The sequence below is a fragment of the Mesomycoplasma conjunctivae genome, from assembly GCF_000026765.1.
Lineage (GTDB): Bacteria > Bacillota_I > Bacilli_A > Mycoplasmatales > Metamycoplasmataceae > Mesomycoplasma > Mesomycoplasma conjunctivae.
Genome location: NC_012806.1, coordinates 1 through 57671, shown reverse-complemented (window position 1 = coordinate 57671; position 57671 = coordinate 1). Strand labels below are relative to the sequence as shown.

50 protein-coding genes, 1 tRNA gene and 1 riboswitch (1 of these 52 running past the window's edge) are annotated in these 57671 nt (G+C 27.7%); of the genes, 11 read left to right on the top strand and 40 right to left on the bottom strand.

The genetic code is table 4. The features are described 5' to 3' along the window. Together gyrB and gyrA are read right to left on the bottom strand one after the other, a co-directional pair. On the bottom strand, window positions 1-101 hold the 5' end (the start) of the coding sequence (gyrB, locus tag MCJ_RS00255; RefSeq protein ID WP_012751268.1) for a DNA topoisomerase (ATP-hydrolyzing) subunit B. 1822 nt of this gene lie to the left of the window's left edge; the window shows 101 of its 1923 coding nt (coding positions 1-101); it begins with the start codon at window positions 99-101; the stop codon falls past the left edge of the window. Window positions 102-144: 43 nt separating this feature from the next. Then, window positions 145-2748 carry a DNA gyrase subunit A gene (gene gyrA, locus MCJ_RS00250; RefSeq protein ID WP_012751267.1) on the bottom strand — a complete coding sequence of 868 codons (2604 nt, stop codon included), beginning with the start codon at window positions 2746-2748 and terminating at the stop codon, window positions 145-147. Between the two features lie 276 nt (window positions 2749-3024). Here gyrA and MCJ_RS00245 point away from each other — a divergent pair, with 276 nt between their 5' ends. Continuing rightward, window positions 3025-3414, top strand: a complete 390-nt coding sequence (locus tag MCJ_RS00245) for a hypothetical protein (RefSeq protein WP_041594464.1) — start codon at window positions 3025-3027, stop codon at window positions 3412-3414. A gap of 55 nt (window positions 3415-3469) precedes the next feature. On the opposite strand, the gene MCJ_RS00240 is transcribed toward MCJ_RS00245, so the two are convergent. The 3 genes from MCJ_RS00240 to MCJ_RS03550 all read right to left on the bottom strand — a co-directional run bounded on the left by MCJ_RS00240 (window position 3470) and on the right by MCJ_RS03550 (window position 6452). Further along, window positions 3470-3829: a hypothetical protein gene (locus tag MCJ_RS00240; RefSeq protein WP_012751265.1), complete on the bottom strand. Its 360-nt coding sequence runs from the start codon at window positions 3827-3829 to the stop codon at window positions 3470-3472. Window positions 3830-3845: 16 nt separating this feature from the next. Continuing rightward, window positions 3846-5150: a trigger factor gene (gene tig / locus MCJ_RS00235; RefSeq protein WP_012751264.1), complete on the bottom strand. Its 1305-nt coding sequence runs from the start codon at window positions 5148-5150 to the stop codon at window positions 3846-3848. Window positions 5151-5228: 78 nt separating this feature from the next. Further along, window positions 5229-6452 carry an Hsp33 family molecular chaperone HslO gene (locus MCJ_RS03550; protein ID WP_012751263.1) on the bottom strand — a complete coding sequence of 408 codons (1224 nt, stop codon included), beginning with the start codon at window positions 6450-6452 and terminating at the stop codon, window positions 5229-5231. A 128-nt stretch (window positions 6453-6580) separates the two neighbouring features. On the opposite strand from MCJ_RS03550, the gene MCJ_RS00225 reads away from it, so the two are divergent. The 3 genes from MCJ_RS00225 to holA are packed head-to-tail and all read left to right on the top strand — an operon-like array spanning window position 6581 to window position 9142. After that, the gene (locus tag MCJ_RS00225; RefSeq protein WP_012751262.1) at window positions 6581-6874 is read left to right on the top strand and encodes a hypothetical protein; all 294 of its coding nucleotides are present in this window, start codon (window positions 6581-6583) and stop codon (window positions 6872-6874) included. A gap of 25 nt (window positions 6875-6899) precedes the next feature. After that, window positions 6900-8273: an MAG0480 family ComEC-like protein gene (locus MCJ_RS00220; protein WP_012751261.1), complete on the top strand. Its 1374-nt coding sequence runs from the start codon at window positions 6900-6902 to the stop codon at window positions 8271-8273. Continuing rightward, the gene (gene holA / locus MCJ_RS00215) at window positions 8207-9142 is read left to right on the top strand and encodes a DNA polymerase III subunit delta (RefSeq protein ID WP_041594463.1); all 936 of its coding nucleotides are present in this window, start codon (window positions 8207-8209) and stop codon (window positions 9140-9142) included. Before MCJ_RS00220 ends, holA begins: the two co-directional genes overlap by 67 nt. On the opposite strand, the gene MCJ_RS00210 is transcribed toward holA, so the two are convergent. From MCJ_RS00210 to MCJ_RS00155, 11 genes are all read right to left on the bottom strand, one after another. Continuing rightward, on the bottom strand, window positions 9120-10538 hold the full coding sequence (locus MCJ_RS00210) for an ABC transporter permease subunit (protein ID WP_129621914.1): 1419 nt from the start codon (window positions 10536-10538) through the stop codon (window positions 9120-9122). The genes holA and MCJ_RS00210 overlap by 23 nt on opposite strands. 280 nt (window positions 10539-10818) lie before the next feature. Continuing rightward, the gene (locus tag MCJ_RS00205; protein WP_012751258.1) at window positions 10819-11565 is read right to left on the bottom strand and encodes an ATP-binding cassette domain-containing protein; all 747 of its coding nucleotides are present in this window, start codon (window positions 11563-11565) and stop codon (window positions 10819-10821) included. Then, complete coding sequence (gene cypl, locus MCJ_RS00200; protein ID WP_012751257.1) at window positions 11558-12769, bottom strand: ABC transporter thiamine pyrophosphate-binding lipoprotein p37/Cypl; 1212 nt, start codon at window positions 12767-12769, stop codon at window positions 11558-11560. Before cypl ends, MCJ_RS00205 begins: the two co-directional genes overlap by 8 nt. A 29-nt stretch (window positions 12770-12798) precedes the next feature. Then, window positions 12799-12889, bottom strand: a riboswitch (TPP riboswitch). 62 nt (window positions 12890-12951) lie between these two features. After that, window positions 12952-14331: a M17 family metallopeptidase gene (locus MCJ_RS00195; RefSeq protein ID WP_012751256.1), complete on the bottom strand. Its 1380-nt coding sequence runs from the start codon at window positions 14329-14331 to the stop codon at window positions 12952-12954. A gap of 170 nt (window positions 14332-14501) precedes the next feature. Next, window positions 14502-15119, bottom strand: coding sequence for a tRNA (guanosine(46)-N7)-methyltransferase TrmB (gene trmB / locus MCJ_RS00190; RefSeq protein ID WP_012751255.1), 618 nt, complete (start codon window positions 15117-15119; stop codon window positions 14502-14504). Between the two features lie 34 nt (window positions 15120-15153). Then, window positions 15154-15654: a hypothetical protein gene (locus MCJ_RS00185; protein ID WP_012751254.1), complete on the bottom strand. Its 501-nt coding sequence runs from the start codon at window positions 15652-15654 to the stop codon at window positions 15154-15156. A 47-nt stretch (window positions 15655-15701) separates the two neighbouring features. Then, window positions 15702-16607, bottom strand: a complete 906-nt coding sequence (locus MCJ_RS00180; protein ID WP_012751253.1) for an aromatic motif membrane protein — start codon at window positions 16605-16607, stop codon at window positions 15702-15704. Further along, window positions 16591-19017: an aromatic motif membrane protein gene (locus MCJ_RS03725; protein WP_012751252.1), complete on the bottom strand. Its 2427-nt coding sequence runs from the start codon at window positions 19015-19017 to the stop codon at window positions 16591-16593. Before MCJ_RS03725 ends, MCJ_RS00180 begins: the two co-directional genes overlap by 17 nt. After that, window positions 19010-19741: an ABC transporter ATP-binding protein gene (locus tag MCJ_RS00165; RefSeq protein WP_012751251.1), complete on the bottom strand. Its 732-nt coding sequence runs from the start codon at window positions 19739-19741 to the stop codon at window positions 19010-19012. Before MCJ_RS00165 ends, MCJ_RS03725 begins: the two co-directional genes overlap by 8 nt. Continuing rightward, the gene (locus tag MCJ_RS00160) at window positions 19741-21519 is read right to left on the bottom strand and encodes an ABC transporter permease (protein ID WP_012751250.1); all 1779 of its coding nucleotides are present in this window, start codon (window positions 21517-21519) and stop codon (window positions 19741-19743) included. The genes MCJ_RS00165 and MCJ_RS00160 overlap by 1 nt, the downstream gene beginning before the upstream one ends. A gap of 183 nt (window positions 21520-21702) precedes the next feature. Then, window positions 21703-22524 (bottom strand): leucine-rich repeat domain-containing protein, encoded by an 822-nt coding sequence (locus tag MCJ_RS00155; RefSeq protein WP_012751249.1) that lies wholly within the window; start codon window positions 22522-22524, stop codon window positions 21703-21705. Between the two features lie 65 nt (window positions 22525-22589). Between MCJ_RS00155 and uvrB the strand changes: the two genes are divergently transcribed. Together uvrB and MCJ_RS03655 are read left to right on the top strand one after the other, a co-directional pair. Next, window positions 22590-24554, top strand: a complete 1965-nt coding sequence (gene uvrB / locus MCJ_RS00150) for an excinuclease ABC subunit UvrB (protein ID WP_012751248.1) — start codon at window positions 22590-22592, stop codon at window positions 24552-24554. A 2-nt stretch (window positions 24555-24556) separates the two neighbouring features. Beyond that, window positions 24557-25321 (top strand): Sua5/YciO/YrdC/YwlC family protein, encoded by a 765-nt coding sequence (locus tag MCJ_RS03655; protein WP_012751247.1) that lies wholly within the window; start codon window positions 24557-24559, stop codon window positions 25319-25321. A 46-nt stretch (window positions 25322-25367) separates the two neighbouring features. On the opposite strand, the gene MCJ_RS00140 is transcribed toward MCJ_RS03655, so the two are convergent. The 5 genes from MCJ_RS00140 to MCJ_RS00120 all read right to left on the bottom strand — a co-directional run bounded on the left by MCJ_RS00140 (window position 25368) and on the right by MCJ_RS00120 (window position 28529). Next, a tRNA-Ile gene (locus tag MCJ_RS00140) sits at window positions 25368-25444 on the bottom strand. Window positions 25445-25508: 64 nt separating this feature from the next. Beyond that, the gene (rpsI, locus tag MCJ_RS00135; protein ID WP_012751246.1) at window positions 25509-25904 is read right to left on the bottom strand and encodes a 30S ribosomal protein S9; all 396 of its coding nucleotides are present in this window, start codon (window positions 25902-25904) and stop codon (window positions 25509-25511) included. Next, window positions 25904-26341, bottom strand: coding sequence for a 50S ribosomal protein L13 (rplM, locus tag MCJ_RS00130; protein ID WP_041594460.1), 438 nt, complete (start codon window positions 26339-26341; stop codon window positions 25904-25906). Before rplM ends, rpsI begins: the two co-directional genes overlap by 1 nt. Before the next feature lie 161 nt (window positions 26342-26502). Then, complete coding sequence (gene rsmA, locus MCJ_RS00125; protein WP_012751244.1) at window positions 26503-27285, bottom strand: 16S rRNA (adenine(1518)-N(6)/adenine(1519)-N(6))-dimethyltransferase RsmA; 783 nt, start codon at window positions 27283-27285, stop codon at window positions 26503-26505. Window positions 27286-27287: 2 nt separating this feature from the next. Further along, a complete protein-coding gene (locus tag MCJ_RS00120; protein ID WP_012751243.1) occupies window positions 27288-28529 on the bottom strand; it encodes a TatD family hydrolase in 1242 nt (413 codons plus the stop codon). Between the two features lie 67 nt (window positions 28530-28596). Here MCJ_RS00120 and MCJ_RS00115 point away from each other — a divergent pair, with 67 nt between their 5' ends. Both MCJ_RS00115 and rsmG read left to right on the top strand, forming a co-directional pair. Then, a complete protein-coding gene (locus tag MCJ_RS00115) occupies window positions 28597-29589 on the top strand; it encodes a ribose-phosphate pyrophosphokinase (RefSeq protein WP_041594459.1) in 993 nt (330 codons plus the stop codon). Continuing rightward, window positions 29573-30187 (top strand): 16S rRNA (guanine(527)-N(7))-methyltransferase RsmG, encoded by a 615-nt coding sequence (rsmG, locus tag MCJ_RS00110; RefSeq protein WP_012751241.1) that lies wholly within the window; start codon window positions 29573-29575, stop codon window positions 30185-30187. The genes MCJ_RS00115 and rsmG overlap by 17 nt, the downstream gene beginning before the upstream one ends. A gap of 3 nt (window positions 30188-30190) precedes the next feature. On the opposite strand, the gene MCJ_RS00105 is transcribed toward rsmG, so the two are convergent. The 12 genes from MCJ_RS00105 to MCJ_RS00055 form a co-directional block, all read right to left on the bottom strand. Next, window positions 30191-30667 carry a hypothetical protein gene (locus MCJ_RS00105; protein WP_012751240.1) on the bottom strand — a complete coding sequence of 159 codons (477 nt, stop codon included), beginning with the start codon at window positions 30665-30667 and terminating at the stop codon, window positions 30191-30193. Window positions 30668-30820: 153 nt separating this feature from the next. Beyond that, window positions 30821-31564, bottom strand: a complete 744-nt coding sequence (locus MCJ_RS00100; RefSeq protein ID WP_012751239.1) for an MIP/aquaporin family protein — start codon at window positions 31562-31564, stop codon at window positions 30821-30823. A gap of 1 nt (window position 31565) precedes the next feature. Beyond that, window positions 31566-33083 carry a glycerol kinase GlpK gene (gene glpK / locus MCJ_RS00095; RefSeq protein WP_012751238.1) on the bottom strand — a complete coding sequence of 506 codons (1518 nt, stop codon included), beginning with the start codon at window positions 33081-33083 and terminating at the stop codon, window positions 31566-31568. Window positions 33084-33101: 18 nt separating this feature from the next. Next, window positions 33102-34259 (bottom strand): type 2 glycerol-3-phosphate oxidase, encoded by a 1158-nt coding sequence (glpO, locus tag MCJ_RS00090; protein WP_012751237.1) that lies wholly within the window; start codon window positions 34257-34259, stop codon window positions 33102-33104. A gap of 376 nt (window positions 34260-34635) precedes the next feature. Next, on the bottom strand, window positions 34636-34785 hold the full coding sequence (locus MCJ_RS03650; protein ID WP_012751236.1) for a hypothetical protein: 150 nt from the start codon (window positions 34783-34785) through the stop codon (window positions 34636-34638). 1 nt (window position 34786) lies between these two features. Then, entirely contained in the window at window positions 34787-35743 is a 957-nt protein-coding gene (locus MCJ_RS00085) for a carbohydrate ABC transporter permease (RefSeq protein ID WP_041594458.1), read from the bottom strand. Continuing rightward, on the bottom strand, window positions 35706-36710 hold the full coding sequence (locus MCJ_RS00080; protein WP_012751234.1) for a carbohydrate ABC transporter permease: 1005 nt from the start codon (window positions 36708-36710) through the stop codon (window positions 35706-35708). The genes MCJ_RS00085 and MCJ_RS00080 overlap by 38 nt, the downstream gene beginning before the upstream one ends. Next, window positions 36710-38521, bottom strand: a complete 1812-nt coding sequence (locus tag MCJ_RS00075) for an ATP-binding cassette domain-containing protein (protein ID WP_012751233.1) — start codon at window positions 38519-38521, stop codon at window positions 36710-36712. Before MCJ_RS00075 ends, MCJ_RS00080 begins: the two co-directional genes overlap by 1 nt. Before the next feature lie 2 nt (window positions 38522-38523). Continuing rightward, window positions 38524-39441, bottom strand: a complete 918-nt coding sequence (locus MCJ_RS00070; RefSeq protein ID WP_012751232.1) for a thermonuclease family protein — start codon at window positions 39439-39441, stop codon at window positions 38524-38526. A gap of 21 nt (window positions 39442-39462) precedes the next feature. Beyond that, window positions 39463-41589, bottom strand: a complete 2127-nt coding sequence (locus MCJ_RS00065; protein ID WP_012751231.1) for a P68 family surface lipoprotein — start codon at window positions 41587-41589, stop codon at window positions 39463-39465. A 67-nt stretch (window positions 41590-41656) separates the two neighbouring features. Then, a complete protein-coding gene (locus tag MCJ_RS00060) occupies window positions 41657-43864 on the bottom strand; it encodes a P68 family surface lipoprotein (protein WP_012751230.1) in 2208 nt (735 codons plus the stop codon). 16 nt (window positions 43865-43880) lie between these two features. After that, window positions 43881-46019, bottom strand: a complete 2139-nt coding sequence (locus tag MCJ_RS00055; RefSeq protein WP_012751229.1) for a P68 family surface lipoprotein — start codon at window positions 46017-46019, stop codon at window positions 43881-43883. A gap of 739 nt (window positions 46020-46758) precedes the next feature. On the opposite strand from MCJ_RS00055, the gene nrdF reads away from it, so the two are divergent. The 3 genes from nrdF to nrdE are packed head-to-tail and all read left to right on the top strand — an operon-like array spanning window position 46759 to window position 50417. Further along, window positions 46759-47793: a class 1b ribonucleoside-diphosphate reductase subunit beta gene (gene nrdF, locus MCJ_RS00050; RefSeq protein ID WP_012751227.1), complete on the top strand. Its 1035-nt coding sequence runs from the start codon at window positions 46759-46761 to the stop codon at window positions 47791-47793. 1 nt (window position 47794) lies between these two features. Next, window positions 47795-48268, top strand: coding sequence for a class Ib ribonucleoside-diphosphate reductase assembly flavoprotein NrdI (nrdI, locus tag MCJ_RS00045; RefSeq protein ID WP_012751226.1), 474 nt, complete (start codon window positions 47795-47797; stop codon window positions 48266-48268). Continuing rightward, window positions 48252-50417 carry a class 1b ribonucleoside-diphosphate reductase subunit alpha gene (nrdE, locus tag MCJ_RS00040; protein ID WP_408631362.1) on the top strand — a complete coding sequence of 722 codons (2166 nt, stop codon included), beginning with the start codon at window positions 48252-48254 and terminating at the stop codon, window positions 50415-50417. The genes nrdI and nrdE overlap by 17 nt, the downstream gene beginning before the upstream one ends. A gap of 60 nt (window positions 50418-50477) precedes the next feature. Here nrdE and MCJ_RS00035 read toward each other — a convergent pair whose 3' ends face one another. The 7 genes from MCJ_RS00035 to dnaA form a co-directional block, all read right to left on the bottom strand. After that, window positions 50478-51458 (bottom strand): DHH family phosphoesterase, encoded by a 981-nt coding sequence (locus tag MCJ_RS00035; RefSeq protein WP_012751224.1) that lies wholly within the window; start codon window positions 51456-51458, stop codon window positions 50478-50480. Further along, a complete protein-coding gene (locus MCJ_RS00030; RefSeq protein ID WP_012751223.1) occupies window positions 51439-52425 on the bottom strand; it encodes a DHH family phosphoesterase in 987 nt (328 codons plus the stop codon). Before MCJ_RS00030 ends, MCJ_RS00035 begins: the two co-directional genes overlap by 20 nt. 2 nt (window positions 52426-52427) lie before the next feature. Further along, entirely contained in the window at window positions 52428-52886 is a 459-nt protein-coding gene (locus MCJ_RS00025; protein WP_012751222.1) for a 23S rRNA (pseudouridine(1915)-N(3))-methyltransferase RlmH, read from the bottom strand. Between the two features lie 2 nt (window positions 52887-52888). Continuing rightward, complete coding sequence (gene mnmG / locus MCJ_RS00020) at window positions 52889-54730, bottom strand: tRNA uridine-5-carboxymethylaminomethyl(34) synthesis enzyme MnmG (protein ID WP_012751221.1); 1842 nt, start codon at window positions 54728-54730, stop codon at window positions 52889-52891. After that, the gene (locus MCJ_RS00015) at window positions 54720-54938 is read right to left on the bottom strand and encodes an RNA-binding S4 domain-containing protein (protein ID WP_012751220.1); all 219 of its coding nucleotides are present in this window, start codon (window positions 54936-54938) and stop codon (window positions 54720-54722) included. Before MCJ_RS00015 ends, mnmG begins: the two co-directional genes overlap by 11 nt. After that, window positions 54932-56032 carry a DNA polymerase III subunit beta gene (locus tag MCJ_RS00010; protein WP_012751219.1) on the bottom strand — a complete coding sequence of 367 codons (1101 nt, stop codon included), beginning with the start codon at window positions 56030-56032 and terminating at the stop codon, window positions 54932-54934. The genes MCJ_RS00015 and MCJ_RS00010 overlap by 7 nt, the downstream gene beginning before the upstream one ends. A gap of 126 nt (window positions 56033-56158) precedes the next feature. After that, on the bottom strand, window positions 56159-57571 hold the full coding sequence (gene dnaA / locus MCJ_RS00005) for a chromosomal replication initiator protein DnaA (protein ID WP_012751218.1): 1413 nt from the start codon (window positions 57569-57571) through the stop codon (window positions 56159-56161). Between the last annotated feature and the right edge of the window lie 100 nt (window positions 57572-57671).

Sequence of the window (57671 nt, the reverse complement as noted above, 5' to 3'; positions counted from 1 at the left end):
TGAATTCCTGTACCACCAATGTACATTCCTGGTCTTTTACGAACAGGTTCTAAACCTTCTAAAGTTTGAATACTACTAGCTGAATAATTTTTTTGACTCATGTTACTCCTTTTGTCTATAAATTTATAGACTTTTTAGCTAATTTTACTCCTCAAATTTATCTACAATTGTCACAGATTGAATCTCATCATTATCTTTAATATTAATAATTTTGACACCTTTAGTATTTCTGCTAGTTATATTAATATCTTGTAAACTTGTTCTAATTAAGATACCTTTTTTAGTTACAATTAGTGCTTCTTCATTTCCTTTAATTATGGAAATAAAACATAATGAACCAGCTTTTTCTGTGTTTAAGGTTTTAACACCTTTGCTATTTCTTGAAGTTTGGCGGTATTCATCAATACTAGTTTTTTTACCATAACCAAAGCGACCCAAAGCAAAAACATACTCACCAGAAAGTGAATGTGAAGCACCGATGACAAACTCGTCATTTGTCAATTTAATACCTTTGACACCCATAGCTACCCGACCTGTTGATCTGATGCTATCAAAATCAAATTTATTAACTTTACCACTGGAGCTTCCAATAAGAACTTCACAAGGTTCATTTTCCTTGACTATAAAGGCGCTAACTAATGTATCATTTTCATTTAATTTAAGTGCATATTTTCCATTTTTATTGATATTTTTATAGAATTCAAGTGGGGTCTTTTTAATTAAACCTAGACGCGAAACTGTAACTAAAAAATGGTGAGCATAGTCTTGATTTCAAACTAAAAGTGTATAAATTTGTTCATCTTTTTCAATTGGTAATAGATTTACAAAGGGTATCCCTTTACCTTGTTTGGTTGAATCGGGAATCTGATGTGTTCTTAATTTAAATATTTTTGCTTTTGAAGTTATAATAAGCAAATCAGTGTGAGTATTTGCAAATCAAATACCTTTTAGATAGTCATCTTTGTAAAGTGAAGATGTTGAACTACCTACTCCACCACGATTTTGAACACGATATTCTTCCAAATTAATTCTTTTAACATAATTATTATCGGTAAGACTAATAATAACATCACTGCGAGGAATTAAATCTTCATCTATAATATTGCCAATTTCACCATTAATTTCACTACGACGTGGATCAGCAAAATTATTAATAATTTCTAAGTGTTGATCAATAACTAGTTGTACTAATTTTTCATCAGAAGCTATTATTTCTTCAATTCTGTTGATTTCTGCTTTGATTTGTTCAATTTCAGTCATTAATTTTTCAATTGCTAGTGATGTCAATCTACCTAATCTCATGTCAACAATTGCCTTTGTTTGGATAGGATTTAAATCAAAACGTTTTCCAAGTTTTTCTTGAGCTTGAGCATCTGAGGAAGAACTTTTAATGATTTTAACAACTTCATCTATATTTTCAACAGCAACTTTGACCCCTAAGAGTACATTAAGTTTTTCTTTATATTTTTCAAGATCAAAATTAAGTCCGCGAAGGTTAATTTCTTTTTGATGTAAGAGGTATTGATAAAGGATTTCTTTTAAATTAAGCAATTTTGGCTCACCTTTTACAATAGCTAGCATATTCATGCTATAACTAATTTGAAAATCGGTTTCCTTATAAAGTTGATTTAAAATTATTTCCGGATTAAAACCTTTTTTAATTTCAAAAACAACGCGAATTCCTTGCCTATTGGTTTCATCACGAACATCTTTAATTCCTTGAAGTCGTTTCTCTTTGACTAATTGGACTACCTTTTCAATGATAGCTGGTTTTTTAACTTCATAAGGAATTTCGTAAAAAATAATTTTAGATTTGCCAGAATTAAAAGTTTCAATTTTAGCTTTTGCCCTTAAAATAAAGGAGCCTCTTCCTGTTTTATAAGCTTGTTGAATTCCACTGACTCCAAAAATAGTTGCTCCAGTTGGAAAATCAGGACCTGGAAGACTTTGTGCTAATTCTTCAACACTAATATCATTATTTTTAGCTAACAAAATAAATGAATTTATTACTTCGGTTAAATTATGTGGGGGAATTTTAGTAGCCATACCAACAGCAATACCAGAAACTCCAGAAACTAATAAGTTAGGAAAGCGCACCGGCAAAACATTTGGTTCTTGTTCACTTCCATCATAGTTTGGTATAAAATCAACAGTATTTTTTTTGATACCTTCAACCATTAAAGAAGCTATTTTAGACATTCTAGCTTCAGTATAACGCATAGCCGCTGCTTCATCACCATCAATAGAACCAAAATTACCATGACCATCAACTAAAGGGTAGCGCAAGGAAAAAGGCTGAGCCATTCTTACCATTGAATCATAAACTGAGGTATCACCATGAGGGTGGTATTTTCCTAGAACATCACCTACAATACGAGCCGATTTTTTATAAGCACTGTTGTGAACAATACCAAGCTCACTCATAGTGTATAAAATTCTTCTGTGTACTGGTTTTAGACCATCTCGAACATCTGGAAGGGCACGAGAAATAATAACAGACATTGAATAATCCAAAAAAGAATTTCTCATTTCTTCTTCAATTTGTTTTGGAATAATATTATTTTTTTCTGAATCTATAACTTGTGACTCAAGTTGAAAATCATCTTGATTTTGCGGCAAAATTTCTTCATCATCTTCAGAATTATCGCTTGCTGCTTCATTAAAAACGACTTTAATTTCGTCGTCTTCAGGATTATTGGTAAAGTCTTTTTTTTCTACATCTTTTTCATCTTTTTCATCAATAATCATAGTCAAATCCTTTACAATAAATATTATAAATTATACCAAAAAATAGCTATTTTGCTTGGAAAAAGTAGGTAATAACTCTTTAAATACTTTTGAAAATAATAACAAAAAATCTCTTTTTTCTAGTGTTAATTAATGCTATAAATTTGAATGATTTATTTATTGTCAAAACCAACAATAATTGCAAAAATTTGTTTATTTTTTAAACAATAACAAATTAAAAAATCAAATATATTAATAATTTAGTGTAAAATTATCAAGACGAGGTATTTTAGTTATATGGAAGCAGATTTTTTTTACAAACATCACCTAAAAATGATATTGATCTCAATGGTTTTTTGAATACTTAAAATTATTTCTATTATCATTGTTATTATAGCTGCGCAGCAACACACTAAATTTCCAACAGATTCAATGTTTGCAATAGCAGTTTTGTTTATTATTATATTTTTAGTTTCTTTATTTTTACACTTAGCTCTTAAATCTTTTATAGTAGTAACATATCGCGAAATAAAAAAATCAACCAAACTAGAATATCAAGAATGAACTAAACAAATGAAATTACCAAGTATAATTTCAAAAATAGGTTTTATTTTACCAGTGTTATTTCAAGTTTCTAATATTATTGCAATAGTCCAATATAAAAAATTAAAAGATCTTCAAAAATAAAAAAAAGAGATTTTTTTGAATCTCTTTTTTTTATTTTTGAAATATAGTATATATCCTATACTTTTATAGATGCAATTGTACTTTTTTGTTCTTCAACAATTTTAAGAATTTTGCTTAAAATGTCTTGAATTTCTTGAATTTTAGCAGGTGTTAAATTATCAAGACTACTCTGCAATTTATTTATATCAATTTGACTAATTTTTTCAAAAGCACCTTTAATTTTTGTTATGTCAAAATCTTTTAAACTTTCAGTAACAATTTGAATATTTTTCTTAATATCCTCAAAACTACCTATTCTTTTAAATACTAAAAAATAAATAATTGTTGCTATGATTGCTATAAAAATAGTAGACGCAATAACGGAAGATAAAATAGTTATAATAAAAAGTGATAATTTAGTAACTGGTTTTTTCATATGAAATTAAGGAAAATTATTTACTTTTAGTTTCTTTAGTAGCTTTACTATTGTACTCAATTAATTTGTCTAAGACTTTTCTATTAGTAATTTCTATATGTAAGTCTTTCAATGAGACATGAGTTTTTAAATCTTCGATACTACGCCCTGATAATTTAGAAAGATTTTCAAGGTATTGATTTATTTCTTCATCTGTTGGCACAAGTGCTTCTTGTTTAGCAATTTCGGCATAAATAAATGCATTTTTTAATAATTTGGTAGCTTCTGTTTTAACTTGATCATCAATATCTTGAGTAGTAAATTTAGTAACTCTTAAGTATTCTTCAAGGGTAAATCCTTGTGTTTTTAAAGTTTGTTTGAAGGTGTCACTAAGCCTTTGCATTTCATTACCTAATAGTTTAGTAGAAATTGGTAGGCTAACTTGTGAACCAAGCTCTTCAATAGCAGCTCTTGAAAATTCAACACGAGATTTTTCAACATTTTCACGCTTGGTGAGATCTTCTAAATAGTCTTCAAGTTGACTAATGGTGGTTACATTAGGAATTTTGAGATCTTCTACAAATTTGTTGGATAACTCAGCTGGTGTATTACGTTTAATTTTGTTGATTTTAACTTTAAAAGTAGCTTCTTTATTAGCAAAAGCAGGAACATGATATTCTTTAGGAAAGGTAACGATAATATCTTTTTCTTCTTCTTTTTTAAGACCAATTAATTGTTCTTCAAAACCTGGAATAAATTGTCCAGATCCTATTTTAAGATCAAAATCTGATGCCTCTCCACCTTCAAAAGCTTCATTTTCTATAAAACCTTTAAAATCAAAGTTGATGACATCATTTTTTTCAATTGGTCCATCAACATCTGAATATGTTCCTCTGGTTTGTAAAAGTTTATCAATTTGCGCTTGAACATCTTCTTTGCTAACTGGATCAACTTGATATTTAGTTTTTAATTTCTTATAATCAGGAAGTTTAATTTCTGGATAAACTGGGTATAAAAACTCAATTTCTAATTCATCTTTGCTAACTTTTGCAATATTGTAAACAGGCCCATCAATAACTTGGTCATCATCCATTATGTTAGTTCTAGATTCTGTTTCTAATTCAGGAATAATGTACTGAATTGCTAGTTCTAATAGTTTTGCTGGATCAATAAAAGCTCTGGCTTTGTCAACAGGCACTTTACCTTTACGAAAACCTTTAATTTGTACTTTAGAAATCAGTTTTTTTTCTGCTTTATTAAGCACTGATTCTCATCTATCACTAGGAGCTGAAATACTAATTTTTAGTTCAGCAGTATCTTTTAATAATTCACGTTTAATCATATTTTTATTCTTTCAATATTAAAGTATTATTTAATTATAAAGTTTTTTTAATTTTTTAAGCATAAAAATGCCAAAAATTTATTGTTGAATTTTTTGCAATTGCTTTAATGCAAAATTAGTTGTTTTTTGTATTATTTGTTTTCTGCTACCTTTTAATTTTAATTCTCAAACTTTATCATTTAAGGCAACAAAAACTTGTCCAATTTCGCCATCTAATTTTTTGGGTCCTGCATTTCCACTAAATGCAAAACAATATTTTGTTTTAAAAAATTTATTACCAGCTTTTGCCATTGCTAAAACTACTTGAGCATTTACCACACCTTTGGAAGTATCGATGCCCAATTTTTCTTTTATTTCATTACTATAGGCAATAATGGAACCTTTATAAAAAGAAGAAGCACCTGCTTGACTAACTATTTTTGAAGCAAAATACCCACCAGTCAAAGATTCAACACTAGATAAACTAAAAGGTGCTTTTGCAAGTCTTCAGTCTTCTTTTTTATAGGTTTTTTGTTGATTACAGTATTGACAAGTTATCTCAATTTGCTTATTTTTTTTTATTATTTTATCAACCTCTGATTCATCAAGAAGTTTTAACAAATTATCAAATCCTTTTTCAACACATTGACATTTTCACCTTCATTTTTTAATTGATATAGGTGTATATTGATTAAAATAAGAGTGAATATCAGGGTGTGTTTTTAAATCTTTTAATATATTTTCAATAAATATTATATCTTCTTCTTGATAGTTAGGAAGTAGTTGAAAAATAACAGATTGAACAACACTTTGTTTGGAAGTTTTGCCTAAAAAAACCTTGTTTTTTATTGCACTTTTGATCTGTTGTGATGAATTAAAATAATGAGCTAAATCAGTTATAAAATCACCTGATACCAACTCGACTTGACCTCCATAATTTGACTTATTATTTGTGTTTACTATTGATAAGATACCTTTTTTACCAACATATGAAGATACTAATTGTTCAGTAGAAAAATCACTAAAATATGATTGATCTATTGTGGTAGGCACAAAATCAAAAAAAGCTCTAATATCTCCGTTATTTTTACTTTCAATAGTTAAATTTTTCACCATTTCAGATTTAATCACTATACTTGTTGAACTATTATTGGATTTTTGTAATCTCGATAATGGTGCAAATGTGGCAATTGCAGATGCAAAAGTAAGTGCTTGAATATTATCAAGTTTATGAGTTTTAATTGCTTGTAAAACAACATTTTTTAAATCACTTACTAAGATAAAAACATTACCTTTTAAATATATTTTAGAATAAGAATGCATATTTTAATTATATAAAATATTATGATTTTAAAAAGTTTGATAATGCAGAAAAAATAAGAAAAAATTTACTTTTTGTTTATTTTTGTTTCTGTTTTAGACCTTTTTCTGAATTTGTTTCTATTTTATATATGAAAAGATTTTATAAAGTTTTTATTTTAGCGCTCTTAGGGGTTGCAATTATTTGGTTTGTTACCAACCAAATAATTGCACAACAAACTTATACAAATAAAAATATTAAAATCACAATTAATTCTGGTGTCAAAAAACCAGGAACAAAAATTTTTAAATCAGGAACTACATTGAGAGAAATTCTTTTTGTTTTTGAAATTAATCCTGATGTTGATCTATCAAGTTTGAATTTAAACCAAAATATCAAAATTGACATGATTATTAATCTAAAAAAGAACACAAAAACTAATTAAATTATTTTAAAAGGGAGGATAAAATATGGTAAAAATTTCAACAAATATTGCAAATTGATTCTCAATTACTAAAAATTCTGCAAAAGAATTTTATTCTTGAATATTGGTTTTGTTTGCAATTATTTCTATTATTCTTTTATTAGATTATAAAAATATCTGATGATTATTAGGGATTTTTTTACCATTAATTGTTTTGTTCTCTTTATCAGAGGTCAAAAAAATCATAATTTGATGTTTTATAGCTATTATAGTTATATTAGCTTACTGAGTATCCATACCTGATTGAAATAATAAGATTTTAAGTTTTGACACAATTGTTAAAGAAGAAACCGGTTTTGGCAGCATAGTAAAATTTGACAACGGAAATTTGTTGCTTGAAAAAATGAAAATACCAGCAAATACAAAACTAAGAGTATCAGGTCAAATCATCCCTATTAACCAAATTGATAATTTTGAATTTGATGTTGTAAGTTTTTTCAAATCTAAACTAACCTTTTTTAAAATAGTTAAAGCCAAAACTGAAATTGTAGGTCAGAAAAATACTATTATTGATTCTATTCAAAAATATTTGCTTGAAGGTGGGGAATACTATAAACAATTAGTTCCCATAATTTTTCTTGGACAGGTTAGCACACATGGACAAATATTAAGAGATAATTTAATTTTATTAGGTGTATATCATATTTTTGTAATATCTGGTTTTCATATCAATATTTTGAAACAAACTATTTTTTGAATAGGAAAGAAAATATGTTTAAATAAAAGTATATACTCGTCACTTTTTTTTATTTTTTTAATTTTTCAATTATTTATTTTAAATTTTCCTATTTCTTTTTTAAGAGGTGTCATTTTCTGAATTTTAGTTGAAATTAATAAAATTTTTTTAAATAAAAAATTTAAAAAACATGAATTATTAGTCTTTACTGCTATTGCAATGATTTTGTCTAACATTTTCATAATTTATTCACCAGCTTTTATTTTAAGCTTTACAATAACTTTTATTATTTTATTAATAAACAATATCAAATTTAAAGATAAAAAAATAAAAACACTAATAAGTTTTTTTATTATAAATTTTGTAAGCGCATTATTTACTAGCTATTATAATGGAAGTTATAACTTTTTAGGTCCTATTAATTTTTTAATATTTTCTTCTTTTTTTACTTTTTTTTACTTCTTTTTATCCTTATTTATATGAAGTAAACCTATTCTTGATTTTGCCAGTTACTTATTTATAATAGTTGTTGAAAATATTGTTGAAATTCAATTTTTAATTTTAAGTTATAAAATTAATTATCTAACTTTAATCTTTTGTAATATAATAACAATAATATGTTTTTTATTTATGGAAATGACTACTACCTCATTCAAGAGGAGGTTAGAAAAATCACTAGCTTAAATTTTCAAAACAATGAAATATACCATTTTTTTGAAGGTGATGATATTGATTGAATAGTTGATCAAATTTCAAATAAAAGTATTTTTGATGAACAAAAAGTTTTTATTTTGCACAATTTTTTTGGTTTTGGCAGTGATGCAAAAAAAGAAAAAATAATTTTTGAAAAATTATCAAATTCGCCACATAAAATTATTTTTTCTTTTGTTTTATTAGAAAATAATACTAAATCAAAATTATTAAAATCTAACCTATTTAAATTTTTTGGCGAAAAAATTAATGTAAAAGAAGTTTTAGGTATTGACAATAAAAATAAAAAGTTGTTTATACAAAACTATGCTCAAAAAATAGATTTAAAATTATCTGACTATGACATTTTACAGTTAGAAATTAGACTTCCAGCACAAGCAGGTATTATAGTTCATGAATTAAAAAAAATAAAAAATTTAGGTTACAATGTTGATCAAAATCTTTTAGATAACTTTGTTAGCGACTACTCTTCTCATAGCGAATGAGGTTTTATCAACTCTTTTATGAATGTGGAAATGAGAAGTATTTTTAAGTATTACAATACAAAAATTCTCGAAGGTACGCCTATAACATTGCTTATCGGTCAGATCAGTAATAAACTTCAACAAGTTTTTACTGTATATTTACATAGAAAAAATAAATTATCTGATGTGGTTATAGCTCAAAAAATGGGAATCAATGTTTTTCAAGTCAAAAACGCTATAACTTTTTATAAAAAAATAGGGATGAAAAAACTGCGATTCATGATTAAAAAACTTGCTGATTTAGATATAAAAATTAAAAAATTTGTTATTGATGAAAAAATAGGTTTTGAAAATTTTATTTTAGAGCTTTTCAAATAAATGCTTTAAATTTATACACTTTTCATCAATTTTGGAGTTTTTCAAAATAATTAAATTGAAACAAAATCACTATTATTTCTATAGTAATTATTAATAACCAAGCAGATCATGCATATGTAACAAAAGCAGAGGTGTCACCAGATTGTGTAGTCGAATTTAAGGTTATTATTTTTTGTCCTAAAAGTGAGCCTCCGACAAGACCAAACACTAGTAAATCATGCATGATATTAGTTACATATGAAGATAAATATTTAAAATACTCTTTTTTAATACTAGGAAAAACATAGTGCAAGAGCAGCTTCGTTCTGCTTCAACCTTTTATTTTTAATAATTTATACTTATTCCAATCTATACTATTGATACTCTCATTAAGTTTTTTGCCAAGGTTAATTGAACTTTTAAATCCTACCAAGACAGCTACAAAAAGTAAAGGCGGAATAAAAGATAAAGAAATAAATAAGTAGAAAAAGATAGTAATTGGTATGATTCTAAAGATGTTTAGCATCGTTTTTATTAATGCTCATTGAAACATTTTATTCATTTTTTCATTACTTAAAAAAGCAAAAAAAATAGAAAAAACAGTTAAAATAGCAAAGGTGATAACGAGCTGTGCAATTAAATTTCACATCATATAAAATGGATTATCTAAACTTCCTTGTGCAAAAAGTTCTCATTTTAAATCAAATATTTCTTGAAAAAAATTTTTAATTTCAAAACTATTGACACTTCAATCTTTAATTTGAATTATACTTATTAAATTGATAATTAGAAGACAAAAAACAAGTAAAATTTTAAAAAGTTTATCATAATTTTTTTTAATTCATATTAGTGTAAAATGACTGCTATTTGCCACTTTGAGACTTTTCTTATTAATAATAAATTTATTAAAAATAATACCTAAAGTGTCTAAAAATATAGTAAATACAAGCAAAACAACTAATGGAATTCCCACAATTGACCAACCAATTGTGGGATCTTGAGCATCTTGAAGCAAACTACCTATTCCAATCACTCCCGCTGATGAAATAATTGTAGTCCATCTAATATTAGATTCAAATGAATATATAAATAGTACTAAATATTTATTGCTAATATGAGGTCAAATGTTGTTTTTAAATGATCTAAACTTAGAATTCCCTTTTATAATACTAATGCGATAGCTTTGCCAATCTAAATTGTTTAAAAAGCTATAAAAAAACTTATGAAGTCACATTCAAGTAAATCAAAATATAATAAGAAAAGCTGATAATTCTTTTTGAAAACCTTTAGCAAAAGGTACCATAACAAAAGGGATGGGCAAAGCTCTAAAAACGGTTATTAAAATAGAAATAAATTTAGTTACAAATTTATTTTGACTGATTTCTTGTGAAGCGAACAACGAAGTTATTAAAGCCATTATGGAACCAAAAAAAGTTCCTAAAATTGAATATTTGATTGTAATTCAAAGCAAATTCAAACTTAATTGAATAATAGATTGTGAAGGATAGTCTAAATGAAAGTTAGAAAATACAAATAATTCAGTTAATTTTTTTGCAACAAATTTTCAACCGTTATTATTTATAGGTAAAAATACAGAATATAAAGAAAAAGAAATTAAAATAAATATGATTACAAAATAAACAATTATTCTTTTGAAACTAAAATATGATTTTTCTTTTTTTTTTTTTTTTTTGCATTTAGTCTTCCTCAAAAATTTCATTTAATAGTTGATAATTTATTGATTCAAATGATTTAAATAATTTTGCTTTTTTATTTTTTATTAGCAAGATTTTAGCATCGTATTTTTTAATAATTTCAATATCATGAGTAATAATAAATAAGATGGATTGATTAATTTGTGCAAGTCGAAAAATTAAATCTAAAATTTGGTTTGAAGTTTTAGGGTCTAGTGCGGTTGTAGGTTCATCAGCTAAAATAATTTTTGGATTTTGTAACATTAATTTAGCTACTTCTACTCGTTGTTGTTGACCTCCGGATAGATCGCTGAAAATGGAAAATATTTTTTCTTGGAGCCCTAATTTTGTTAAAACATCTTTAATTTCTTGAGTTTGCTTTTTGTTTGGAATCGAAAAAAAACTAAAAAATTTATTTTGATATTTTGGCAATTCCTTGGCAATATTAACAAAAACTGTTTGGAAATTAATTGAAGTCGGTTGTTGTGTCAAATAACCTACTTTTTTCACAAATTCCTTTGTTTGAGCTTTATTTTTTTTACTAATTATTTGACCATTATAAATAATATCACCCTCAAGAATATCCATGTATTGCATAATGCTTAAAAAAAACGAACTTTTTCCAGCACCGCTTGGACCAATTACAAAAATGGGTTTATCTTTAGTAACTTCAAAATTTATGTTTTTTAAAATAGGTTTATCATCCTGTTTATATTTAAAAGTGACATTTTCAAACTTTAATTTATTCATTTTTATTTAGACTTTTATTATAAATTTTTAAAATCTCATTTTTACTATGAATTTTTCTATAACCATTGTAACCTACATTTGGTCCATAAGTATCAGTTTTATTTTCTGCTAAATTAATAAAGGTTTGCACAATTAATTCTGCTTGTTTTTTGTTAAAATCGGAACGAAATGATCCAATATCATATAAAAGTGGATTAGTAAGAGCAAAAACTTCGACTTTACCGTTTGGTTCGATAGATGTATATCTTTTGCCATCACCTTTATTTTGGTTTCAAGCAAAGGAAGCCTCATCATCAAAAGCAATAGCAAAATTAGGATCTTGACCGATATCTCTACCTTCTTTTAATATGTATTTATCAGGATTATTTATTTTATCTTCTTTTAATGTGGTAAACTTGTCACCAAAATGTTGCTTAAGAATATTTTCTTGTAATTTTCATCGACCTGCTGAACTTTCATTACCATGGATGATACCAAAGTTTCTAAAAGTGATAAAGTCCTTATCATCTCAAGCCTTCTTAATTTTACTTCTTTTAGCATCATCACCCGCTATCATTATCATGCCACGATAAAAATTTACTTGTTTATCGTTAAGATCATAAAGAAATTTATAGACAATACCATTTCATTTTTGTAATCCATTTTCATCATTAGATCAATTATTAAAAGGAGTTTGAAGAAAACTTTTGTTTAAATTATTGGTAGCTTCTGCAAGTAAATTGTTGTTATCTTGAAAAAATGTAAGCTCACTATCATCTTTAAAAGCATTAGTTGTTGTCTGTAACAAATTTTGTAATTGGTTATTTCTATCTAATTCAATTGTTGAAATTGAGTTAGTAATACCAAAATCAATAGCATTTTCTGAATTATCTGAACTTAATAATTGGCTAATAATAGTTTGGCCATCATCAATTCCTATAAAATCAAAACTTACTTTTGCTTGATTTGCAGTCTCTGGATCTGCTAATTGCAATCTATTAAATTCATTAGTGAAGTTATTTAAAAAAGTTTTTACACGATTTGGATCTTCACTTTTTAGTTTAAATCAGGACTGCCCAAGTCCTAAATTAACTTTTGTGTCTCATTGTTGTTGCACCACTGCTTGTCTTGAACAAGAGCTTAAAATTAAAAATAATGGTGAGAAAAAAATAACAAAAAATTTTTTTGTTATTTTTTTCTTGTTTCTTAAAAAATTAAATTTCATACACACCTCTTAAATTTTGTGTGTAAACAAAGAATCTTGACTAAACTCGTTACGCTAGAATTACCTAGATCAACTTTTAAGAGTATATCTCAGCCTGTTAAAGCACCTCTGTTTACTAATTAAAATTATATCAAATTTTTTCTAAATAACAAAAAACACGATTTTTGTATCGTGTTTTTTTATTATTTTCTTAAAATAAATTCAATTAAACTTTTTACCATTACACCAGTTGGGGTTCCGTTAACATCTGCAGTACCAGCAATATCTAAATGTAAAAAGGGTTTATTTTCAACAAATTCACTAATAAACATTGCAGCAGAAGAAGAACCACCTTTTCCTGAATAATCTGTATTTTTTAAATCCGCAACTTTAGAAGCACTAATTTGGACAGAAAAATCTTTGTGTAATGGCATTCTTCAAATAAGTTCACCAGCTTCTTTTGATGCTTCATTAAATGTTTTAAATAAAACATCATTATTAGAAAAAGCACCTGTGAATGTCTCACCCAAAGCGACTCTAATAGCACCTGTTAATGTAGCAATAGTTATAATTTCGGTTGCTTTTGCTTCACGAATTGCATAGGTAATAGCATCAGCTAAAATTAGTCTACCCTCAGCATCTGTATTGTTGACTTCAACTGTTTTTCCATTCATAGATTTTCAAACTGAATCTGGAGTGCTAGCATCTCCATTAACTCTATTATCAGTTATCGGTAAAACAGCAACAACATTTGCTATTGGATTAAATCTACTTATAGCATCAATAGCAGCGGCCGAAATAATAGCACCTGACATGTCATATTTCATACCCATCATGAAGGTTCCTGTTTTGATATTATAACCACCTGAATCAAAGGTGATACCTTTACCAACAAAAGCAGTTTTCTGTTCTGAACCTGGAGAACCTTCATACTCAATAACCACTAATCTTGGTTCATATGTTGAACCACGGTTTACTGAAAGTAATAAATTCATACCAAGAGCTTTAATTTCTTGCATACCTAAAACTTTAACAGTTAAATTTTTATTATCAGACAGTTTACTTTGGATTTCTTTTGCTAAAAATTCAGAGTTAGCTATGTTAGGAGGCATATTTTGATAAAATCTTGCATAATTAACAGCATTATTTAAAATTTGATGTTTGTCAATAATACCTTGTAATTTATGTAATTTACTAGTTACTACAGTAATAGATTTAAATTTTGATCTAGCCTTTTTAACATCAGATTTTAATGAAAAAATATCTGATCTAACAAAAGCTACTACTTCAATAAGATATCTTAAAAAGTTTGGATTAAATTTATCAAAATCAATTTGTATGTCTCTAGGTAATGTTGCAATTTTGTTTGCAATTTTTCTAAATAAATCTTTTGATGTATCTTTGTATTTTTCTTTATCACCTAAATAAATGTATGCTTTATTTTCACTTAAGTATTCAGTAATATGAAAGTCTTCTTTTATTAAAAGAGGTTTTTCAAAATCACTAAATGCTGGCTCTAAAATTAAAGTTTTGTCATCAAATTTAGTGCTATATTTTATAAAAACTTCTGAAAACTGTTCCATTTTTCTCTTTCCATAATATTAAAATACAAATTACTTTTGAAAAATTTTTATGTTACTATATTTTAATATTTTTAGCTTCTTTTTTGCTAGAATATTTTTTTTAATAAATAATTACAATATGTGCTTTATTATATCATATTAAAACGAAAAACATGCAAATTTGAACAAAATTAAGAATTCACACTTTTGAAAGTTGCTTCTAAATAATTTATATTTTTATTTTTTTGACTTCATTTTTTTTCATAGCCAGTTTGGATATTGGTTTGAGCAAAATAAGATTGTTGAATATCTATTGTTTCGTACAAAATTTTTCAACCATTTTCTGAAAGTGACTCTTTCGAAAATTCAAAAAATTGGTCATTGTCTGTTTTTAATCTTAACTTGCCATCTTTAGTTAATAATTGCTTATAAATCTCTAGATAATTTTTGTGTGTTAATCTTCTTTTTGCATGCTTTTTCTTGGGTCATGGATCGCTAAAAGTTAGTCAAATTTGGTCTACTTTACCATTAGAAATTTCTAAAATTTTTGTGATATCTTCAACTAAAATATAAAAATTTTGCAGTTTAAAGGTTTTAGCGAATTTAATAGCTTTAACCGCTGCTGAAGGAAATTTTTCTATACCTAAAAAATTTATATTTGGATTTTGATAAGCCATTTGAGTAAGCATTTCACCTTTGCCCATACCCACTTCAATAATTCAGTTTGTGTTTAAATTTATAGGTTTTTTAATTAGTAGACCAGATTTCTCTAATCTTTCTTTTGCATCAGGAATATTTTTTAATCTCATGTTTTTTATACTTTTCTTTTATAAAAAAACTCCATTATGGAGTTTTGTGTTTAGGACAATGAGCGCTGTGATTATTTCTTAGATCATAGTGTTCATCAATAATTCCAGCTTCAATTTCCTCAATAGTATAAGTTTTGTGATCAATGTGTTTTAAAACATTATCTTCAACAAATAATTCTTCATTTATTGCTCAGTCATTAATTTTAACAAGCTTTCCATCTTTTTGAAGACCTAAGAAAATCATTATTAATGAATAAGCATTTCAAAGTAAAGCAATTGCTAATAAAACAATACCAATAATGGTAATTGTTCTAACATCCTCTTCAATAATTAATTGAATTGGTGAAGTATGGTACATAACTTGACTAATAAAAATGGTTAAAATACCAACAACTGTAATTGTAAATCTAATAATAGCTTGGTAGTAACGCTCTAGATATCAAAGACCTGATCCAAAAAGTCCAAAAACTGCTTCTCTAAAAAAAGCATGATTTTGAAGTAATCCATCTTTTCTAACTTTATTTAACTTTGCCATATTTTCCTCTTTTAGCTTTTAAATATTATTATATTTTACCAAATATTTTATTTTTTAAAATCAATAAGTGTATAAGAAAAATTGTCTCCGCCTTGATTTTCTTCAAAAACAGATCTTTCGACTAAACTTACACTTGTTCCGGAGTTACTAGTTCGGTAATTTGTTTCTATGCGAACGTAATCTGCAAAAGGGAATTTAACTTTGTTATTATCAACAAAATTTGGATAAATTTTGATTCAAGGACTAAACTCAATATTTGCATTAACAAGTTCACTATTGTTAAAAGTTTTTTCAAGAGCAAACTCAAAAATATAGTTTTCTTTATTTAACAAGAAGATCCTATAATTATCTTTTGTAAATTTAGGATTATTACCGCCACTGGTGGTGTTTTGCTTAACAATAATTATATCTTTAAATTCATTGCTATTAGGTTGATAAAAACTTTCATTTAAAGCATTATCTTTAAGTAAATTATTATAATCCTCATTTAGTCTTTTAAACTGATCATTGGTGACAATACCTCTAATTCAAACAGTTGATTTGAGATTGTATAAAAGTCATAGTCAATTAAATTTGAATAAATTTTCATAGCTTTCTTTTGCTTTTGTGAACAAGATTGGTTGACTATTTCTTAATGTGTTGAACTCACTACTTCTGTTATTAATTGTGTTGAAAAAATTTAGATTATATTTTAAGTCCTCGATATATTTTTGAGAATTTATATTTCTAGCTTGATTAATTAGTTGCTTTTGGGTATCTTTATTTGGATAAACTAAATCTAACAATTGGGAAATCGCACTATTATTTAAAAAATGTTCAAAAGAATCTTTTTCACCTACAAATTGCCTGTAATCATGATGTAAAACAACGCTTGAGTCACTAGTTTGACAACTTACTAGAGCTATTGGCAAAAGCGCTGTAACTGAAGTTATTATTTTATGACTTAATTTCATTTTTTGACCTCAATATATTTTGTGTAGGTAGTCCATATCTAAATTTTTCAACAAAATCTTTTTCAAAATCATTGTAGCTTTCTTGATTATGGTGGAATAAAGCTTGGTGGAAAATTTGCGTTAAAATTTTAACAGAAATTTTATTTCTGGTTCTTGGAAAATGATAAATTAAAGGATTAAAAATGATTTTGGGTTCCTCAGTTGAAAAATCTACTCTAATATTTATTAAACTATTTTGTTTAGAAATATATAAATCCTTATAATTAACAGCCAAAATTGATGTATCACCTTCTTGAATACCATCTAGATTGTTGTTGGCATAAACATAGTCTTCTGGTTCTGTATCCAAACTAGCAACTTGGTTTTTAAATTCTGGACTGTGAGCAGCTATAATCTCGCCATTTTCATTTTTTTGATCAGGAAACAAAAACCAATTTTTGAATTGTAGTTTGAAGTCACCAATTCTTGTTAAAATAAAGTATCAATTATTAGAAACAAAATTATTGTATTCATCTAGTAAAGTCGAATCAGTTATAGGTTTTTTTCCTAAATTTTCATTAATTTTGTTTCATTGTTCTTCTAATTTTGAAATAGTTTCAGGATTTTTTTGATCATTTAAAAAATTAATTTTACCAGCATTATTATCTCTTCAAGCAAGTTCTAAAATATTGTTAATTATTTCTCTAGTTCTTCTTTCATCAGGAGTTTCTAGACTGTTTGTAACGTTTAAATCTGGGTCAATAAATTTTTTAAATTTATTATACTCAGGTGAGTTAAGTTCTTTATTTTTGAAAACTTTTGGCTCTATATCTGTCTTTAATTTGTTATCTTCAATTTCAATATCTGTGATGCTGAACTTGCTAAATTTAAACTTAGACTTATCTTGGAAATCAGCAATATCTGAAGTTATATCTGTGAAAAAACTTGACTTATTAATCCGTTGTTTTAAAAGTCTTGCATTAATAAGTTCATCCAAATTGGCAATATTTCTTTGTAACTCTTCTTTTTTTTGTTCAATTTGTTGTTCTAACTGTTCAATTTTTTCTTCATTTTCAGATTTAGGATTTTCACTAGTCTTAGTTTGTGATTCATCAATTACTTCTTGGAACAATGTTGATTGTAACCTAGATACAGAAGATTGATTTCTTGGTGCCAAACGTCTCCTGCTTTCTTCTAGTTGTTTTTCAATTTCTTGTTTTATTTCTTCCGGTTTTTTACTAGGATCTTTACTAATTTTATCATCGAAATTATCTTTATAAATTTCCAGTACTTCCTTTGCAGGATCATCTTCATCTTCAACACCGTAAAGAGATTTAGATTTTTCAACAAATTGATCAAAATCAGCTTTATTTGTAAAACCTAAAGCTTGCAAACTAGCTTCATCAGTGGTGCTTAAATTGTTAGGCTGAGTTGTTGGTGGTGGTGATGATGGTGGTAATGATGGTGGTGATGGTGGTGATGGTGGTGGTGGTGATGGTGGTAATGATGGTGATGGTGGTAATGATGGTGAAGATGGTGGGGTAGGAGTACTAGAATTATCTGAGTCAGAATTAGATGAACTGTCGTTTTGCAAATTGTCATCTTGCATTGATGAAATAAGTTCTTTAATAGAATTAATTTGTGATTCTAGCTCCTCTTTTTGATTTGCAAAATTATCTTTTAAATCATCTTTTGCATCATCTAATTTCTCTTGATAATATTTTTTTTCTTTCTCATCAATTCAGGACTCTAAATTATTAACAAATAAGAAAGGATCGTCTGGAGTCTGTTCCAAAACAAACATATTATAATCAAGTTGAAATTGAATTTTACCTTCATAATCAAAGGTAGTAAGGCGCATAAACTTATTTTTTTCAAAAATTAAATAATATGCTGTGTAATTTTTTAGGCGACTTTGATCCTTATCAATTTTAATAAAATTAAAGTTCTTATCTTTAATTTTTATCTCTCTATTAATACCCGGACTTAATTCAAATTTATCAGCCTTTTTATCAAAATTAGGATTATAAGGGTTGAAGCCAAAGCTAATTTTATCAATATTATTTAATAAAAATAATCAATTATTACTTAAATAATTCGAAATAGTTTTTACTGAATTAACTGTTGTGTCTGTATAAATTGTCGAAAGATTTGGTCTAAAATATGGTCTTGCAAATACCCAACTATACTTGAGTTCTGTTTTCACTTTGATAGGATCGATATTTAATTGTTCTAAAATATAGTCATTTTTAACATCTTGATATTTAAAAAAAACAGAATCAACAAAATTTTGATAACTTTTATTTGCAAGTAAACTACTATCAGATGATTTTTCTTCAGGATTATGAAAATTATAAACTAGTGTACATGACATTAGTGTTATTGGCAAACTTAACAAAGGTAAAAAAGCAAATTTAATTTTCTTATTCATTTGAGTGTTCTTCAACATTTAAATTTAAAATGTAATTTGAATACATTTTATTTAAATTATCTTCTTTTTTACCACAATAATAAATTTTACCTTTATTAATTAATGTTAAACTATCAATAATGTCATCCACTTCACTTAAATTATGAGTTGATAAAAAAACACTTTTACCTTCATCTCGTAGGAGTTTAATAATATTTAGAAACTCAAATCTTGATGAAGGATCTAAATTAGAAAAAGGCTCATCTAAAATAATTAAGCTTGGATTATGAATTAAAGATTGGATTAGCATAATTTTTCTTTTTTGACCTGAAGAAAAATTATAAGGTTTTAAATTAGCAAGATTTTCAATATCTAAAATTTTAAAATAATAGTCAATTCTCTCTTTTATTATATTTGAAGGCAAACCTGAAAGCAAAGACATTTCATATAAAAATTCATAACTAGTGATTTCACGAGGAAAAATACTGTGTTCTGGCACATAACCGATAAACTTTTTTCCTTCTGGAGTTTTATTAGAAAAACCATTAATGGTGATACTTCCTTCATAATTTTGATAAGCATCAACAATACATTTAATAGTGGTTGTTTTTCCAGCACCATTTTCACCTATAAAAGCATGAATATGTTTAGAAGGCACTTGAAAACTAGCATTTTCCACACCACTTGAGCTCTTAGGATAAATTTTGGTTAGATTTTTCACTTCTAAAACAATAGTTGATTCCATTATTTATAATCCTTTCTAGAATATAAATAGTAAAGAGAATAAAGTAAGGCAGCTGAAATAGCAATTCAAATTACTATAAAAGCAGATTTATTGACAACTTGATAACCAACTTTGATTTCAATAGCTTGACTAACTGGTTGAAAAACAAAGTTATTACTTGGGGTTAAATTAAATCTACTTATTACTTTATTATTTACAACTTGTTGCTGAGCTGAATAAGAAGAATAACCACCAATTTTATACTCTTGATTTTGAATTTTGATATCAAATTGTTGTGGATCATAACTTTGGCTTGCTGAATCTTTTAGCAAGGTATCAAGAATTGGAGATTCTGGTTTGTTAAAAAATAGTCAATAAATCAAGGAAACTGCTAAATAAAGCTTTCTTTGAGTATCGCTTTCTACTTTTTTAGTATCTATTTTTTTCTGTAGAACAGTTGAATTTTCATCTTCAATATTTAGTAAGTCTTGATCTTCAGAAATTGCAGATGAAATAATATCTAAAATTTGTTGGCGCTCACTATTTTTCTTGATTTTTCTATAAAAATCTTTTGCATAGCTATTAAATTTTGAAGATTCTAAAATTTCTTTTAAGTATTGTCATTTTAGTTTTCCTACTAAAAGGGAAGCACCACCAAAAGTTTGTTCATCTTGTGGTAATTGAGTATTAAAATCAGAGGCAAATTTGTGTGCATAAATTAATTCACGGTTGTCCAAATTATCAAAAATACTTTGATTTTTTAAAGCTCCTGGAATTAAAAAAGCCTTTAAATTTTCATTGATTTTATACTCTTTTAAACTTGGATTTGTTGATATTTCATAAGCGTTGGTTTTACTATCTAAATTATTATAAAAAATATAATTTTCTAAATATTTTTCTTGTTTACCAACAGAGGTAACTAAAGCATCATTGTCTTTATTTTCAAAGATATTTAAAAATTGATATGGTAATAAAAGGTATGATGCTGCTTGTCATCCTTGAGCGGAAGAAGAACTATTGTTTCAAGCCTGTTGAATATAATCAATTTGTCTTTTTGAAAAAGTTGGCTTGTCTACTTGTTTTGGAATGATGAAAAAATGATCTTTTTTATCATTTAAGAAGAACTTGTCAACATCAGCAATTGTTCCTGAATCATATTGATCATAAGGTAAGTTTAATATTTTTGCAAACCTATTTGGAGATGATGTTGAACTAAAAGCACTTATAGAACCTAATAAAATAAAAGGACTAAAGCTTACTAATGCAACAGAAAGTGAAATTTTTGAACTAAATTTTGAACCAATTAAACCAGTTATTGCTCCAAAAATTAAAAATGCAAAAAATGGAGAAAAGAAAGATCAAATATAAAAGGAAGAAACTTGACTTATGTTGTTAAAGTTAATTAAGAAGAACATTATTGATATAATGTAAAAAAAGATACTTCATACTAGTGAAACAAAAACTAAAAACATAATTTTTGTAGCTATAAAATACTTTCTAGAATACGGTTTTGTAAAGGCAACAATATCAATACTTTGTGAAGATAGGTCTTTAAAAATAACTAAAAACATGTATGAAGCAAGAATAATGGTAAGTGATAAATTGATGAGTAAATTAGTAAAAACAAATATACTAAATGATGTTGGTGTTGCATAAATTCTTGAAAGAATTCCAAGAATCAATGAAACTGTAAATGCAAAAACAGCAATAATATATATTGCTTTTTTCTTTATTGATAATTTTAGCAATAATTTAAAATAATAATTTTGCTTAAAATTTTTAATGATTTGGTTTTGCAAAGCAAACCTTTCTACATTTCTTATCTAAATTTGAATTCGAAATAACAAATAATTTTAATGTTTTTTAGCTAATTATAACATAAATAAGCTAATATGAAGGCGAAAAATAATAGTATAAATAAAAATTTAAAGTTAGTTAAACTTAGATATAAATGGATTTTGTCTATAAATTTATAGCTTTTTTTATTCAAAAATATCTTCTAAACGAGAATCAGGGTTTATATCTTTAATATTATCTCTATTTTTAATTTCATTATCTTTAAAAGCAGAATTATTAATTAAAATAGGAGAACTATCTTTGCCAAATTGAATTGCAGAAATTTTATTAGATTCAAAAGCTCCAGTGTTAATAGCGCGAATTTGCCTAGCATTAGTAAAATCTAATTTAGTAATTTTATTATTAAAGAAAGCTCCAGTATCAATAAAACTTAATTTAGAATCCTCAGAAAATTCTAAGGTTTCAATTTCATTATTAGCAAAGGCATTTTTACCTATTTTTGTAATAGAATTTGGTAAAATTAATTTTCTAATACTGTTGTTTGCAAAAGCAAAATCGCCAATTGATTTGAGATTGGTTGATCTAGAGAAGTCTAAATTAACAATTTTTTGTCCAGGCTGACTTCCTAAAACGTTTACATCTACTTCAAAAGCACGGTCTTCAATTTCTTCTAAAGTAGAAGGAAAAATAATGCTATCTAAATAATAAATAGTTGTTATTGTGCTTGTAGGTGTTTGAGATTTGTCTTTGTTTTCTTTGTTGTCTGTTAAATTTGCAGTTTGAAAATATTGTCTTGCTGCTAAATTATAAAAAGCAGATTTGTCAATTTTTTTCAAAGTAGTAGTTGATAAATCTAGTGTAAAAGTTCGATTTTCATTATTTATTTTAATTAAATTAGAATTTGATAGCAAATCTTGTGCTTGTGTATTTTTAGCACCACAAGATACTGCTAAAATTGGTGTTGCTATCAAAGTTAAAGGTAAAAGTAATTTTTTAATTTTTTTCATATTTTATAAAATTCTACAACATTGTCAAAAATAAAATAAAATATTCTATATTAAAAGAGGTAAAAATGTTTAAATTAGTTTCAAAATATGCGCCAAGTGGTGACCAACCAAAAGCAATTTCTAGCCTTGTAAATGGAATAAAAAACAACAAAGAAAACCAAGTTTTATTAGGAGTCACTGGTTCAGGAAAAACATTTACTATGGCAAATGTGATTTCACAAATCAACCGTCCTGTTTTAGTACTATCACATAATAAAACACTAGCTTCACAACTTTATTCCGAATTTAAAGAGTTTTTCCCTGAAAACCGTGTTGAATATTTTGTCTCTAACTTTGATTTTTACCGACCTGAAGCTTACCTACCAGGAAAAGACATTTATGTTGATAAAACAAGTAAAACTAATATGGATTTAGAAGCTATGCGAATGTCAGCACTAAACGCTCTTTCAATGCGAAATGATACAATTGTAGTCTCATCAGTGGCTGCTATTTATGGAGCTCTAAACCCTACTGAATATAAAGAAGGTTTTCTTAATATTGAAGCTAATCAAAAAATTAAGATTCAAAATTTAGCCATTAATTTAGTAAAAATTGGTTATCAAAGAAATAATATCGATTTAAAACCGGGCAACTTTAGTATCAAAGGTGACATTCTCGAACTAGCACCTGCTTGAGATGACTCTTTTAATATAAGAATTAGTTTTTTTGGTGACCTAATTGAAAGTATTGACACAATTCATCCTATAGAAAAGAAGCTTTTTCGTTCTTTTCATGCCTATACTATTTATCCGGCAAGTGCTTATACAGTAAAAAGAGATACTATTACTCAAGCTATTAAAACTATTGAAATTGAACTTGAATATAGACTAAAATACTTTGAAAATGAAGGGAAACTAGTAGAAAAACAAAGACTTGAAGAAAGAGTAAATAATGATATTGATTCTTTAAGAGAGTTTGGATTTTGTTCAGGGATTGAAAATTATGCTCGTCATATTGATGGTCGCCAAGAAGGTGAAAAACCTTATACATTATTAGATTATTTACCAAAAGATGCCTTGATTTTTATAGATGAATCCCACATTATGGTACCACAATTAAATGGAATGTACGAAGGTGATCGATCACGAAAAACTAATTTAGTAGATTATGGTTTTAGATTACCTTCAGCTCTTGACAATAGACCTTTAAAATTCAAGGAATTTGAAAAATATGAGCAGCAAAAAATATTTGTCTCAGCAACTCCAGGACAATATGAATTAGACCTAGTTGATGGCGAAGTAATACCGCAAATTATACGTCCAACAGGACTTTTAGACCCCATTATTGAGGTAGTTGACAAAACTAATCAAATGGAAAAGATTTATAACTATCTTCAGCAGCAAAAAGCAAAAGATGAAAGAAGTCTTATTTTAACTACAACTAAAAGATTAAGTGAAGAAATTAGTAAATATTTACAAGAAGAAAAGAAGCAAAAAGTCTACTATATTCACTCAGATTTTACAACTTTTGAAAGAGACGAAATTCTTATCAAATTAAGAAAAGGTGTTTATGATGCAGTTATAGGGATTAATTTATTAAGAGAAGGGGTGGATTTACCTGAAGTTTCTTTAATATTAGTTTTAGATGCAGATCATGAGTCCTTTTTTAGATCTAGATCTTCCTTAATTCAAATTGCAGGTCGAGCTGCAAGAAATGACCATGGAAAAGTTATTTTCTTTGCTGATAAAATTAGCCGGAGTATGAAAGAAGTTATCGAAGATAACAAAAATAAAAGAGAAATACAAATAAAATATAATATCGAAAATAACATTACACCTAAAACTATTATCAAGCCAATTCCACAAAGATTGAATCCTAAAACTGAAATGAGTATATCTCGAATTATAAAAAAAGATAAAGGTAACAAAAAAGAAATAAAATCACATATTGAAGATTTAAGAAATGAAATGAAAAAAGCTGCAGCAAATCACAATTTCGAACTAGCAATCGAAATTAGGGATCTAATTGCAGAATTGGAGCAAAAAATCTAATTATGGATGTTTATTTTGAACAATTTGTAAGTTTTTATTTAGATAAAATATCTATAGAAAAATGTAAGTATAAAAATCTTAGAATCATTAGCTCGCCAGAGTATAAAAATGAAATTGAAATTATTGCTTACATTCTTAAAAAGAGGAATATTAATCTTTATTTCGAAGAAACAGAGATAAAAAATTTAAGTTATTGTGATCTCTTAAATTTCAAAAAGTGTTCAAAAAGTCTTCAAAAACAAAGTTTTTTTACAGATTTAGTTCAAGAATTTGAATTAACACAACAAAAATATGAACAAATATTTTTGACTACAACAGACACAGTTGTCGGTATTGGTACTTTTGTAAATAATTCTAATTTGGAACTACTTTACTCAATAAAAAATAGAGAAAAAAATAAAAAAATTATTATTTTATTAGGTAATATAGAGCAAGCTAATTCCTTTGTAGATCAAGAGGTTTTTCCCAAACTCTATTATAGTGCAGATAAATATTGACCAGGCAACACAACTCTTCTTCTTAAATCTAAGAACAATAATGGAAAAATTGGTTTAAGAATTCCTAAGCAAGATGAATTAATTAAATTGCTTAATAATAAAGGACCTGCTTATGTAACTAGTGCTAATATTAGTGGTAAACAACCTTTAAATATTCAAGATGCTATAAAAGTATTTTGACAAGTAAAAAATATTTATAATTTTGGTGAAGGTAGTGGAATACCATCAACTATTATTAATTTTGAAGACAAAAGTATAATTAGAAAATAAAAATCACCAATATCTTTTGGTGATTTTTTTGGTCTATAAATAGATATGGTGGGAACGAATGGGATCGAACCATCGACCTCACGATTATCAGTCGTGTGCTCTAACCATCTGAGCTACGCTCCCATGTTAATAATATAACAAACGTTATATTATTATATCATAATTACATTGGTATGTAAAGAAAAAATTAACGTTTTGAAAATTGTCTTGCTCTTCTCGCTTTTCTCAATCCAAATTTCTTTCTTTCTTTAACACGTGCATCACGAGTTAACATCCCATTAGTTTTTAGATCAGGACGATAATCTGATGACACTTTTAATAAAGCACGAGCAATTCCTAATCTAATAGCACCGGCTTGACCAGAAATTCCTCCACCTCTTGCATTAACTCTAATATCAAATTCAGATGCTGTTTTAGTTATATCAAAAGGTTGAAGAGCATCTTGAATTAGAATATCTGATTTTAAATATTCTTTGGCTGAACGTTTATTAATTTTAAAATCACCTTTTCCTGGTGTAATTATAACTCTAGCTACTGATGATTTTCTTCTACCAACTGCTTGAAAAATTAACTTTTTATCCATTATTTACTCACCTCTAATTTTTCTGGTTGCTGAGCTTCATGTTTGTGATTTGGACCTGCATAAACATAAAGATTTTTTCTTTGTTTATCACCTAACTTTGTGTGTGGTAACATACCAAAAATAGCTCTTTCTAAAAGTGCTATTGGTTTTTTAGCTCTTAAAACTCTAGCAGATCTAGCTTTAAGTCCACCTGGGTAACCAGAGTGATTGTAATAAATTTTCTTATCTTCTTTTTGTGCAGTAAGAACTACTTTATCAGCATTAATAATGATAATATTGTCTCCCATATCAACATTTGGTGTAAATAAAGGACTAGTTTTTCCTCTTAGATGTGAGGCAGCAAGAGTTGCAACTTTACCTAAAATTTGATTTTCGGCATCAATGATGTATCATTTTTTTTGCACTTCTTTATGCTTAACAATCGTAGTTTGTCTCATTGTTTGATCCTTTTTTTATTTTTTATTTAATATGATTATAGTGTTATGCACTAATTAAAAATAATGTAACAGGTGAGTTTTTAAGTATATAAATTATACAACAATTTTTAAAAATAAAAACATTTTTAGTATTTTTAAAAAATTAAGACTTAAAAACAAAGCTAAAATGATTTTTGATACAAAAATTCAAAAATTTCATTATATAAATCTAAAGAAATTTGCTGTGGTCGAACATTAAAATCTAGTTTAAAAAGACTATAAATCTGTTTTATTTTATCTCTTTCTATAAAAGTTAAAAAGTTGTTAAAAAGTGTTTTTCTTTTCATTGCAAAGCTTTTTTTAACAAAATTTAAAAAGTTGTTAAATTTTTCTTGATCTATGTTTTCTTTTACTCTAAAAACAACAACTGCTGAATTTACGCTCGGCTGAGGTATAAAAGCAGAAGGGGGGATTTTCAAAATTTTTTCAACATTTGCAATATATTGACAAGATAATGACAATTTAGAATAATCTTTGGTATTAACTTTAGCTACAATTCGATCAGCCACCTCGTCTTGAACCATGATGACTATTTCACTAAATTTATTAATGTGAGATAAAATCTTAAAAATTATATTTGAAGTAATATAGTATGGTAGGTTTGCTAAAACAATTTGTTTAGTAGAAAAAAAATCTAAATTGGTGTCTAGGAAATCCTCATTTATTATTTCAACCGGTGAGCTAGAAAACTTTTTTTTTAAATTCTCTATTAAATCAGCATCTATTTCATAAGCTCTTAAAAAAGAACATTTTTTTACAATTTCTTGCGTAAGTGCGCCGCCTCCTGGGCCTATTTCGATGACTTCCTTGTTTGTAATATCAACACTATTAACAATTTTTTTTACAATATTTTCATCTTTAAGAAAATTTTGCCCATACTTTTTTTTAAAAACAAATTTAGACATTTCTATTTTATTTCCTTAATCTTATTATCTATTTTAAATATAGTAGCAAAATTTTCTTCAATAATTTTTATTAATTTTGTTATTGTTATATTTTTAATTCTAGCTATATTTTTATACACTCATTGCACTTCTGAAGAACTATTTGGTCATAAAGATCTATTAGGTTCTGGTGATAAATAAGGTGCATCTGTTTCTGTCAAAATTTTAGTAAAAGGGATATCTTGAATAATTTTTCTTAATTCATAACTTTTTTTAAAAGTAATTACTCCTGAAAATGAAAAAAAACAGTTTGGCTTTTTAACAATTTGTTGATAGATTTCAAAAGTTGTTGAAAAATTATGGAAAATAAAGTTAATTTTAGGATACTGATCAATAATATCTTGAATTTGCCTGATAGCTTTAGGTTGGCTATTATCTCTAATGTGCAACATAATTGCAAGATTGTACTTCTCAGCAATTTTAATTTGTTCTAAAAGTGATCTTAATTGTATATATTCGCTAGGATTATTTTCATAAAAATAATCTAGACCTATTTCACCAATGCCTAATGTTTTTTCATCTACATATTTTTCTAGTGCAGAATAATCTTCATTTTCTTTAACTACATTAGGGTGTATACCTATAATTTTATACACATTTTTGTATTTTTTAACTAATTTATCAATTTCTACAACGTCATCTCAGCTTGTGCCAACTAGAATCATTTGAGATATATTTTTTGTTAGATTTTTTTCAATTTCAAGCTCAGAATTATTGTAATATTCAGCAAAGGGATGTGTATGAACATCTATAAATTTATAGGGTTTATGTGGTTTTAAACTTCATTTTTGATTAGCTATTAATTGAAAACCTAGCTCTTCTAAAATATCATTATTTAGATTTGGAAGATTGAATCATATTTGGTAATTTTTAATTTCATCAAAGTTATCTAAAATGAAATCTCTTATAAATTCTAATATTATTCAGTTTCATTTTTTATCTAATTTATCATGTAAAAAAACAAGCTCAATATTTAAAAGATTATTTTCTTGAGCTATTCAAAAATAAGAACCAATTTCTTCAAAATCATTATCTGTATCTACAAGTAAAAAATCAAAAAAATTGGCTAAATTATTTAAATTATGATTGATAATAATCTGAGATTTCTTAATTTGAAAAATCTCCATTAATTTAGGTTTATTAGCAAAAGTTGTCTTGATTTTTTCGTAATATTTTGCTCTAGGTGTTTCAAACTGCCAATTCATATTTATACTTTTCCTATTTTTATTATAAAATTATATATTTAAAGAAATATATAAAGAGAAGAAAAATATGCTTTTATCTAAAAAAAATAATTTCGTACTTTTTGGAATGAAAAATTCCATAAAACTAGCTCAAAAAATTTCAAAAAAAACTGGAATTCCTTTATCTGAGATTGAAAGAACGCAATTTGCTGATGGCGAAGTAATGCTAAAATCAAAAGAAACAATTAGAAATTCAACAGTTTTCGTAATTGCTAATACATCCAAACCTGTTAATGATAATATAATGGAGTTATTAATTTTTATTGATTCCCTAAAACGTGGTTACGCAAGAGATATTATTGTGGTTTTATCTTATTATGGCTACGCAAGACAAGATAGAAAATCATCAGGTAGACAACCTATTACAGCAAGATTAATTGCTAATTTGCTTGAAAATGCTGGTGTGACAAAAGTTGTTTTAGTAGATATTCACAATCCAAGTATTCAAGGTTTTTTTAATATTTCAGTTGATGAAATCCATGGTCAATATATTTTAGCGCAAGAATTAATAAACAGAAATAAAGAATTTGTTGTAGTTTCTCCAGATCATGGTGGGGCTGTTAGGGCAAGAGTGCTAGCTGAAATCCTTGGCCCAAATACTCAAGTTGCTATCATTGATAAAAGAAGAACCGGTGCAAATCAAGTTGAGGTGTTAGGTTTAATTGGTGATGTCAAAAACAAAGATTGTATTATTATTGATGACATTATTGATACAGGAGGTACTATTTTAAAAGCCGCTGAAAATCTTAAAAAATATGGTGCAAAAAGCGTAATAGTTGCAGCTACTCATGGGGTATTTAGTGTTGGTTTTGATAAATTTGAAGAAAGTAAAAATGTTGACCAAGTCATCATTACAGATTCAATAGATAATCAATATCTAGTGGAAAATTTTTCTAAATTATTGGTAACATCACTCGATGATTTTTTATCTCAGGTAATTATGGCGTGCATTGATTCAACATCAATTACTAATATTTATGAGAAGATTAAAGAGCGATTTAAAAATGCTAAATTCGATTAAGCAAGAAATAAAATTACTAGTAGGTGAGACAAGTTTTTCTCAACTCGAAAGATATGTAAATCTTATTGAAGAAAAAAACAAAGTTATGAATCTAACTGGCTTTAGTGGTGAAAAGTTATGAAAAGAAGGTATTCTTGAATCCATTTTAACCTTAAATTTTGTTCAAAAATGAACAAAAAAGAAGGAAAACTTCTCCCTAGTCGACATTGGTTCAGGAGTTGGTTTTCCTTCAATTCCTTATTTAATTTTTAATCCAAATATTGATTTAACAATTGTCGAATCTTTACAAAAAAGGTGTGATTTTTTAAAATTAGTTGCTAATGAACTAGGTTTAAAATTTAATTTAGTATGCGATAGAATGGAAAATGTTGATCAAAAGTTTGATATCTTAACAGCCCGAGCAGTATCTAGTTTAGATAAGTTGATAAAATTAACTAAAAAAAATTTAACATCTTCTTCAATAGTAGCTTTTATTAAAGGGCCAAAAATTTTTGATGAAATCAAAGCTGTTGAAAAAGAAAATTTTATTATAGAAAAAGTAAATGAAATTGAGTCTAAAAATGTTTATGTGGTTTTTAACAAAAAACCACTAATTTAAAGTTTAAATATTGATTGGACCAGTAAAACGTTGATCTCAATTTTCAATATATTTAATATTGTATTCTTTACAATATTTTTTGGCTATTTGATCTCAAGTAGTAAAATCAAGTTGCATTAACATACCATAATTTGGCAAGGTAGTATTTGCACAAACAATTAAATAGTGTACAAAAGCATGTTCCTCTCAGGTTAGAATAATTGAAAGCCCATTTTCATATTTTTCTTTGTTAGCTTGCAAAATAGCACCTGAAATAGATATTTCTTCAATATGATGACGTTGATAAAATCAAACATTTGTTTTTAAGAATTTGTCTTTGACAATAAAATTTTTATAATATTTTCCAATTTTTAAATTTTTATATTTATCACTAGGTCGATTTTGCTTAACTAGTTTTTCAATAAAGTAGAAATATTGTTCAATAAAATATTCTTGATCTGGATAATCTTTCATATTTGCTATATCAAATAGTTCAAGCATGGCACACCTCTTGTAATCATTATTAATATTTAATTTTACTATTTTTTTGAAAGTTACAAAAAAATAGTAAAATTCATAAAAAAAAGCTCTTTAAATAAAGAGCTTTTTTGTTGTTTTGTGTTTATTTTTATAGACTTTTTTAAAAATTTATTATTAAATTAAACCAAATAATCCAATGATTACTCCGCCTAAACTAGGAGCAACAACTGGTAGTCAACCATAAGTAAAGTTAGCACCAACATGATCAGATTGTCTTGATTTTAAAATGAATTTTTCAGTTACATAGTAAACTAATCTAGGTCCTAAATCACGAGCTGGATTAATTGCATAACCTGTTGAAGAACCAAGTGACATCCCGATTGCCATAACTAAAAAAGTCACAGGAAGAGGACCTAAAAATGCTAGACCTTCTTTATTGCTTCCTTTACCAAAGGCTAAAATTATACCAAGTAAAGCTAAGGTTCCAACTAATTCGTATGAGAAATTAAAAATTGTTGTTTTTCCTTCATTTTTATACGCAGGTGAGGTAGAGTGACATGATCTAACAACAGCTAAATCAGTATCTTGAATGTGTTTAAAGTTAATAAAGTTTAAAATTATTTGACCTGCAATTGCTCCTAAAAATTGGAAAGGAATATAAGCCAAAATAGAGGCATCTTTTCCCGAAATAGAAGCATAAATAGAAACTGCTGGATTTAAGTGTGCAGGACCACCAAGAGCTTGAGCAACAATTACTCCTAATAAAACAGCAAAACCTCAAGCTAGGGCAATGACAATTCATTTTCCTGGCTGATTGGCAAACATTTTAGTGGCTGAGACACTGTAGTTGACACCATTTCCAAAAAGAATTAAAAACAATGTTCCAAGAAATTCAGATAATAAAAGTATACTTTCCATATTATTCAATATCCTTTGTTCAGTTTAGAGTTTTGCTAACTGCGGTGTCTCAACCTTTGACAAGTTTGTCAACTGTTGATTTATCAAGTTGAGGTTTGAAAACTCTGTCTGGAATGTAAAGTTGTTTAATTTCCTCAATGTTTTTTCAAAATCCAACACTTAGACCTGCTAGATATGAAGCTCCAAGTGCGGTAGTTTCAATGTTTTTAGGCCTTCAAACTTCGACATTAGAAATTGAAGATTGGAATTGCATTAAGTAGTTAGAATTTGAAGCTCCACCATCAACTTTGAGGGCAATAATAGGTTTGTTTAAATCTTTTTCCATTGCTTTAATTAAGTCGTTTGATTGGTAAGCTATGGAGTCCAAAGTTGCTTTAATAATGTGTTCACGTTTAGTTCCTCTTTCAAGTCCGAAGATAGCTCCACGTGAGTATGAATCTCAGTAAGGTGCACCAAGTCCTGTAAAAGAAGGTACTAAATAAACTCTTTGATCATCTTTAACTAATGAGGCAAAAAAGTCTGATTCTGCTGCATTATAAATAATTTTAATTGAATCACGAAGTCATTGGATAGCAGCTCCTGCGATAAAAACAGAACCTTCGAGTGCATAAATAACTGGTTGATTTTTAATTTTTCAAGCAATGGTTGTTAATAATTTATTTTTACTTTTAACTGCTTGTTCACCTGTGTTTACCAAAGTAAAACATCCAGTTCCATAGGTATTTTTAACCATTCCTACTTCTGTACATAGTTGTCCAAATAATGCTGATTGTTGGTCACCAGCAACTCCTGAAATTGGAACGTATGTTTGAGAATTTTTTGATCAAAATTCGGGTTCTACTTTTCCAAAATCATCAGCTGAAGATTTAACTTCTGGCAATATTTCTCTTGGAATTTCAAGTAGATCTAAAATTTCTTGATCTCAGTCAAGGGTGTGAATGTTAAATAACATTGTTCTTGAGGCGTTGGAGACATCAGTTGCATGAACTTTTCCATTTGTTAATTTTCAAATTAGTCAAGTATCAATTGTTCCCGCTAGTAATCTGCCTTGAGCAAGTTTTTCTTTTGCAAGTTCAACATTTTGTAAAATTCAACGAATTTTAGTTGCACTAAAATAAGGGTTAATAATAAGTCCGGTTTTTGAATTAATCTTATCAGATCAGCCCTGTTCAATTAATTCTTGACAAAATTGTGCAGTTCGGCGATCTTGTCAAACAATAGCGTTATAAACAGGAAGTCCAGTTAATTTATCTCATAAAACAATTGTCTCTCTTTGGTTAGTGATTCCTAAACCGGCAATATTGTGAGATTTAATTTTAGCTTTACTTTTAACTGTTTGCATAGTTGAAAGCTGAGTATTTCATATTTCTAGTGGGTTGTGTTCTACTCACCCTGATTGTGGAAATATTTGACCAAATTCAGCCTGACTTGTTGCAACTACTTCACCTTTATGATCAACAATTAAACTACGGCAAGATGTAGTTCCTGAATCAAGGGTAATAATGTATTTATCGTTCATTTTTATAGCCTCCTCTTTTTAAAATCTTACTTTATATTTAGGATTGTAATTTTCATTTTTTACTAATTGCAATCCCGCTTCTTCAACTAGTTTTGCAACTTCAATTGCAATTGCAGGTGCAGAAGCAATTGCAGGTGATTGCATACCTGCAGCATTGATGAATTTTTTATTTAATTTAGCGGCTCTAATCACAAAATCATCAGTTTCAATATCGATTGGTCTAGAACCTGAGAGTACAATTTCTGTTTTTTCTATATCTAAATTAGGAATAATTTCGTGACCTATTTGAGCAATTAGATCAAATTTGTCTTTAGTTATTACTCGTGTTTCCTCTTTTGGTACATCTGTTTGTGCAGTTGGACCAACAAGCACCCGACCATCTAACATTGGTGCTACGATAACACCTTTACCATGGATAGTTGGTACTTTAAAGCAAATCGAATTAACTAATTCACGTTGACTTCTTGATAAAATCCGGTACTCACCACGTCTTGTTGTTTGTTGAAAATCACCATATCCTGCTTCTTTAGCAATCACATCTGCGAAGTGACCAGCTGCATTTATTACTATTTTTGAATAAAAAATTGTTCCATTTTTTAAGCTTATTTTAAATTCTTGATTTTCAAATTTAATAGAAACAACTTGAGCATTATTTTGTAAAACAGTTCCATTTTGTTCACTAGCTCCTAAAAAAGCGTATGATGCTCTTACAGGATCAATAGCTCATGAATTTGTACATAAAAGTGCTCCATAAACTTTGGAATTAACGTTTGGCTCTCTATCTAAAACTTGTTCTCTATTCAATATTTTTAAAAATTCTTTTGGAACTGAGTTTGTCAAACCTCTTTGATATAACATATTGACATGTTCCATTTCTTCCTCATTAAAAGCTAAAACCAAAGAATCTACTTGTTCTCTTGGAAATAAAAGATCTTTAAATATTTTTTCACGTCAAAGTTGGTTTCCCAAAACATTTAATCTAGCTTCTAGTTTTCCTGGAATAGGATCAAAACCACCATGTATAACGCCTGAATTACCTTTTGAGGTCTCATCAGCAAATACTGGATTTTTTTCTACTAAAGTAGTTTTTAGTTTATATTGAGATAATTCATAAGCAATCGCGGCACCAATGATGCCTCCACCTATAATTGCAACATCGTATTTTTGAGCAGACACTTTTATACCTCCATTTTAATCTTTATTTTTCAAATATTTTTTAAAATTAGCTCTTTTAAACTAGTTGAAAAAATTAATTTTATACATAATTAAATTATAAAATGAAAAACTTATATTTAACTGTTTTTTTTTTTTTTGTGCTAACAAAAAAATATCTAAGTTTAATTATGAAAAAAGAAAGAAAAATATAGATTTTATTAATTAATTTATTAAATTATATTTCGCCTCTAGATTTAAATAAAGGTTTTAGCGATATTTAGTTTTCAAAGACCTAGGATTTAAGACCCTATTTCTTTGAACGCTCTCTTATTTTACAAAAACAAAAAAAACAAGGCAATAACCTTGTTTTTTTGTCTAAATTCACTATTTTATCTTTTTAAAAGCCGTTTTGAGAAACACCAATTATAAAAAAGATAATTGCATAAATAGTAATTGCTGTAAATGCTGAACCAACAAGTACAACTATACCCATTAAAACATCACGAGCAATATTTCCTTTTTGAAGTTTTTTAAATTTATTTTTCATATTACCCCTTAACAGTTGATCCTTGACGAGAAATAGCTTTGAGTATTCTTTTTCTAAAACCAAAGTAAATAATAAACATTGGTAAAATAGTTAAAATAGCTCCTGCCATTCTTATATTTTTGAAAAATCCGGATGCTACTTGGTCTTCTTCGCCAGCCTTACCAACATTTAATAATCAAATATTAAGAGTTGAAGTTTTGGTACCCTGTAAGATTAAAAGTGGTCATAAAGTAGAATTTCAAGCAGCAAAAGCTGTCAAAATACCTACTGTTCAAATTGTTGGTGTTACCATCGGAATAGCTACTTTAAAAAAGTATTTCACATTAGAACAACCATCAACCATAGAAGCTTCTTTAATTCGATCTGGGATATCTTCAAAAGCATTTCTAAACATAAAACCAGAAAAAACAGATGCTACAAATGGTGCAGTTAGTGCTAAAATGGTTTGTGGTCCTATATTTCATTGTAGTAAAACCATAATTCGATATTGACCTGTTAATAATGCAGTTTCTGGTAAGACTAAAATTGACAGAAAAATAACTCATGAAAGTTTTTTAAATTTTCATTTTTTCAATGAAAAGGCATAACCAAAAGTCATTGAGAAGAAAATTTTAGCCACCACTGAGATTAATGTTACTAAAACTGTTCAACCTAGAGCTTCAAAGTAGCCTTCTTGTGCTGCTTTTGCAAAATTAGAAAAATCAAAATATTTTGGTCAGTATATCGCAGTTCTACCATCTAAAATTTGTTCTTCAGGGGCAAGTGCATAAACCAACATGAAATAGAAAGGAAAGATAATAAAGATTCCAAAAATAAAGAGAACTAAAAACTTTGATATCAATGAAAAAATGCTACTTCAAATTGTTGTATCACGAACTTGTGAAGTAATAGTTTCACTAATTTTTTTAGCTTTTAAATCACTAAAATGTTTTCGTATTTTTAATTTTGTTATAAACATTTCTTTCTCCCATATAAGCTCATAATCAAGTAATTGAATTAAGACCTTTTTTAACAACAATTGAAAGTGCTACACCAAAAATAAATAGGTAGATGGTTGCAGATCCGGCTAGTGCAAATCGAGATTCAGAAACCTCTCTATAAATAAATAATAACATTGTTTGACCCCCATTTAAAGTAGCGTTGGAAGTATCTGGGAAAATCCCAATTGGAAAGACTTTAATTCCAGAAATTATTCCAATTGTTATTAAGAAGTTGATTGTTTTGGAAACTGAAGGCAGTGTGATTCTAAAAAATTGAGTTGTCTTAGAAGCGCCATCAATTGCCGCTGCTTTATATAAAACAGGATTTACAGAAACCATAGCAGTTGTTAAGATTAAAACTTCAAAAGCTAAATTTCTTCAAACACCTGAGGCTAGAATAACTAAAAGTGCTAAAAAACTATTGTTTCTTCCACTATTCAATCATCGAACATTGATGTTAAAAATCGAATTTATAAACCCATTTTCAGAATCAAAAATAAATGCAAAGGCCACTGAGACTGCAATTCCTGAAGTTACATATGGTAAAAAGAAAACTGTTTGTCAAAAACCACGAGCATATTTACGATGAAGTGATGCTAATGTTGATGCAATTATTAAACTAATAACTAAAGTAATTGGCAAAGCAACTAATGCATAAATTGCTGAATTTCGAACAGCAATTTGGAAATTTTCGTCATACAAAACTCTAGTAAAGTTATTAAATCCAAATTTAATTGAAGATGCACGATTCGGATTGATTTGAACGCTAAAAGATTTTGTAACTGAGAAAATAAAAGGTAAGAAAGTAAAAATAAGAATAACTAAAATTGAAGGCAAAAGAAGCAAAAAAGGTTTTCAAAATTTTGTTTTTTTATCTAAAATACCTAAATCAATATTCTTCTTTTTTATACGTCTTAAATATAGTCAATTTGAAATTAAATTCATTAGATTCTCTCTTTTGTATCAATGTCAAATAAATGTAATTTTGATGGATCAAAATAAAGTCTTACTGTCTCACCAATTTCATATGAAGATTTTGATCTTAAAAAGGTATTAATAGTTCCAAAGTCTTCAAGTTCTACTTTAGCTAAAATATCTTTTCCTAGATATTCTAACGATTTAATATTTCCTATCATATTTCCACTAGGTAGTTCTTGAATATGCTCAGCACGAATTCCCACACGAATTTGTTGCTTATTATAATTTTTAAAATTTTCCATAATTAATCTATTGTTAGCCACAATTCGTGCATTTTCGATATCATAATTTGCTGTAAAAATGTTCATTTCTGGCACACCTAAAAAAGTTGCCACAAATTCATTTTTTGGTGTATTGTATAACTCAAGTGGACTACCAATTTGTTGAATATAACCTGTTGACATGCAAACAATTCTGTCAGAAATGGACATCGCTTCTTCTTGATCATGAGTAACAAAAACAGTTGTAATTCCAATATCTGTTTGAATTTTACGAATTCATTGTCTAGTTTGAATTCTTAATTTGGCATCCAAGTTGGAAAGAGGTTCATCCATAAGTAGTATATCAGGGTGTCTTACAATACCGCGCGCAATAGCAACTCTTTGTTGTTGACCTCCAGATAATTTAGTTGGTTTTTTTGTTAAGTTTTTAGTAATTTCTACTTTTTCAGCAGTTTTTAAAACTTGATTATTAATAGCTTGTTTTTCAGTGAGAATTTGCTTTTTAAATTCTTCATATTCTACTAATTCTTCAGGAGTTAAACTCTTTGTATTTAAAGAATAACGTTGTGTTAAGGAGACTTCAAAATCTGAAAAAATTTTATAAGTTGCTTTTTTATAAGTTTGAATACCTTCTTTTATCTTAGAAAGTTGAGCAAATTCATGAGAATTTTTGATTCGCTCTTGTTCTGCTTGAATCAAACTTTTTTGTAGTTCTTTTGCTTTTTTAGCTTTCTTTTTAATTTGTGAAATTTCTTCTTTATAATTCTTGTTTAAGGTTTTCGCATTTACTACAGGACAAGCAGCTCCACTGTGGTGAATTCCTTTAGTAGCATCTTGAATTTTTTTAATAAACATTGAAAAAACTGAAGCTGTTTTTCCATATTTTAAAAATTCATTAGTTTTCTTGTTAATTTCTGCTTGTTTGTGAGCATCAATCAACTCATAATCTGTTTTTAATTGATTTAATTTTTGATATAAACTATTGTGTTTTTCGTTATAAATGCGCTCTTGCTGTTTATAAACATCAATGTAGTTATATAAATGTGATTTATATGTTTTTATTTCTTCTTCAGATGCCCCATTTTTTGAAAAGACAATTGAATTTGCATTTACTCTTGCCAAAAGTGATTTTTCAAAAACTTTTTGTTTTCATTTTTTATCATTTGTTAGTGGAAAAGCAATATTATCATAGACATTTAGGTGAGGATACAGTGCATAGTTTTGAAAAACTAAACCTATTTTTCTTTGTTGAGGTGTTTTTTTAGTTACCTCTTCACCATTAAAAATGATTTGCCCTGAAGTTGGTGTTAGAAGTCCAGCAATCGCATTTAGAATAGTTGTCTTTCCAGATCCTGATGGACCAAGTAGGGTTACTAATTCACCTTTATAAACCTTTAAATTGGCTTGGTCAACTGCTAAAGTTTCACCAAAATCGATTTTTAAATCCTTAATCTCAATAGCTGGGATAGATGATTTAGTTTTATAATGATTATCAGCAGCTATTTTTAGCTCTTGAATTTCTTTTGCTAAATTATTATGTTTATCTTGAGTATTCATTTTTATTTTCCTTTTTGTATTGAAAGTGCAAACTCATATCTATCAAAAACATTATTATTTTTATCCTTTTCTAGTCCTAGAAAACTAGCAACATTGGAAGATCCACGAGTCTCATAAATTGAAGAAATAAGATTGTTTATTGATTCAGGTGAATTATCATGTTTTTCTTGGAAAAATCCATAACCTTTTTTAACAGCATCAATTAGTGCAGCTGATTGTTTTATAGATGAATAATAATAAATTTTTGTTGGATCTGTTACATCAGATATATTTGAGAGAATAGGGACAGCAAGTCCAGCTTTTGCAATTTCAACATTGTAGTTCTTGTAAAAACCGTCATGTCCAAAATATATATTTCCAACATATCTATTAAAAGATCTTGCTGGGTCAGGTTTTTTAAATACAAGGTGCACGACTGAACCTTCTGGTAATAATGCTTTACCAAAAATTTTGGCTTGCTCTGCATATTTCTTTTCAAGTCCAGTTGTTTCTACATATTTTCCAGTTTTTTGACTTCCAGTTTCAGCTGTGTCAATACTTTCAAAACGAATTCTAATTGGTTCTGGAAATCTATTGCTTTTAGTTTTAACTTCAGCTGTATCACCGTCAAATCATTTTGTAAGAGTAGCTTCAAGTGATTCAAAATATTTTTCATCTGGAAGTATTTCCCGTTGATATTTTATTTTATCTTCTTGAGTTCATTGATAATTCTGATTTAAAAATTTTTGAATTTCTTTATAATAAGAACTATTTTGATTTTGTATGTCTTCGAAAGGAGATTTATCAAATTGTTCAATTGGATAATATTTGGCAGAATTTGAAAAATTATTATTTGTTAAATTTGGTGAACACGCAATAAAGGAAGTAAAACCAGCAAAAGAAATGATCGGGAGTATGAAAACTTTTAACTTTTTAATCATGATTTATTATTTCTTGAAGTATTAAGAAAAGGATGGTCCTAGGTTTGTTTTTAAAATTCTTAAAAATCCATCAAAATCAACATCTTCCCCTTGAATTGCTCGACTTTGAACTGAATCAAAAGCAGATCTCAATCCTGATCTAAAACTTGCTGATTGCGAATCGGCAGCATCATAAATTAAATTATAATTACTTTCATTTTGACCAAAGAATTTTTTAAATTGTTCTCAAGAAACACGTTTTCCTAAATTTCTGTCAGTTGCAAATTTAGTGTTTTCAAAAGTTTCCTTAAAAGGAGTTATATATGAAGTGTTTTGTGTTCAAAAATCAATACCTGTCATAGTTTTTGTCTTTTTTTCATTTTTTGATAAACTAGCTGGATATTGAACTTGTGCAGTTAGGAATCAATTAACAAATACTTTTGTAGCTTCATCTTCTTCTTTGTTAGCATGAATTCCGATTAAATCTGGACCTTGAGAAATAACGCTTTTTGAATACTTTGAATCATTTGCGTATTGAGTTGGTGCAGAAATTACTAATAATTCATCTTCATTTAACTGGCTATTAGCATCTTGGGTTGCAACAGAAACAAAATTGCTAACTTTAACTACAAAAGGTTTGAATTTAGTATCATTATCTAAATTTTGTACAACTTCTGGATCAATCCCTTTTATAAGTTCTTCTGATGTAAATAAGAAGGTTTTTTCGTCGTCTTTTAAAGTTTTAATAAATTCTTCAACTTTTTCTTTGGTTTTTTTAGAAAATCTAATTCCACTTGATGGTGATTTAAATTTATATCTTGAACCTTTTTCTTCCTTTTCAAAAGTTGTGTTTTTATCAATAGTAACACTAAATTGTGGTTTATCAATATTAACAGATTTTTCTGCACCACTTTTATCTTTAAAAGTTAAAGTAGTTTTTTTATTATTTTTTTCAAAGAAATTGTGGAAGTAACCAGCAGATGATCCAGTGGAGAAAACTTCCTGGTGATTTTTGAAAAATGATGAATTAAATTCTCCTGAAGCTGAATAATATGTACTTTTATCCTTAATTCCTGATTTTAATAAATCATATGCTAACTTAAATGATTTATAACGGTCAGAATTTTTATCATTGAAATAAGAAGTATAATCAACTTGCTGAATGTCTCTATTTAAAACACTAATATTTTTTGATTTATCACCATTATTTACTGATGAAACAAGTTCAAAAATAGCATTTGGTGAGGTATCAATACCAAAAACAGCTTTAGCTTTTGTTAAATCATTTCCTTCAGTTGATTTTGGGAAGGCAACTTTAATTCTTCTTGCTAAATCAAAAAGGTCAGTATAATTATTAAATGTTTCTCTTTTGAAAACATAACCTGAAAGACCTTGTTCTGATGGTGAATATTCTTTTCAGATTTTTTTAACTTCTTCTAAATCAGCTTTTTTCTGTTCATTATTAATTAAAGCGGTCATTTTCCCAAAAAATTCTTTTGAATCTTCAGCAATTGTTGCTGGATTAGTAGTACTTTTAGTTGCTTGATCAATAATATAACCTAAAACCATTTGGTTAATTGATAAAATTTCAGTTGATTTTGCAAAAGGTATTGAATATATTCCTTTTGGATCTAAAAGTGGTATTTCTTTGTTGATGTCTAAAAAGGTGGGAGCGGTTTTTTCTTTTAAAAATTTGCGAACTGAATCTTCTGCATTTTTTACAACTTCTGATTCACTAGAGCTTGTTGTCTGACTTTCAAAATCGCTAACAAAAGGTAAAGTCATGTCATATTTATTAACAATAGCTAAAAATGAAGGATAGTTAGTAATAATATTTGGTAATTTATTTTTATCCCTAGATTCTAAATATGTGTTAATTTGACTAGCTGCACCATTATAACTACCACTAAAAGGGCTAATTTCCATAGGTAAATGACCAGGAAGATCTTTAGCTTGTTCATTTCAAGCTTTAACTATTGCATCAATTACTTTTGCTTCGTTTCCTGTTGAACTAAAACTATGACCAAAAACTATTTTTCCATCTTTAGCTGTATCATAACGCGAAGATGAAACTCCACCAGAAACTCCACAAGATACAAAAGCAGCAACACCAAGACCTAATGTTGATGAAATTGCTAATAATTTTGTCTTATTAAATTTTGTTTTCATATAAATATTACTCCTTATTTTTACTTTATACTTAAAGTATAATCCATATAATTATTTTAAACTTTTTTTATTTATTTATAATGTTTTTCTTTATACCTTTTATAAATTCTTCAAAATTAATTTTTTTAGTAGCTTTATTTTCACTTTCATTTTGCCTTATTAATGAATCAATTTGTGCTAAACTGTTACGAACCGCCGAACGGAAAAATGAACTATCTTGACTAGTTGGTTCAGAAAATAAAGCATATTCATTTGGGTTTTGGCTAACCGTTTTAAAATTGTTGTAAATTAGTTCAAAAAGAGGGTTTTGAGGGAATTTAGTTGCATCTTTTATATCGGAACTAAATGTTGATTTTGAAGGTACAAGATAATTACTTTGAAAAGCTAAAAATTCATTTGGTGTTCCATTAAATATGTGTTTTTTTCCCTTAGAATCTTCATATTCAAAACTCTCTTGAGATGAAATAAATCACTTCACAAATTTATAACTAGATTCATTTTCTTGTTTATTTGCATGCATGCCAATTAAAGAAGGACCTTGGTAAGTTATGGTTTTTTTAGTATTAGAAATCTCATTTTTAACAGGTTCTTGTAGAAATAAAACCTCATTTTTATTAAGTGTTTCTTCACCACCAATGTTTTTTACATTGATATTGCCTGTTTTTTTAATAAATACATATTTACTTTGTTTAGACTTAGTATTTTTGTTTGTATCTTTTTTGCTTTCGTCTTCATTTTTATAGAGTTTTTGGTAAAAATCAGTTTTATCAAAACCTTCTGAACCAAGAGAGATTAAAGTTCTATCAGAGGTTAAAAAACCACCATCTTGATTATCATTTAAAACTTTTTTAATATTTTCAATAATTGATCCATCTTTTTTTGGATCTAAATAAATATTGTTGTCTGGATTTTTGTCGTTTTTAGTAGGCTTAACACCTACAATAACAAAAGATTTGTCATTGCTTATAACTTGACTAATTTGAGCTATCACATTTTCATCTTTTTTATCAGTTGGTTTACTAATATTTCAAAGTTGAGTTGTGCTTGAAATTGGTAAGCTAAAACTTTTTTCTTTTTCATAAATATTGAAAAAATATTGACCTTCAGGTAAGAATTTACGCCTATATGATGTTGTAGAAGTGATGGCAAAAACCATTTGGTGTCTTACCAATCAATCAGTGGCTTGTGCAGTATCTCTGGTTACTGGACCAAAATAAGCTGCTGCATCATTTTGCTGTAATTCATTAAATTGCTCATATGTTTTTTTAGCAATTTGATAACCTTTACTATCAGGAGATTGATCTAAAGTGTATTCAAAAATATTTCCATCTTTTTCACTATTATGAAAAATAAAATCATTGTAATTCCCATTTGCTTCTGCAAAATTAGAAGCAAATCAAACACTAACTCCATCGTTAAAGCCAATTGGTCATTGGGCTCTTAAATTAGCTTGTTTATCTTTTTTATTAGCATCTGGAAAAGATTTTTTAATTCTAATTGATAAATCAAATAAATCTTTGTAATTTTCTAACTTTTCTTTGCTAAATTCATAACCATCTAAACCGCCTTGATCAAGTGGTAATTTTTGATAGTCACCCCAAACTTTTTTAATAAAATCAACATCTGTTTTTGTTTTATCTAAATTTTCAAAAAACTTTTTATCCTCACCTTTTATAGTAGATTTGGAATCTGCAGATTCTAAAGCTGATGTTACTATGTAACTTAAAAGTGGTTTGTTAATAATTAAAGTTTTGCTAGCTTTAGTTACCGGGATTGTTCAAATTCCTTTATCATCTAAGCCGACAATATTTTTATTTTCAACTAAAAATTCGTCAACAAAAGTTTCATTTATTGTTGTTTTTAAATCTTGGTTATCAGCGAAATTTAATAACATATCATATCGATTTAAAAGTGCAGCAAGTGAAGGATAATTAAGAGCTAAATTAATTGATTTTTGTCTATCTTTTGTTTCTAAAAGAACGCTCAGATTTCTAATCATGCCTTCATAGTTTCCAGAAAAATGTGACAATTCTAATTTGGAAGTTGTTCCGTTTTTAACATCATCTAAGTTATTTCATTTGTGCATAATTTTTTCCAAAGCAAAAAATCTTGAATCTGTTTTACTTGGTGTAAAAATATGTCCTAATTTAATAACATTATCTTCAACTTGGTCAAAACGTGTAACTACTTGACATGATGCTAAAGTCAATAAGGGCGCTAATGAAAATGTGGTAAATAGAGTTTTTTTTGTTAATTTACTAATCTTTTTTGTCATTATTTATCCGATTTTACTACTCTTGTAAGATAGAACCTACATTTCTTTTAAGCAATTCTAAGAATTTATCAAAATCAATTTTTTCATTATCTAAAATTTGTTTACCTGCCTGAGTGATTGTGTCTGATATTTTTGTTCGAAAGACACCAGAATTATTATCAATAGGGTCGAAATAAATTGCAAAATCTTCTTTATTTTTATACGCATTTTGAAATGAAGTAAATAATTGTTTGTATAATGGGTTTTGTGGAAACTTAGTTTTATCTGATGGATCTGATTGGAAATTTTTAATGGTAGGTGCTAGATAAAAACCACGAAAAGCTATGTATTCTGATGGGGTTCCTGTAAAACTTTTTTCTTGATCATTTTCTTTGTAATTAAAAGTTTGACTGGCTGTAATAAGTCATTTAGAAAATACTTTGACTGCTTCATCTTCTTCAGCATTAGCATGAATTCCAATTAGATCTGGTCCTTGATAAGTGATAGTGCTTTTTGGTTCACTAGGATCGTTTTTGATAGGTTCTGGTAAAAATACAACTTCATTTTCATTTAAAGTTTCGGAACCACCTCTTGTGGTTATAGAAGCCTTGGAACTATCTATTAGATATAAGTCTTTACTATCTGAACCACCAGAAGCTGAGACTATAACACTTTTGTCTTTAACTTTTTTAAATGTTCTAGAAATAGCTTTTCCAGTAACTAGATATCCAAGATTGCCGTCTTGTTTGTTTTCGATAAATTTTTTTATATTTTCAATAGTTTTGCTATCTTTTTCGTCCTGAGGATCTAAATAAATGTTTTCACTATTATCACCTTCTGGTTTTTTAGTAGTGATAATTTGAATTTGTTTGTTAGTAACAAGAACACTGTCTAAATTAACTAAAATATTAGTAGAGTTTGTTTGACTTGCTTTTGAAAGTTTGTATACTTGATCTTTAGAGTTGGCAATTATTGGTGAAGTAGTATTATCAACTGAAATTTCTAGACTAGTAGTAATTTTATCGTTTGCAACAAAACGTTTTGGATAATTAGAGGATGTTTGAATAGCAAATGCTAATTGGTGATTGTTAAGTAAGGTGTTTGAATTTAAATCACCACCAATTCGACCACTATAAAATAAAGTATCAGTTTCAATTAAAGGCTTGATATGTTCAAAAACATCTTTAGCGTTTTTGTAGCGAGATGAATTTTTGTCTTTAAAAAGTGTTGAATAATCGATTTGTGAGCCATCTTTTTTTAGTCCAAAAAGGAAGTCATCAAATTTTCCTCCGGCTTTTGCAAAATTACTTAAATAAAATAAGTTTGCTGAATCATCAACTCCCATTACAAATTGAGCTGAATCTTTTCCACCTCTACTACTTATTTTAGAAAAGCTCTTTTTAACTCTTAATGCAAAATCAAATAATTTATAGTTATATTTAAAAATATCAGAGGTAAACTCATAACCTTCAAAACCACCTTGGTCTTGAGGTATTTTAGTTATTTTACCTCAAAGTTTTTTGATTTGTTCTGCATCTGTATCAGATTTTTTAAAATTAGTATCAAAAAAAGCTTTGTCTTCGGCTTTAATTGTTGCACCGTTTGCAGTTGCTTGTTCAATTATATAATTAATAACTGGACCGCTAGCAACTATGGTTCTTGTTGATTTAACAACAGGAATTGTATAAATTCCATTAGGATCAACGCCTGTAATCTGTGAATTAAGCTCTAAAAAATTAGAAGGGTAAGTTTGTTGGATAGCCTCTTTTAATTCAGGATTATCATCAAATCTTAATCCCATATCATAACTAAAAGCCAACGCAGCTGTTGTTGGATAGTTAAAAATTAAATTAGGTAATTTATTTCTATCTTTAGTAACTAATAATTTTGCTAAATCACTTTGCATTTCTGTATAGTTACCTAGATATCTATCAAGTTTAATAGGTAAATATTTATTGTTTGAATCATTTTTAACTTCTGGCAATTCATTCCAGATATCTACCACTTGTTTTAAAGCTTTGTAACGATCTTCATGTTCAGCAAAGGTAACCTGAATTTTCAATTCATGATCTTCCACTGCCTCAAAACGGGAAACACCACAAGATGAAAGTAATAAACCTGCTACTGGAACACCTAATAGCAAGGAACTTTTAAGATGTGATTTTTTTAGTTTCATTTTTATTTTTTTACTCCATTTTTAAAAATTTTTAAAGATTTAAAAAACAAAAAACACAGTAAAAAATTACTTTTTGGAAGTATTAACTTCGACAAAAAAATTACTGTGTTCTTCATTTGTCAATAATTATAATATTTTTTAAAAAATCATAAATAATTATTGCTATTTATTTATCAAATTAGACTTAAATTGGAATAAATTGAAGTAATTTTGCCGTATTTTGGCAAATCACTCTAAATCATATCCACTTTATAAACAAGACTATTTAATAAAAATTATTGATATTTTTTGTTTTTTTCTACATTTTTGATTTTTCATTTTAAAACAATTGTTTGCTGTAAATACAAACATTAAATCTTTACTATTTTTTCTTATTAGCTATAAAAATAAACACTAATTTTGAAATTTTGCAATATTCAATAGTTAATTTTAGTCCAAAACAAAGCTATTTTCATTTTCCCAATTTTAATTTACAATCAAAAAAAATTTATCAAACTACAAAGAAGCTATAAAAATAAAGCTTTTATGATAAAAAATAGATTTTTTAGAAAAGATAAAACACCCATTTCTAATAATAAAATTTATTTAAATTGTTTGAATTAAAAATTTTTTATTATAATTATTCTACACAAATTCTTTTTTAAAAAAATGGATTTTTTATTTTCTCTTTAGCTTATTTTAAAACTTGTTTAAAACCAAAAAATAAGCTAAAAATAATATGATATGAGGTAAAAAGGTTATGAAAGCAAGTAAAATAAAAATTAAAAACGAATATTACAACAAATCAGTTTCACCACTCGAATTTGCTCTGAATAATTTTCAAGGAAAAATGCGATCTGTTAACTGAAATGTGATTAACGATCCAAAAGATTTAGAAGTTTGAAATCGTGTTGTACAAAACTTCTGAATTCCTGAAAAAATCCCAGTTTCTAACGATTTAGATACATGAAGAAGTTTATCTCCTGTATGACAAAGATTAATCACTAGAACTTTTACAGGATTGACTTTACTAGATACAATCCAAGCCACAATTGGTGATGTTGCCCAAATTCAACACTCTTTAACTGACCATGAACAAGTTATTTATGCTAACTTTGCTTTTATGGTGGGTGTGCATGCTCGCTCTTATGGTACTATTTTTTCAACATTATGTACTAGCGAAGAAATTGAAGAAGCTCACGAATGAGTTATTAATAATAAAAAATTGCAAGAAAGAGCTAAAGCTTTAATACCTTTTTATGTTAGTGACGATCCTTTAAAATCCAAAGTTGCAGCCGCGATGATGCCTGGATTTTTATTGTATGGTGGTTTTTACTTGCCTTTTTACCTTTCTGCAAGATCTAAATTACCAAATACCTCCGATATTATTAGATTAATTTTGCGTGATAAGGTGATTCACAACTACTACTCAGGATATAAATATCAAAGAAAAGTTGAAAAATTAAGTCCTGAAAAACAACAAGAAATGAAGGATTTTGTTTTTGATCTCTTGTATAAATTAATTGATCTTGAAAAAGAATACTTATATGAATTATATGAAGAAGTTGACTTAGCTGAACCGGCAATTAGATTTAGTGTTTACAATGCTGGAAAATTCTTGCAAAATTTAGGATACGATTCTCCTTTTAGTGAAGAAGAAACAAGAATAGAACCTGAAATTTTTAACCAACTATCAGCTCGTGCAGATGAAAACCATGATTTTTTCTCTGGAAATGGTTCATCATATGTTATGGGTGTAACAGAAGAAACTGAAGATGAGGACTGGGAATTTTAAGATGCACAAAGATATTAAATTAGTTGATAAAAATGAGATTGTCTATCCAAAAGGTCGAGTATTTGTTGTTTACTTTTCTTCAATTTCCAATAACACACACCGTTTTATTCAAAAATTAGGTGTTGAAAATAAACGTATTCCTGTCGATACACCAGAGTCATTATCTGTAGACAAAGAATATGTTTTGTTTTCTCCAACTTATGGAGGTGGGGGAGAATTTACTTCAGGCGCTGTACCAAAGCAAGTTATTAAATTCTTAAATAATGAGCAAAATCGTAAATTATGTAGAGGAGTCGTTGCTTCTGGCAATACAAATTTTGGAGATACTTTTGCTCTAGCAGGAACTATTTTATCTAAAAAATTAAACGTTCCTTTTTTATATCAGTTTGAACTTTTAGGAACATCTGATGATGTAAAAAATGTGCAAGAAATTCTAAATAATTTTTGGAAAAAGGAAAATAATGAACAAAAATAAACAACAAATTAATCTAACTGGTAGTATTTCAGAAGAATATATTGCATTAAATGCTAAATCAAAATTATTTACAAAATACAAAGAAGCTTATAAGTTTGATTTACAAGCGGCAAAAAGTTATATTCAAAATCACATTGAACCTAAATTTAGAAAATTTGAAAATTTTCACCAAAGAATTCAATGGTTAATCGAAAATAAATTTTATGACCCACAAGTTATCAATGAATATACTTTTGATGAACTTGAAAAACTTAATGAACAAGCTTATAGTTATAAACACTTTTTTCCTTCATTTATGGGTGCTTTCAAATTTTATTTAAGTTATGCTCTCAAATCTAATGATGGCCAACAATACCTTGAACATTTTGAAGATCGTGCTTTAATGAATGCTTTGTTTTTAGCTCGTGGTAATTATGAAAAGGCAAGTAAAATTTTGCGCCAAATCATGTTAGGTAGATTCCAACCTGCTACTCCAACATTTTTAAACGCTGGTAAACTAAATCGTGGAGAATTTATTTCTTGTTATCTAATTCGTGTTGAAGATAATATGGAATCAATTTCAAGAGCTGTTACAACTTCCCTACAATTATCAAAAAGAGGTGGCGGGGTTAGTGTTTTACTTTCCAACTTAAGAGAACAAGGCGCTCCTATTAAAAAAATTGAAAACCAAGCCACTGGTGTTATTCCGGTTATGAAAATTCTTGAAGACTCTTTTTCATACGCAAACCAACTTGGACAACGTCAAGGAGCAGGAGCCGTTTATTTGAATGTTCACCACCCAGATATTTTAAATTTCCTAGATACTAAAAGAGAAAATGCTGATGAAAAAATTAGAATTAAATCTTTATCATTAGGTGTGGTAATTCCTGATATCACTTTCGAGCTAGCTAAAAACAACCAAGATATGGCGCTTTTTAGTGTTTATGATGTCCAAAATGAATATGGAAAAGCTTTTAGTGATATTTCAATAACAGAAGAATACTATAATTTATTAAATAATGATAGAATTAAAAAGACATTTATTAGCGCAAGAAAACTCTTTACCTTAATAGCAGAGTTGCATTTTGAAAGCGGATATCCTTACATTCTTTTTGAAGATACAGTCAACAAAAGAAATGCTCACCCAAACAGAATAGTGATGTCTAATTTATGTAGTGAAATAGCACAACCTTCAACACCAAGCGAATATCTACCAGATTTAACTTTTAGCAAAATCGGGCAAGATATTTGTTGTAATCTAGGTTCTTTAAACATTGATAAGGCAATGAAGTCAGGAAAAGAATTTGGCGAAATGGTTTACTACTCCATTTTAGCTCTCGATCACGTTTCTCGAAATTCTGATTTATCAGCTGCGCCTTCTATTGAAAAGGGTAACAAATTAAATCACGCTGTCGGCCTAGGCGCTATGAATCTTCATGGTTTTCTATCTCAAAACCAAATTTTTTATGACTCACCAGAAGCGCTAGATTTTACAAACATCTTCTTTTATACAATGGCATTTCATGCCTTTAAATCTTCTTCAATCTTAGCACAAAAATTTGGTCCATTTAGTGGTTTTGAAAACACTAAATTTGCTAATGGTTCTTATTTTGACAAATATACTAAAGCAAAATCTGGAGAATTCGAGCCTAAAACCCAAAAAATTAAGGAGATTTTTGCCCACTATAAAGTGGAAATCCCAACTAAACAAGACTGAATAGATTTAGTTGAAAATATTAAAAGAGTTGGGCTTGCCAATTCACATTTAATGGCAATTGCACCTACTGGATCAATTTCCTACCTCAATTCATGTACGCCTTCATTACAACCAGTAGTCTCTCCTGTCGAAGTTAGAAAAGAAGGTAAATTAGGTCGAGTTTATGTCCCTGCTTATAAAATAAATTTTGATAATATGCGCTACTATGCAAAAGGAGCCTATGAATTAGGACCAATTCCTATAATTAATATAGCTGCTGAAGCACAAAAACATATTGATCAATCAATTTCACTAACTCTTTTCTTAACAGACAAGGCAACAACTAGAGATCTCAACAAAGCTTATATACACGCTTTTAAAAAGGGTTGCGGTTCTATTTACTATGTAAGAATTAGACAAGAAGTTCTAGAAGATAGTGAAAAATATGACGAATGTGAAGCCTGCGTAATTTAATTTGAAAAAACAAAAAAAAAACGTATAAAATTATACGTTTTTTTTTGTTTTTTGACAACTTTAATTTGTTTTGTTTTTAGCTTCTATAAAGAGATCACATTCAAGTTGACAATCTTTTATTAAAGAATCAATTTTATCTAAACTATCCAAAATAGCACCTGAAGCTTGCAAGTGTCCACCACCACCTCATTTTAGGGCTACATTTCTAACATTTGGACCTGAGGAGCGAAATTCAACTCTTCATTTTTTAGCCTCTTCTTGAACTAAAGATACTCATATGTAAAAATTCTCGATATTTGCTAAAATATTTGGTCTTGTAGCTTGAGCAGGATTTTTGTGCAACTTTTTTTGCTCATCTAAATCTAAAGTGTAATAAATTACATTTTGATATATTTTTTTATGCAAAAAAATATAATTTTCAAACTCAAGATCACTAATTTTTTTACTATTTAAATGAGTATGAATTCTTTGGAAATCAAAGCCTGTTTCCATTAATTTAGCTGCTAAAAAATGAGTTCTAGCTGTTGTATTTGCGTATAAAAAGCGACCTGAATCTGTATAAATACCAAGATATAAAAACTCGGCAGTTCTTTTAGAAATAGCAAGATTATTCTCAATTGCTAATTGACTTATTTGCTCTGCGCAAGCTATAAAAGACGAATCTACTCAACGGTAAGCTTCACCTAAATCGTCATCATTAGGATGGTGATCAATTCTAATTATTTTAGCAAATTTTACCTTTTCAAAAAGGTAAGAAAATTCAATTCGTTCCTTAAAATTAGCATCAACTATTATTGCAAGTGCGCCATCTAATTCTTCAGGGCTAGCAAAATTATCTAACTCGATATTCATAAATCAATAAGAATTTTTTGTATCACCAACAGCATAAACTGTTTTATCTTGAAAGTTATCTAAAATTAATTGTTTTAAACCTGATTGTGAACCCAAACAATCACCATCAGGTCTAATATGATGAAATATTACTATTTTTTGATATTGTTTAATTATTTCAACAACATCTTTATTGTTTCCTGTTTTCATTTTCTTCAAATTCCTTAACTAAGAGTACTGAGCGATCAACAATTTGTTTAATTTGTGATCTTTTTTGAATAGTAATACCAGCTGCAAGGGCATGGCCACCACCTCCGTGTTCTACTGCAATTTGATTAACAATTGGACCATTTGATCTAATTCTTACCCTTATCATCCCGTCAGTATCGATAAAGAAAATTCAAATTCTATTATCACCTATATTTGCCAACATGTTAACTCCGACGGCTTGTTCTTCTTTTAATTTGAATTTATCTTGAATTCTTTTTGTAACGTGAAATCAAATAACTTTTCCTTCTTTTTTATAGTTTGATAAAACATGGGCAGTAAAATCAATTTCTTCCTGTGATTTTTTAGCTAAATATCAATTTAATTTTGCAAAATCAAATCCTGTTTTCATTAAAAAAGCAGCCACTTTGAATGTTCTAGCAGAGGTTGAAGCGAATAAAAATCTTCCTGAATCTGTTAAGATACCAAGGTAGACATATTGTGCAATTTCAGCATCTATTTCTCATTTATTGCTCATCAAAAAGTAACCAATCATTTCAGAAGCTGCAACAAAAGATGTATCTACTCAAGAATGTGTATAAATTTCTTCGTTATTGGTAAGTGGGTGGTGATCAATTTTAATGGCAGCGCTAAATTTACCCGAGGTTATCAAGTCACCTTTTTGAATTCTTTTAATATCTGCGGTATCAACTACGATTGCTAAAGAATTTTCAAAATATTTTTTATCAATTTTGCTTTCATCGTCGATATAAAAATTCATAAAATTAAGAGCACCTTCAGTGTCCCCGATTAAAAAAGTGTTCTTTTTAGGGAATCTTTTACGAATTGCAAGCGCCAAACCGTGTTGTGCTCCAAGACAATCTCCATCAGGTCTAATATGGTGGAAAACAAAAATATTTTCATATTTTTCTATTTGTTTTTCGATGTTTTTATAATTTCCTTTTTTCATTTCTAACTTCCTCTATGATATTTTCGATTATATTTTATAGTCAATCCTCGATAAATTTGTTCGAGAACAATTAATTTAAATATTTTGTGTGGAAAAACAATTTTACCTAATGACAAAAAAATAATATCTGGTCGTAATTGGCGGATCAAATCTTCATCTACACCTTCAGAACCGCCAATTATATAACAAATATTAGCATGGTTTAAAGTTGTTGAAAAATCCATTGAAGATATTAATTTACCTCTTTCACTAAAAAGAAAAGTTTGTGCATTTTTTGGTATTTTTTCTATTATTGCCAAGGTCTCTTTTTTCTTTTTTAACTCAAGATTACTATTTTTGTCTTCGCCTAATTGTAATAATTTTATATTATACTTAAATTGTTTGATCTTGTTAATTTCTTTTTGATATAAACTGTGGTAATCAGGACTTTTTGAACCAAAGAAAATTAGTGTTATATTCATTTTTAGTTTTTATTTTTTTCTATTTTTAAAACTTTTAAATGGAACAAAAGCATTTGAATATCAGCAGGGTTAATACCACTTATTCTGCTTGCTTGACCGATGGTTTTTGGTTTGACTTTTTTTAGTTTGTCGAGTGCCTCAGAAGATAAATTTGCCACCTCTGAATAATTTAGTGATTCAGGAATTCTAAGATGTTCAAGGCGTATCATTTTTTGTGCAGCATTGTTTTGCTTCTGAATATAACCTTTAAGTCTACACAAAACCATCAACTCATATCCAAATTCAAAGTCTTTTACAATATCTTTATAATCAGTATCAGGACGTGAAATTAATTTAAGTTTAGAAATACCATTTAAAACATTATATTTTTTACCCAACTCATCTTTTGGTGATACAAATTCTTTATCAAGTTGTGATATTTTTTTATCAATTAACCTATATTTTTGAATAACTTTTAAGTATTCTTCCTTAGTTATTGTACCACTTTTGTAAGCATATTTTGCCATTCTTATATCAGCATTATCATTGCGCAAAATCAACCTATATTCAGCTCTTGAGGTCAACATACGATAAGGTTCTTTGGTGCCTTTGGTTACCAAATCATCTATTAAAACTCCGATGTAACCATCATTTCTTAAAATTTTTATAGCTCTTTTACCTTCAATTTTTTGCCCAGCATTAATCCCAGCAATCAAACCTTGAGCAGCTGCTTCCTCATAACCACTTGTCCCATTTATTTGCCCTGCCATAAACAAGGATTTTATTTTTTTTGTCTCTAAACTAGGTTTTAATTCTAGAGGATTTATAGCATCATACTCAATTGCATAGCCAAACTTTGCGATTCTAGCATTTTTCAAACCTGGTATGCTTTTAACCATTTGGATTTGAACATCTTCAGGCATTGAAGTTGATAAACCATTTATGTACATAATATCTTGTTTTTTGGTTTCTGGTTCAAAAAATATTTGATGTCGTTCTTTTGTTGAAAAACGAACAATTTTGTCTTCAACAGAAGGACAATAACGAGGTCCGATGCCTTTAATTAATCCTGAATACATTGAAGATTTATCAAGATTTTGCATAATTATTTCGTGAGTTTTTGGGCTAGTATAAGTTAAATAACAAGAAATTTGTTTCTTAATTCGCTTTTTCGAAGAAAAAGAAAAATTAATATTTAAAAGTGGAACATCTTCTTTTTCAACTTCACTAAAATCTATAGAATCCGTATAAATTCGCGGTGGTGTACCCGTTTTTAAACGTTGAAGATCAAAACCTAATTTAATTAAATTTTTTGATAACTGATCTGATGTGATTTGACCATCAGGTCCTGAAGATACAGAAGAAGAGCCGCGAAGAACTTTTGAATCTAAATATGTTCCAGTCGTTATAATGACAGCTTTTGCAAAAAAATCACCATTTTTTTGAGATCTAACTCCATAAACTTTTTTGTTTTTGACAAGCAATTCTAAAACAATGTCTTCAAAAATGAAGACATTGTTCAATTTTTTCATACTTGAAAGAACTGCTTTTGAATATTTCTCTTTGTCAATTTGCGTACGAATAGCACGTACTGCAGGACCTTTGGATTCGTTTAAAATTTTAATTTGAATCATCGCTTGATCAGCGAATTTTGCTTGCACACCACCAAGTGCATCAATTTCCCTTGTTATAATTCCTTTAGCTGATCCACCAATTGAAGGATTACAGGGCATTGATGCTAATTTATTCTTAGAAAGTGTTATTAGTGCAACTTTTAAACCTTTTTTAGCTAAAGCAAAGACAGCTTCAACACCAGCGTGCCCACCACCAACTACTATTGCATCAAATTTTTTATTATCTTTCATCGATTGCCTTTATTTCAATTAATTCATCATTTATTCAAACAAAATCATCAATTCTAACTTTGGTAGAACGTGTAGTTACTCTAATACCGTTTATTTTAACCACATTTTCCAAAAGGAAGAACTTACTCTCACCTCCGGAATTGACAAAATTTTCTTTTTTCAAAAGTTGACCAATGGTTATGTATGAACCTCTAATTCTAACTATCATTTTAGCACCAGTCCAACTAGTTGAGTTATAGTTTTTTCATGTTCTGAGATGATCAAAATCCTTGTTTTTCTTTCATCTACAAAAATATTTATGTCTTTGTCAAAAACAGAAATTGCATCCTTTAAATATTTGAAGTTAACATTTATTAAAACATCTTCACCTGAATATTTAATGACTTTATCACTTTTTACCTTTGATTGTCCGGTTTCTTGTTTGCTAATAGAGGCGGTAATCTCTTTTTTTGATAAGTGAAAAGTTATAGCACTGTCTTTACCAGGGGCGATAACTGTTGCCTTGTCGATTAAGCTTAAAATCTCTTTTTTTTCTATTTTCAGTCTATATATTAAACTTTCTGGTTTCGGGATTACATTAGATATGTCTTTATAAGGAACATTTAAAACTTTTGTTTGGATAGTTAAATTATCGTAAGTAAAATTTACTTTATTTTCGCTTACAAATAACTCAATTTCCCCTTCTACTTCGGAAGGAATGAAATTTTTTAAATTTTCAGAATTTATTGAAACATCGATATCAACAGGTTCTGAGATCGAAATTTTATCAGAAGCAAATCTGTTAGTATCAGTTGCAGAGAATATCAAAATATTGTCTTGAGATTTAATATTAATAGATGACAAAATAGGGCTATTAACATTAGAAGAAGCTGCAAAATGTGTGTTTTTAATAGCTTTTTTTAACTCTTTAGCATTAACTTTTACTTTAATTCCAATTGGATCAAAATTTACTTCTGGAAAAATAGTATGATCCTTTAAAACCTTGCTAAAACTAGCGTTTTCTCATGAAATTAAAGCTTCTGTTGATTTTATTTCGAAATTTATAAAATTTTCACTTTTTTTAATAATGTTTTTTAAAAAAAAGCCATCTATTAAACAAATTCCAACTTCAATGATGTCAATTTTATCACTATTAATAAAAGATTTAAATGATAATTCGCCATTTGTACTTATAATTGACAAACCTTCTCTTGTTGCTTTTAAATAATACCCAGAGAGTGGAGAATTCCCTTGAACAAATATACCATTTGATGTTCTTTCGATTTCTTTTTCAAAAATTTCTTTTTTTATTTTAAATTTCATACTTCCTCTTTTATTTACTTACTTATTTATTTAATTAAATAATAATAACAATAAAAAGCTTAAAATGTTGAAAACTTTTAAAATACAAGCAAATAAAAGCTTTTTAACACTTTTTTTAATGTTGATTTATTGTTTACTTAATGTGTTAATTTTCTTTTGAATCTCTGTTATTTCATAATTAAAAGCTTCATTTTGTGCTTTTTCTCTATCAACATTCTTTAAAATAGAGACAATTGTTGAATGATCACGGTCACCAAATATTTTACCTATGTTAACATGTGTATAATCTAAAAGATTTTTAATTATTCAAATTGATATATTACGTGCTTTTACAATTTCTCTAACTCTTGATTTACCAAAAACTAGCTTACTATCAACACCTAAAAAGTCACACGTTTCTTTAATTATTACTTCATAGGTAGTTTTTTGGGAGAATTTCTTTTGTTCTTCAAAAATTTCTAAAATCTTTTCTAGTGAGAAAGAAAAATCTGGATTTTCATAGAAGCTTTCATCAGTTTGGATATAAAATATTATCTTTTTTAAAGCTCCCTCCATATCCCTTATTGAATTGTGGAAATGCCTTGATAAAAAATCGATAGCTTCAGGACTTCAATAATATTTATCCAAACCTTCTTCTTCAATTTTGAATTTAAAGATTTTTACAAAATCTTCTTTTGTTGGTTTGTTCATTTCAATTACCAAACCACTTTTAAATCTTGTTATCAGTCGATCTTCAAAACCTCCCAAAATATTAGGGGGGGTATCAGAAGCGATAACAATTTGCTTGTCTTCTTCAATGAATTTATTTATTATTTGGAATAAAATAGACAATGTTCTTGTTTTATTACCAAAACCTTGAATATCATCAATAATTAATACATCAATAGTGGACAATCATTCTATAAACTGATTTATTTTGCTATATTCATTTTTATCTCTTAATCAACTAGTTACAATGGAAGTAAATTTATAATCATTGATATAAAAAACCTTTTTATCCTTTTTTATAAAGGAGTTTCCTAAAGCGCTTAAAAAGTGAGTTTTTCCAACTCCAGAAGCACCGTAAATAAACAAAGGTGAAAAAAATTTATTTTTTTCAATAATATTGTGATAAACTCCAAAGACCATTTTGTTATAATTACCTTGAACAAAATTTTCGATAGTGTATTTGGCAATAATATTGTTGTGTTTTAATTCTAAGTTTAAAATCTCAACCTTAAAATTTATTTCCTCATCTTGCTTTTCAACAACTTCCTCTTGCTTGTCATTTGAAGAGTTATTTGTTTCACTTAAACCATTAAATGTTATAATTTTTCTAATACCTATATTGATAAAAGCTCTTTCTAAAAGACCTTTTCATTTTGAATTTAGCTCTTTTTTTACTTTAACATTATCAACATCGATGATAATTTGACTTTCATTTTCAGAAATTATTTTAATATTTTTGAAAAAATTATTAAAAATCATATTATCATTTATAAACTCTTCAAGAGATTGTTTTAGATTGATTGTTTTAATCTCTAAATCTGTTTTATTCAATTTTTATTCCTACCTTTTTTGGGTATTATAATAATTGAAATTATAAAGCTAAATAATCCATTTTAATTAAATATATCTTAATTTGTGGTAAAATTTGTAA